The sequence below is a fragment of the Helicobacter sp. WB40 genome (assembly GCF_027859275.1).
Taxonomy (GTDB): domain Bacteria; phylum Campylobacterota; class Campylobacteria; order Campylobacterales; family Helicobacteraceae; genus Helicobacter_D; species Helicobacter_D ibis.
In genome coordinates this window covers 115,344-173,014 of the sequence record NZ_JAQHXS010000004.1, presented here as the reverse complement: position 1 = coordinate 173,014, position 57,671 = coordinate 115,344, and the positions used below count along the sequence as shown (strand labels likewise).

The 57,671-nt window shown below is 33.6% G+C and carries 53 protein-coding genes, 6 tRNA genes and 1 pseudogene (2 of these 60 cut by a window edge); 27 read left to right on the top strand and 33 right to left on the bottom strand.

Annotated elements, in window-relative coordinates:
- A protein-coding gene (locus tag PF022_RS04505; RefSeq protein WP_271022919.1) for an MBL fold metallo-hydrolase crosses the window boundary here: on the top strand, window positions 1-72 show its final stretch. The gene continues 570 nt to the left of window position 1, outside the view; 72 of the gene's 642 nt are visible here — the last part of the coding sequence; its start codon lies beyond the left edge, outside the window; its stop codon occupies window positions 70-72.
- Here the strand turns inward: PF022_RS04505 and PF022_RS04500 are convergent.
- The gene (locus PF022_RS04500) at window positions 65-1,711 is read right to left on the bottom strand and encodes a lactate permease LctP family transporter (protein WP_271021690.1); all 1,647 of its coding nucleotides are present in this window, start codon (window positions 1,709-1,711) and stop codon (window positions 65-67) included. The two genes, PF022_RS04505 and PF022_RS04500, sit on opposite strands and share 8 nt — an antisense overlap.
- A gap of 111 nt (window positions 1,712-1,822) precedes the next feature.
- Between PF022_RS04500 and PF022_RS04495 the strand changes: the two are divergent.
- The 3 genes and pseudogenes from PF022_RS04495 to PF022_RS04485 form a co-directional block, all read left to right on the top strand.
- Window positions 1,823-2,242, top strand: a pseudogene (locus tag PF022_RS04495) (heterodisulfide reductase-related iron-sulfur binding cluster); the annotation flags it as partial.
- Window position 2,243: 1 nt separating this feature from the next.
- The gene (locus PF022_RS04490; RefSeq protein WP_271022916.1) at window positions 2,244-3,686 is read left to right on the top strand and encodes a LutB/LldF family L-lactate oxidation iron-sulfur protein; all 1,443 of its coding nucleotides are present in this window, start codon (window positions 2,244-2,246) and stop codon (window positions 3,684-3,686) included.
- Entirely contained in the window at window positions 3,679-4,326 is a 648-nt protein-coding gene (locus PF022_RS04485) for a LutC/YkgG family protein (RefSeq protein ID WP_271022915.1), read from the top strand. The genes PF022_RS04490 and PF022_RS04485 overlap by 8 nt, the downstream gene beginning before the upstream one ends.
- Here PF022_RS04485 and PF022_RS04480 read toward each other — a convergent pair.
- Entirely contained in the window at window positions 4,323-4,697 is a 375-nt protein-coding gene (locus tag PF022_RS04480) for a group III truncated hemoglobin (RefSeq protein WP_271021686.1), read from the bottom strand. The genes PF022_RS04485 and PF022_RS04480 overlap by 4 nt on opposite strands.
- A gap of 9 nt (window positions 4,698-4,706) precedes the next feature.
- Window positions 4,707-5,144, bottom strand: a complete 438-nt coding sequence (locus PF022_RS04475) for a copper resistance protein CopD (RefSeq protein ID WP_271022914.1) — start codon at window positions 5,142-5,144, stop codon at window positions 4,707-4,709.
- A 96-nt stretch (window positions 5,145-5,240) separates the two neighbouring features.
- Here PF022_RS04475 and PF022_RS04470 point away from each other — a divergent pair, with 96 nt between their 5' ends.
- Window positions 5,241-5,804, top strand: a complete 564-nt coding sequence (locus PF022_RS04470; RefSeq protein ID WP_271021684.1) for a Crp/Fnr family transcriptional regulator — start codon at window positions 5,241-5,243, stop codon at window positions 5,802-5,804.
- Here PF022_RS04470 and uvrB read toward each other — a convergent pair.
- The gene (uvrB, locus tag PF022_RS04465; RefSeq protein WP_271022913.1) at window positions 5,801-7,777 is read right to left on the bottom strand and encodes an excinuclease ABC subunit UvrB; all 1,977 of its coding nucleotides are present in this window, start codon (window positions 7,775-7,777) and stop codon (window positions 5,801-5,803) included. The genes PF022_RS04470 and uvrB overlap by 4 nt on opposite strands.
- Before the next feature lie 74 nt (window positions 7,778-7,851).
- On the opposite strand from uvrB, the gene PF022_RS04460 reads away from it, so the two are divergent.
- On the top strand, window positions 7,852-8,184 hold the full coding sequence (locus PF022_RS04460; protein ID WP_271021682.1) for a hypothetical protein: 333 nt from the start codon (window positions 7,852-7,854) through the stop codon (window positions 8,182-8,184).
- 2 nt (window positions 8,185-8,186) lie between these two features.
- Here PF022_RS04460 and PF022_RS04455 read toward each other — a convergent pair whose 3' ends face one another.
- The 8 genes from PF022_RS04455 to PF022_RS04420 all read right to left on the bottom strand — a co-directional run bounded on the left by PF022_RS04455 (window position 8,187) and on the right by PF022_RS04420 (window position 15,643).
- On the bottom strand, window positions 8,187-9,512 hold the full coding sequence (locus tag PF022_RS04455) for a sodium-dependent transporter (protein WP_271022911.1): 1,326 nt from the start codon (window positions 9,510-9,512) through the stop codon (window positions 8,187-8,189).
- Window positions 9,513-9,577: 65 nt separating this feature from the next.
- Window positions 9,578-11,290, bottom strand: coding sequence for an AAA family ATPase (locus tag PF022_RS04450; protein ID WP_333770818.1), 1,713 nt, complete (start codon window positions 11,288-11,290; stop codon window positions 9,578-9,580).
- Between the two features lie 9 nt (window positions 11,291-11,299).
- Complete coding sequence (locus tag PF022_RS04445) at window positions 11,300-11,752, bottom strand: hypothetical protein (RefSeq protein WP_271022909.1); 453 nt, start codon at window positions 11,750-11,752, stop codon at window positions 11,300-11,302.
- Window positions 11,745-12,635, bottom strand: coding sequence for a UDP-3-O-acyl-N-acetylglucosamine deacetylase (gene lpxC / locus PF022_RS04440; RefSeq protein ID WP_271022908.1), 891 nt, complete (start codon window positions 12,633-12,635; stop codon window positions 11,745-11,747). The genes PF022_RS04445 and lpxC overlap by 8 nt, the downstream gene beginning before the upstream one ends.
- A complete protein-coding gene (locus PF022_RS04435; protein ID WP_271021677.1) occupies window positions 12,636-13,190 on the bottom strand; it encodes a septum site-determining protein MinC in 555 nt (184 codons plus the stop codon).
- Window position 13,191: 1 nt separating this feature from the next.
- Window positions 13,192-14,592, bottom strand: coding sequence for a M23 family metallopeptidase (locus PF022_RS04430; RefSeq protein WP_271021676.1), 1,401 nt, complete (start codon window positions 14,590-14,592; stop codon window positions 13,192-13,194).
- A gap of 13 nt (window positions 14,593-14,605) precedes the next feature.
- On the bottom strand, window positions 14,606-14,920 hold the full coding sequence (locus tag PF022_RS04425; RefSeq protein ID WP_271021675.1) for a thioredoxin family protein: 315 nt from the start codon (window positions 14,918-14,920) through the stop codon (window positions 14,606-14,608).
- A 9-nt stretch (window positions 14,921-14,929) separates the two neighbouring features.
- A complete protein-coding gene (locus tag PF022_RS04420) occupies window positions 14,930-15,643 on the bottom strand; it encodes a YebC/PmpR family DNA-binding transcriptional regulator (protein ID WP_271021674.1) in 714 nt (237 codons plus the stop codon).
- Window positions 15,644-15,825: 182 nt separating this feature from the next.
- Between PF022_RS04420 and PF022_RS04415 the strand changes: the two genes are divergently transcribed.
- Window positions 15,826-15,900, top strand: a tRNA-Asn gene (locus tag PF022_RS04415).
- Between the two features lie 59 nt (window positions 15,901-15,959).
- Here PF022_RS04415 and PF022_RS04410 read toward each other — a convergent pair.
- The 18 genes from PF022_RS04410 to PF022_RS04325 form a co-directional block, all read right to left on the bottom strand.
- Window positions 15,960-16,655: a DUF2726 domain-containing protein gene (locus PF022_RS04410; RefSeq protein WP_271021672.1), complete on the bottom strand. Its 696-nt coding sequence runs from the start codon at window positions 16,653-16,655 to the stop codon at window positions 15,960-15,962.
- A gap of 116 nt (window positions 16,656-16,771) precedes the next feature.
- On the bottom strand, window positions 16,772-18,853 hold the full coding sequence (gene fusA, locus PF022_RS04405; RefSeq protein WP_271021671.1) for an elongation factor G: 2,082 nt from the start codon (window positions 18,851-18,853) through the stop codon (window positions 16,772-16,774).
- 95 nt (window positions 18,854-18,948) lie between these two features.
- Window positions 18,949-19,416 carry a 30S ribosomal protein S7 gene (rpsG, locus tag PF022_RS04400; RefSeq protein ID WP_271021670.1) on the bottom strand — a complete coding sequence of 156 codons (468 nt, stop codon included), beginning with the start codon at window positions 19,414-19,416 and terminating at the stop codon, window positions 18,949-18,951.
- A gap of 16 nt (window positions 19,417-19,432) precedes the next feature.
- On the bottom strand, window positions 19,433-19,816 hold the full coding sequence (rpsL, locus tag PF022_RS04395; RefSeq protein WP_271021665.1) for a 30S ribosomal protein S12: 384 nt from the start codon (window positions 19,814-19,816) through the stop codon (window positions 19,433-19,435).
- Window positions 19,817-19,912: 96 nt separating this feature from the next.
- Window positions 19,913-28,552 (bottom strand): DNA-directed RNA polymerase subunit beta/beta', encoded by an 8,640-nt coding sequence (locus PF022_RS04390; protein ID WP_271022906.1) that lies wholly within the window; start codon window positions 28,550-28,552, stop codon window positions 19,913-19,915.
- Window positions 28,553-28,614: 62 nt separating this feature from the next.
- Window positions 28,615-28,989: a 50S ribosomal protein L7/L12 gene (rplL, locus tag PF022_RS04385; protein WP_271021663.1), complete on the bottom strand. Its 375-nt coding sequence runs from the start codon at window positions 28,987-28,989 to the stop codon at window positions 28,615-28,617.
- Between the two features lie 15 nt (window positions 28,990-29,004).
- Window positions 29,005-29,487, bottom strand: a complete 483-nt coding sequence (gene rplJ, locus PF022_RS04380) for a 50S ribosomal protein L10 (protein ID WP_271021662.1) — start codon at window positions 29,485-29,487, stop codon at window positions 29,005-29,007.
- Between the two features lie 92 nt (window positions 29,488-29,579).
- Complete coding sequence (gene rplA / locus PF022_RS04375; RefSeq protein WP_271022904.1) at window positions 29,580-30,284, bottom strand: 50S ribosomal protein L1; 705 nt, start codon at window positions 30,282-30,284, stop codon at window positions 29,580-29,582.
- Window positions 30,285-30,306: 22 nt separating this feature from the next.
- The gene (gene rplK, locus PF022_RS04370) at window positions 30,307-30,732 is read right to left on the bottom strand and encodes a 50S ribosomal protein L11 (RefSeq protein WP_271021660.1); all 426 of its coding nucleotides are present in this window, start codon (window positions 30,730-30,732) and stop codon (window positions 30,307-30,309) included.
- Window positions 30,733-30,755: 23 nt separating this feature from the next.
- Window positions 30,756-31,280 (bottom strand): transcription termination/antitermination protein NusG, encoded by a 525-nt coding sequence (nusG, locus tag PF022_RS04365; protein WP_271021703.1) that lies wholly within the window; start codon window positions 31,278-31,280, stop codon window positions 30,756-30,758.
- A 21-nt stretch (window positions 31,281-31,301) separates the two neighbouring features.
- Window positions 31,302-31,481: a preprotein translocase subunit SecE gene (gene secE / locus PF022_RS04360; protein ID WP_271021659.1), complete on the bottom strand. Its 180-nt coding sequence runs from the start codon at window positions 31,479-31,481 to the stop codon at window positions 31,302-31,304.
- A 25-nt stretch (window positions 31,482-31,506) separates the two neighbouring features.
- Window positions 31,507-31,582 (bottom strand) — tRNA-Trp (locus PF022_RS04355).
- Window positions 31,583-31,628: 46 nt separating this feature from the next.
- A complete protein-coding gene (gene rpmG / locus PF022_RS04350; protein ID WP_271021658.1) occupies window positions 31,629-31,799 on the bottom strand; it encodes a 50S ribosomal protein L33 in 171 nt (56 codons plus the stop codon).
- Between the two features lie 10 nt (window positions 31,800-31,809).
- A complete protein-coding gene (gene tuf / locus PF022_RS04345; protein WP_271021657.1) occupies window positions 31,810-33,009 on the bottom strand; it encodes an elongation factor Tu in 1,200 nt (399 codons plus the stop codon).
- A 120-nt stretch (window positions 33,010-33,129) separates the two neighbouring features.
- Window positions 33,130-33,204, bottom strand: a tRNA-Thr gene (locus tag PF022_RS04340).
- A gap of 102 nt (window positions 33,205-33,306) precedes the next feature.
- Window positions 33,307-33,383, bottom strand: a tRNA-Gly gene (locus PF022_RS04335).
- A 9-nt stretch (window positions 33,384-33,392) separates the two neighbouring features.
- Window positions 33,393-33,477: transfer RNA gene (locus PF022_RS04330), tRNA-Tyr, on the bottom strand.
- Between the two features lie 53 nt (window positions 33,478-33,530).
- Window positions 33,531-33,606, bottom strand: a tRNA-Thr gene (locus tag PF022_RS04325).
- Window positions 33,607-33,885: 279 nt separating this feature from the next.
- Here PF022_RS04325 and PF022_RS04320 point away from each other — a divergent pair.
- The 13 genes from PF022_RS04320 to pseF all read left to right on the top strand — a co-directional run bounded on the left by PF022_RS04320 (window position 33,886) and on the right by pseF (window position 46,990).
- On the top strand, window positions 33,886-34,572 hold the full coding sequence (locus tag PF022_RS04320) for a 5-formyltetrahydrofolate cyclo-ligase (RefSeq protein WP_271022902.1): 687 nt from the start codon (window positions 33,886-33,888) through the stop codon (window positions 34,570-34,572).
- On the top strand, window positions 34,481-36,046 hold the full coding sequence (rny, locus tag PF022_RS04315; protein ID WP_407081417.1) for a ribonuclease Y: 1,566 nt from the start codon (window positions 34,481-34,483) through the stop codon (window positions 36,044-36,046). The genes PF022_RS04320 and rny overlap by 92 nt, the downstream gene beginning before the upstream one ends.
- Window positions 36,047-36,057: 11 nt before the next feature.
- Window positions 36,058-37,224: a cation:proton antiporter gene (locus tag PF022_RS04310; RefSeq protein ID WP_271021654.1), complete on the top strand. Its 1,167-nt coding sequence runs from the start codon at window positions 36,058-36,060 to the stop codon at window positions 37,222-37,224.
- A complete protein-coding gene (locus tag PF022_RS04305; RefSeq protein ID WP_271021653.1) occupies window positions 37,221-37,937 on the top strand; it encodes an NlpC/P60 family protein in 717 nt (238 codons plus the stop codon). The genes PF022_RS04310 and PF022_RS04305 overlap by 4 nt, the downstream gene beginning before the upstream one ends.
- Before the next feature lie 119 nt (window positions 37,938-38,056).
- Complete coding sequence (gene yedE, locus PF022_RS04300; RefSeq protein WP_271022901.1) at window positions 38,057-39,118, top strand: YedE family putative selenium transporter; 1,062 nt, start codon at window positions 38,057-38,059, stop codon at window positions 39,116-39,118.
- Window positions 39,118-39,339 carry a sulfurtransferase TusA family protein gene (locus tag PF022_RS04295; protein WP_271022900.1) on the top strand — a complete coding sequence of 74 codons (222 nt, stop codon included), beginning with the start codon at window positions 39,118-39,120 and terminating at the stop codon, window positions 39,337-39,339. The genes yedE and PF022_RS04295 overlap by 1 nt, the downstream gene beginning before the upstream one ends.
- Entirely contained in the window at window positions 39,332-40,486 is a 1,155-nt protein-coding gene (locus PF022_RS04290; protein ID WP_271022899.1) for an aminotransferase class V-fold PLP-dependent enzyme, read from the top strand. The genes PF022_RS04295 and PF022_RS04290 overlap by 8 nt, the downstream gene beginning before the upstream one ends.
- Complete coding sequence (locus tag PF022_RS04285) at window positions 40,486-40,701, top strand: DUF3343 domain-containing protein (RefSeq protein ID WP_271021649.1); 216 nt, start codon at window positions 40,486-40,488, stop codon at window positions 40,699-40,701. The genes PF022_RS04290 and PF022_RS04285 overlap by 1 nt, the downstream gene beginning before the upstream one ends.
- Before the next feature lie 8 nt (window positions 40,702-40,709).
- Entirely contained in the window at window positions 40,710-41,393 is a 684-nt protein-coding gene (locus tag PF022_RS04280) for an aspartate/glutamate racemase family protein (protein ID WP_271021648.1), read from the top strand.
- 103 nt (window positions 41,394-41,496) lie between these two features.
- A complete protein-coding gene (locus PF022_RS04275) occupies window positions 41,497-44,070 on the top strand; it encodes an ATP-dependent Clp protease ATP-binding subunit (RefSeq protein ID WP_271022898.1) in 2,574 nt (857 codons plus the stop codon).
- A gap of 95 nt (window positions 44,071-44,165) precedes the next feature.
- Window positions 44,166-45,152 (top strand): UDP-N-acetylglucosamine 4,6-dehydratase (inverting), encoded by a 987-nt coding sequence (pseB, locus tag PF022_RS04270; RefSeq protein WP_271022897.1) that lies wholly within the window; start codon window positions 44,166-44,168, stop codon window positions 45,150-45,152.
- A gap of 15 nt (window positions 45,153-45,167) precedes the next feature.
- The gene (gene pseC / locus PF022_RS04265; RefSeq protein ID WP_271022895.1) at window positions 45,168-46,334 is read left to right on the top strand and encodes a UDP-4-amino-4,6-dideoxy-N-acetyl-beta-L-altrosamine transaminase; all 1,167 of its coding nucleotides are present in this window, start codon (window positions 45,168-45,170) and stop codon (window positions 46,332-46,334) included.
- Window positions 46,316-46,990 (top strand): pseudaminic acid cytidylyltransferase, encoded by a 675-nt coding sequence (gene pseF, locus PF022_RS04260; protein ID WP_271021644.1) that lies wholly within the window; start codon window positions 46,316-46,318, stop codon window positions 46,988-46,990. Before pseC ends, pseF begins: the two co-directional genes overlap by 19 nt.
- Here the strand turns inward: pseF and PF022_RS04255 are convergent.
- On the bottom strand, window positions 46,979-48,379 hold the full coding sequence (locus tag PF022_RS04255; protein WP_271022893.1) for a TrkA C-terminal domain-containing protein: 1,401 nt from the start codon (window positions 48,377-48,379) through the stop codon (window positions 46,979-46,981). The two genes, pseF and PF022_RS04255, sit on opposite strands and share 12 nt — an antisense overlap.
- A 49-nt stretch (window positions 48,380-48,428) precedes the next feature.
- Here PF022_RS04255 and tgt point away from each other — a divergent pair, with 49 nt between their 5' ends.
- From tgt to galE, 7 genes are all read left to right on the top strand, one after another.
- Window positions 48,429-49,547, top strand: a complete 1,119-nt coding sequence (gene tgt, locus PF022_RS04250) for a tRNA guanosine(34) transglycosylase Tgt (RefSeq protein WP_271021642.1) — start codon at window positions 48,429-48,431, stop codon at window positions 49,545-49,547.
- Window positions 49,548-49,625: 78 nt separating this feature from the next.
- Window positions 49,626-50,291, top strand: coding sequence for a bacteriohemerythrin (locus PF022_RS04245; protein WP_271021641.1), 666 nt, complete (start codon window positions 49,626-49,628; stop codon window positions 50,289-50,291).
- A 9-nt stretch (window positions 50,292-50,300) separates the two neighbouring features.
- Complete coding sequence (locus PF022_RS04240; RefSeq protein WP_271021640.1) at window positions 50,301-52,037, top strand: flagellar assembly protein A; 1,737 nt, start codon at window positions 50,301-50,303, stop codon at window positions 52,035-52,037.
- A gap of 19 nt (window positions 52,038-52,056) precedes the next feature.
- Window positions 52,057-54,651 (top strand): phosphoenolpyruvate carboxylase, encoded by a 2,595-nt coding sequence (locus tag PF022_RS04235; RefSeq protein WP_271021639.1) that lies wholly within the window; start codon window positions 52,057-52,059, stop codon window positions 54,649-54,651.
- Window positions 54,651-55,202 carry a glycosyltransferase family 2 protein gene (locus PF022_RS04230; RefSeq protein ID WP_271022892.1) on the top strand — a complete coding sequence of 184 codons (552 nt, stop codon included), beginning with the start codon at window positions 54,651-54,653 and terminating at the stop codon, window positions 55,200-55,202. The genes PF022_RS04235 and PF022_RS04230 overlap by 1 nt, the downstream gene beginning before the upstream one ends.
- Window positions 55,186-55,638, top strand: a complete 453-nt coding sequence (locus PF022_RS04225) for a hypothetical protein (RefSeq protein ID WP_271022891.1) — start codon at window positions 55,186-55,188, stop codon at window positions 55,636-55,638. The genes PF022_RS04230 and PF022_RS04225 overlap by 17 nt, the downstream gene beginning before the upstream one ends.
- The gene (galE, locus tag PF022_RS04220) at window positions 55,631-56,653 is read left to right on the top strand and encodes a UDP-glucose 4-epimerase GalE (protein ID WP_271022890.1); all 1,023 of its coding nucleotides are present in this window, start codon (window positions 55,631-55,633) and stop codon (window positions 56,651-56,653) included. Before PF022_RS04225 ends, galE begins: the two co-directional genes overlap by 8 nt.
- Here galE and PF022_RS04215 read toward each other — a convergent pair.
- Window positions 56,611-57,573, bottom strand: a complete 963-nt coding sequence (locus tag PF022_RS04215) for an RluA family pseudouridine synthase (protein ID WP_271022888.1) — start codon at window positions 57,571-57,573, stop codon at window positions 56,611-56,613. The two genes, galE and PF022_RS04215, sit on opposite strands and share 43 nt — an antisense overlap.
- On the bottom strand, window positions 57,573-57,671 hold the end of the coding sequence (gene msrA / locus PF022_RS04210) for a peptide-methionine (S)-S-oxide reductase MsrA (RefSeq protein WP_271021635.1). 396 nt of this gene lie beyond the right edge of the window; the window shows 99 of its 495 coding nt (coding positions 397-495); its start codon lies beyond the right edge, outside the window; its stop codon occupies window positions 57,573-57,575. Before msrA ends, PF022_RS04215 begins: the two co-directional genes overlap by 1 nt.

The window sequence follows — 57,671 nt, the reverse complement described above, 5'->3', positions numbered from 1 at the left end:
GGACACGGAGAAGAAACAAGCATTAAAAAAGAACAGATAAATATTCCCTATTGGCTAACAAGGCTTACATAGGGATTAAATCTGTAAATACAAACGCCAACAAATAAGTAAAGATTCCTATACCTATTACAAGCAATATAGAATACTTAACTGTGTATCTAAATAGCTCTGATTCTTTACCAACCAAGCCAACTGCCGCACAAGCAATGGCGATACTTTGAGGACTTATCATTTTACCAACGACACCACCAACAGAATTAGCCGCTAAGAATAACACTTCAGGCACTCCAAGCTGTCTTGCAGTTAGTTGTTGTAATGTCCCAAAGAGTAGATTCGAACTTGTATCACTACCGGTTAAAAACACTCCAATCCAACCAACTATAGGAGAGAAGAAAGCAAAGGCGTCACCAGTTTGAGCTAAAGCAAGTGCTAAGGTTGCAGATAATCCACTATAATTTGAAACATAGGCAAAGCCAACAACAAGCCCTATTGTAAGAAGTGCAAATTTCATCTCATTTAATGTCTCTCCAAAAGTCTGAACTGCAGTTTGGATATTTATTCTTAAGACAACCATAGTAATTAATGCAGTAAAGAATATAGAAGTTCCAACTGCTAGTATTAAAGGAATCTCAAAGACTGATTTTACTGCTTTATCACTGCTTACTGCAGGTGCTGTTTGTATTATATTTGATAACGATTCAAAATTAAATTTCAGACTAGTAAATGCCAAGATTCCATCTTGTGCAAATAACGCTTTAAACCAGCCTTGCGTCCAAATAATAATCATAAACACCAAAATAACAAATGGAATCCAAGCAAGTATTATTTGCTTTGGGGTATAAGACTTAACCGAAAGCGTCTGCTCTCCACCAATATCACTATCAAACTTAAATGTATTTTTTGGTTGCCAAAATTTCAAAAATATAGTAGTAGCCGCTATTGATACAATTGCAGAGGCAATATCTGGTAATTCCGGTCCGAGTTTAGTTGCAGTGTAAAACTGCACAATAGCAAAACTTCCACCTGCTACCAAAGCAACTGGATAAGTCTCTTTTATCCCTCTAAATCCGTCCATGAGAAAAATTAAGAAAAATGGCACAAACAATGATAAAGGTGGCAACATATGCCCTGCTACTGATGATATTTCTAATGCAGGAACATTTACAACTCCTGCCATGGCAATAATAGGAATCCCAACAGCACCAAAAGCAACAGGAGCAGTATTTGCTATCAAACAAAGTCCTGCTGCATAAAGCGGTCTTAGCCCCAATCCAACAAGCAATGCAGCAGTAATAGCTACAGGTCCTCCAAAGCCAATAGCACCCTCCAAGAATGCACCAAAACAAAATCCAATTAAAATTACTTGAATCCTCTGATCTGGGGTAATAGCAATTATCGATTCTCGCAAAATATCAAAATATCCCGATTTTAGCGTTAGCTTATAGAGAAAAATTGCAGCAATGATAATCCAAGCAATAGGCCACAATCCATACAAAAACCCATAAACAAAACTATATATCACTTTATCAAGTGGCATTTTATATACAAATATAGCTATCAATATAGCAGATAGAACCGTAAGAAACCCAGCAACATGTCCCTTGAGCTTCAAAACAACTAAAGATATAAAAAACAATGCGATAGGAATAAATGCAACCAATGCACTAAGCCAAAGATTTCCTGTTGGATTATAAACTTGAAACCATTCCATATAACCTCCTAAAAATGTCTTTATTTCATTGTATATAAGGTTTCTAAAAAATACTGATTACAAGATATTAAATAAGGCACAGAACATGAAGAACAAGCAAGAAAATTTAGCAACAGAATCTATGAACTAAGTGAATTTTTAGACAAAGTGTTACAAGTAAAATATAATGATTTAGGCGAAAAAACAAAAGTAACATGGCATAGCAATTGTCATGCATTAAGGGTGGCTAAGTGTATAGATTCTGCAAAAAATCTTATACGATCGCTTAAAAATGTTGAACTTATTGAACTAGAAAGGGAAGAGGAGTGCTGTGGGTTTGGCGGGACATTTAGCATAAAAGAACCTGAAATATCAAACGCTATGGTAAGCCAAAAAATAAAAGACATACAATCACGCAATGTAGAATACATGCTAAGTGCTGATGCTGGTTGTTTGCTAAATATTAGCGGAGCAATGCAAAAACAAGGCGTCAATGTGCAGACCATGCACCTATATGATTTTATTGCACAAAGAATAGGTATAAGGGGCTAGCATGAGCGAAGCACTAAAACAAAAATATCACAATATAGTTTCTCAAAAATTAGAAGATAAACAATTAAGAAAAAACCTCCTTAGCGTTATGGACACGCTAAAAGGCAACAGAAAAAAACTCATAGCCTCAAGATTCTATGATTGGGAAGCTTTGAGAGAACAAGGCAAAACCCTAAAGCAAAAAAACCTAGCCAAGCTTGATACATTGCTTGAAAAATTTGAATCTAAAGCAAAAGAAAATGGCTTTATAGTGCATTGGGCAAAAAATAGTGATGAAGCAAATAATATCGTGCTAGACATAATGCGAAAAAATAATATAAATAAGATTCTAAAGGGTAAGTCTATGGCAAGTGAAGAAACGCATTTGAATGCGTTTTTAAAAGCTAGAGGCTTAAATCCTATTGAAACAGACTTGGGCGAGATTATTATCCAGCTTATAGATGAACCACCAGTGCATATAGTAGCTCCTGCAATCCATAAAAATCGCTACCAAATTGGTGAGATTTTTCGAGATAAACTTGGAGCACCATTAGAATCTGAACCAGAAAAGCTTAATGAAATTGCACGCACACATTTAAGAAAAGAGTTTAAAGATTTCAAGCTTGGTCTTAGTGGAGTGAATTTTGCTATTGCTAATGAAGGTGCTATTTGGCTATTAGAAAACGAAGGCAATGGCAGAATGAGCACGACTGCTTGTGATATTCATGTGGCATTTTGTGGGATTGAAAAAGTTATAGAAACTTTTGAAGAAGCCTCAATTTTAAACGCACTACTTATCCCCTCAGCAACCGGTACTCCTGCAACTTGCTATAACAATATAATCACCTCTCCAAGAAAAGAAGGTGAGCTAGATGGTCCAAAAGAAGTGCATATTATAATACTGGATAACAATCGTTCAAATATGCTAAAAGATTCGCATTATTATCGTGCGTTAAGTTGTATTCGTTGCGGGACATGTCTAAACCACTGCCCAGTATATGATAAAATCGGCGGACATGCTTACCTTAGCACATATCCCGGACCTATTGGAGAGGTTATTTCACCTCAACTTTTTGGTTTAAATAAATTTAGCCCTATGCTTGATCTTTGCTCACTTTGTGGGCGATGCTCTGAAGTGTGTCCAGTAAAAATCCCTCTAGCAGAACTTATAAGAGATCTAAGGAGCGAGAGGGTTGGACAAGGTAGAAAGGGTGTAGTTGGAACAGATTCTAGCACACAAAATAAAGCTGAAATCAAAGCAATGCAAAGCTTTATGCAAATAGCAACAAATCCAAAAAAATGGAGACTACTATTAGCTATGGCAGACTTTTTATTACCACTTAGCAAAACTTTTGCGCCATTAATTCCGGGACTAAAAACTTGGACTAAATATAGAGAGCTACCAAAACTTAATGGGAATCTACATCAAAAAGTATCAAAAATGCAAGGAGTGATTTATGAGTAGAAATGAAATTTTAGAAAACATAAAACATGGAATCGCCACAAATAATAACATACCAAAAAATGATGTAAAGTATAAAAATCCCATGAATCACACAAGAGAAAGCTTGTTAGAAGAATACAAGCTAAACCAAAGCAATAACAAAGCAATAGTATTAGAATCTGATAATTTACCAAAGACAATAAATGAAATATTAACTGAAGTTAATGCAAGCAAGATTCTGCTAAACAATGACTTAGCAATAGACACAAAAGATATTAATAACAATTACCAAACAATCCCATATACAAAAAGTATCGATTTTGTGCGTGAAGAACTATTTAACATTGATACTTCAGTTGTAGAGGCAAGATGTGGTGTAGCAAATGTTGGGATTGTAGGCTTAAGCTCAAACCCTGCTTCTCCTAGACTTGCTTCATTAATTACAAATAATTGTATTTACTTACTTAAAAAAGAAAATATTGTAGAGAGTTTGCATGAAGGTATAAACTTTATAAAACAATACGAAAAAAAGCGTAGCAACACGGATATTCTGCCAAGCAATATAATCTTTGTAGCAGGTCCATCACGCACCGCAGATATTGAACTTCAGACAATTTTTGGTGTGCATGGACCAAGGGTTGTGTATGTTGTTTTATACTAATGTGCTTCATATAGCATATATTGGAATCTTGAGGCAATCATCTTTGCTCTTTGCAAGATTTCAGCACTAACTTCTTGTGAGAAAACTTGGGATAAACTCTCTTCAAACAAAGATAGCCACAAATCAAAAAACTCCCTAGGAAATGGTGGTAAATCCAAATGAGCTTTCATTGGTTGCCCACTATAATTTCCAACTCCAAGCAACATTCCTTGCCAAAAATTTGAGATTTTCTCTTTGTGCTTATCCCACTCTTCGTTGCTTGTACCAATTTTATTGTTAAATATATCGCCAAGCCCATTTTTATCAACGCGAATCTTGTTATAAAAAATGTCCATAAGCTTATTTATCTTTTCAATAGTTATTTCTTCCATAAAAACTCCTTAAAAATAAAATGCCATCTTAGCTAGTAAGACAATAAATAACCCAAGTATCAAAGCCAAAATATGGATAATCTTAGCTAGTGGATTTTTAAGCCCCAAATAATAGCAAGAAAGAGAGATAACAACAGCGACCAAAATCACAAATGCTAAAATCATTTTTATAAACAAAAATTGTTGTAGCGTTGTATCAAAAAACCCAACTTCGCTATTTATATATCTACTAATCATAACACCACCACTTAATATTAACAAAGCAAGACATAATGGCATTATCTTTCTAGCTCTAGAACCTATTATAGAAAAAATCTTATCTGCAATCTCTTCGCCTAGCTTCTTCCTTATAAGACTAAGTAACACTACATCAGTAAAAATATATCCTAAAAATATAATTGCACACAAAATGTGTATTATCAAAAAATATGGGTGTAAAGATTCCATGAATGTCCTTTTAAATTTTAGAGATATTATCAAAGTTGTATCATAAAAAAATTGACAAGAGTTAATTGTGTGATATACTTAGTAAAAGGAGCAACAATGCAAGACTACATAAAATTACTAAGAAACATAGGGCATAAAAGGTTCTACAACAAAAGTGAGATTCTATTTTTTGAAGGAGAGAAGCCAAAAATGGTGCTAATCTTGCTAAGTGGTAGCATACGACTTTATAAGACAAGCGATACGAACAAAGAAACAACAATACACAAAATAGAACACACAAGTTTCATTGCTGAAATGCCAAGCTTTCTAAACATGCCCTACCCAGCTAGTGCGGTATGTGAGAGAGATAGTGAAATTTTAGAAATAAACATAGAAACTCTAAAAAATCAGTGTATAAAAGATTCTGACTTTTGCTTCTCTCTAATAGCTTCCTTATGTCAAAAAATCAAAATTTTAGAAAACTTAATAAACAACAACCAAAAAACCCTAAAAGAAAAGATAATAGAATTCCTAGAAAACAACAAAGAAAACTTGCAAACTCTAACTCAAAGAGAAATAGCCAAAAGATTGAATATTAGCCCAGAATCTCTATCAAGAACGCTAAAACAACTTAAAGATTCAAATAAACTAAAAATCGCAAAGGGCAAAATCAGCCTTTAGAGATTTCTAAATCTTGCAATCTCATCTCTAAGCCTAGCAGCCTCTTCAAAATCTAGCCTTTTGGCTGCTTCGTGCATTTGCTTTGTTAGCTCTTTTACAAGTTTTGCTCTCTCTTCTTTTGGCATTTTTTCCTTTTTCTTTGCCCTTTCATATAGCATTCCTAAATCTTGGTTTTTTAGATTCTCATCTAATTTCCTTACAACCCCTTTAGGTGTTATATTGTTCTCTTTATTGAATCTTTCTTGTCTCTCTCGCCTATAATCTGTCACTTCCATTGCCCTCTTTAAAGATGGAGTAATTGTGTTTGCAAACAACAAAACATGCCCTCTTACATTTCTAGCAGCTCTTCCCATTGTCTGAATAAGGCTTGTCTCGCTTCTTAAAAATCCCTCTTTATCAGCATCTAATATTGCTACTAACGATACTTCAGGCAAATCAAGCCCTTCGCGCAACAAATTAATCCCAACTAGCATATTAAACTCACCTAACCTAAATTCTCTAATTATTTGATTTCTTTCTATTGCGTCTATTTCAGAATGCATATATCTAACCTTAAGCCCAAGCTCTAAATAATACTTAGTTAGTTCTTCTGCCATTTTTTTAGTCAAAGCAGTAACAAGCACTCTATCGCCATTTTTGATTACTCTTTTGGCTTCATCATATAGCCTTTCCACTTGATTATCTGTGCTACAAATCTCATAAGTTGGATCAAGTAAGCCCGTAGGTCTAATTAGTTGCTCTGCTATATGTTCTTTACTCAAATCTAGTTCTTTTTGTGCAGGAGTTGCTGAAACAAATAAAAAATGTGGTGCTTTTTGTATAAATTCTTCATATTGTAATGGTCTATTATCTAACGCACTAGGAAGCCTAAATCCATACTCTACTAACACTTCTTTTCTACTTCTATCACCTGCATACATTCCGCCAAATTGAGGCAAACTCACATGAGATTCATCTACAATTAGCAAATAAGGTTTTCTTTTTTGCTCAAAGTAATCAAGCAAAGAATATGGAGTTTCTCCCTCTTTTTTACCAGTCAAGTGTCGTGCATAATTTTCTATTCCTTTGCAAATTCCAGTACTACTTATCATTTCTAAATCAAATTCAACCCTACTTTTTAGCCTCTCATACTCTACCATTCTATTTTCTTTTTTATAAAACTCAAGTCTTAAAGCTAATTCTTCTTCTATGCTTTTTATTGCAGATTTTAGCTTGTTTTCACCAACTATAAATGGATTTGCCGCATAAAGAACAAAAGTATCTTTTCTATCAATATTTTTCTTATCTATAGAATCTAAAATAAAAATATTCTCCAATTCATCACCAAAAAACTCTAACCTAACCACCTCATCTTCACTATATGCAGGATATATATCTATAACTTCTCCATTAACTCTAAAATCACCTCTATCAAAAAAGGCATCATTTCTTTTATATCCCATATCCACCAGTCTTAAAAGGAGCGATTTTTGATTATAACTTTTACCCACCTCAAAGCTCTCAATCATCTCTAAATATTCACTAGGATTACCTAAACCATAGTTTGCAGAAACAGAAGCAACAACAATCGTATCATCAAAAGCCAACAAAGAAGTTGTAGCCGATAGACGCAATCTCTCTAACTCATCATTAATCTTAGAATCTTTTTCTATAAACAAGTCTTGTCTTGGTATATATGCTTCAGGTTGATAGTAATCAAAGTGGGAGATAAAATATTCGACATGATTTTTAGGAAAGAATCCTTTAAACTCGCTAAATAGTTGTGCTGCTAAAGTCTTGTTATGCGTCATTATTAAGGTTGGCATTTGAAGCTTTTCTATTATATGTGCCATAGAAAATGTCTTTCCGCTACCAGTTACACCTATGAGGGTTTGATATTGACTACCTTGTTTTATAAACTCGCTTAACTTTTCTATTGCTTGAGGCTGATCGCCAGATGGATTATATTTAGATTCTAATATAAATTTTTGCATACACATGCCTATAAAATAAAATTGCAAAAAGCTATAATTATATCACAGCATTTTTACTAACCTTAGGAGAAGTCATGTTAAAACTTGTATCATTATTATTTTGCCTTTCTTTTAGTCTTTATGCACAACCTTGGGTTATGTTTAGCGATATGGACGATACATATTTATATGACCAAGCAAGTGGACAAGTATATATAAGAAAGAAAAATGGAGGAAAAAACTATGAAGATACATTCGTAAAAATGGGAGTAATAGATAACGCAAAAAAAGATTCCAAACCAAACACACAAACAACAAAAACCACACAAGATTCAGCAGATAAAGCCAAAAAAGAACAAGAAGATCTAATAAAGAAAGCCCAAGAACTTCAAAGAAGTATCCAAGGCAGTATTTTTGAAAACCAATAGCTTTATATAAGGCTAATCATGGCCGATAATATACCTATTGGTGCAATAAATCTAATAGTAAAATACCAAGTTTTAAAGTAAATACCTCTCAAGTGTCCCTCGCTCATAGCATATACTTTCTCCTTTGGTAGTATAAACCCCATATAAATACACATAAAAACACCAGCTAGAGGCAACATAAATGATGAAGTAATATAATCTAACCAACCAAAGAAGTTCTTATCAAAAAATGTCAAATAGCTCCCATAAGATTCTATGTTGCTAAATAAAACCACAAGTCCAAGAATATATGCAATGCTAATACTAGTTAAGTTTGCTCTTTTTCTAGTGTATTTTAATCTTTCAATAAGGCACGAATTAAGTGGTTCAAGCATGGATACTGCAGATGTAATTCCTGCAAAAATTAATGCAATAAAAAACAAAAACGCAATAATTTGACCACTAACTCCCATGTTTGCAAATATCAGCGGAAGAGATACAAACACTAAGCCCGGACCACCAGATGGTTCTGCACCATGCCCAAATATAAATGTAAATACCACAAGCCCTGCTACAAGACAAAATAGAAAATTAAGCACCGCAACAATAACAGCAAATCTAACAAAGTTACCATGCTTTGGAAGAGAGTTTGAATATGTAAGAATCACACCAACACCAAGCGATAGCGCAAAGAATGCTTGTCCTATTGCCTCAACTACAACTTGCGAGTTAAGCTTACTAAAATCAGGGCTAAATAAGAACTTAAAAGATTCAATAAATGAATCTTGCATTACAGAATATACCAATAAACCAGCAAAAATAATGAACAATAAAGGCATTAAAATTAAATTTAATTTCTCGATTCCAGCCTTCACGCCCCTATTTAGTACATATGCACAAAGCGCTACAACCAATAAATGCCAAAACATCTGATAACCTATGCTACCACTTACAAACTCTCCCCATACCTCTTGTGCTTCTTGTAGTGTCTTTGGCATACCAATAACCGATAAAAACAAATAATGAAACAACCAACCAAGCACAACCACATAAAAAGAAAAAATAAGCAAACCAGAAATAACCATCAGGCCACCATATTTTAAAAACTTCATATTATTTGGCGCTAAAGTCTCAAAAGTGCTTATACTATTTTGCTCGCTCTCTCTGCCAAATAGCATTTCAATCACAAAAATACTAAGCCCAAATAATATAAATGCCAAAATAAACACGATAACAAAAGCAGCTCCACCATTTTGACCAACTAGGTATGGAAATTTCCAAATTCCACCAAGTCCTATGGCGCTACCTGCAGTTGCTAAGATAAATCCGGCTTTTGAAAATCTAGTCATAATAAATCCCTAAAACACTAAATAAAAGCCTAACTTTATCAAAAAATATAAAAAAATAAAATATTTTATGTATTAAACCCAACTTCCCTAGCACCATCAAAGTTTGATGAAAGCTCTCTTTTTATCTCATTAATAAAAACTTGTGTTGTAAATAGCGGATTCTTCATCGTAGCTACAAGCAATGCTACATTTTTTATTATTATAAATATCTGACCACCAGTTAGAGAAAACTCACACAAAGAATCTATGCTAAAGTCTTTTTCATAAGGTGCATTTTTTGGAAGCATTTTCTCCCATAGCAATTTTCTCTCACTTAAGCTTGGCTTTTTAAACTCGATTTTATAATTGAATCTCCTAGAAAATGCACTATCTATTGTCTCTAAGAGATTTGTGGTAGCTATTAGGATTCCATCAAATTTTTCTATTTGTTCTAAAAATATATTTTGCATTTGGTTGTGCATTTTATCAGCACCACTTGTATAGAGACTCCTTGTGCTTAAAAACTGATCTGCTTCATCTAGTAGCAATATTGGTGTTTGCTTGGTTTTATTTCTTATTTCATAATATGAATCAAAGATTCTTCTGACATTTTTCTCACTCTCGCCAACATACATCGATAATATCTTAGAACAATCAAAGCTTAGCACTTCTTTTTTTAGCGATTTTGCTAATGCTAAAGCAGTCATTGTCTTCCCAGTTCCTGCAACACCATAGAAAATTATTTTAGATTCTATATCTTTATTTTTATCCTTTATGCCCCATTCTTTAAGATTAGCAAGAACTTTTGTATCCATTTGTTGCAATACAGAATCTAACAACTTTCTAGTATCTTTATTTAATATAACTTCATCAAGTGTATGCTTTGGCTTTACAAACTCGAATATTTCATGGTCTTCTAATAAGTTTTGCACACTTATTTTTTTTCTTGTTTTGCATTTTGTGGATTGATTTATTATTTGCCTTAGAATATTATCTGCTATATAAAAACTACGATTCCCACCAAACATAACATCACTCTCTATTAACCCACCATATATTAGCCTACTATCATCATCTAGCAAATATCTATTTTTTATTTTTTCATCATTATTCTTGCTAATTATATTTATAAGATAATTTAGATCTCTCCTCTCACTATCAATAGGAGCATACTCTTCTTTTAGAATAACTAAAAATATCATCTTTTCATTTCTATCTAAATTATAATCATCAAATATTACTTCAATGCTTGGCTTGTCTTTTGTCAAAGCTAGTCTTTTTTTAATTCTTGATTCTAATGAAGTTAGCTTTTTTATATTTTGAGTTAGCAAGGGTGAATTTTTATTGTATTTTTTAAGCATAAAAATATCATGCAAAATATCCACGACACAGAATTGATCCTTTAAATAATCCAAATCATCGACATATGAAGATATTTTTTCTGTCTTTGCACTATTGTTTAGATTCTCCAAAACCCTAAAAAAATCACTACTTAGATAGAATGGGGAATTTATAAGCTCTAGCAATGTTAGCTCTCCACCCATAGTTCTTATCCAGCCTAGATTCATTAGATTTTTAAATTGCACCATTAGATTTAGTATAGAAAGTGGATTTTCAAGACCATACAAACCACGCAAAATCTCTAAAGCAGTCCCCTCTGTATTGCCATGCAAAAACGAATTTAACATATATTGTAATATTAGTGCTTCATCTTTTGCACATTGCAAAGAAGCAAAAATTTTTGTTTTTTCTATATTTTTTGCGTTTAAAAACTCTAAAACATGTTTCATATTCTGCATACACGCCCCTTATACTGCTGGAAGTATATATAATGGCTCTAAATCACCACCAAAAATGCTCTCATCTAAAACACTAGGCAAAGCATAATTCGAACATATATTCTCATTTAATTTTATTAACTTTATCTGCCCATTCTCATATGCAAAATAACAATCTCCATATGCTTTAATAGGGGTGTTATTATTAAAATAAAATCCATTAGTCGCATGTAACTTTACATTGTTTGATATATGCAATGTTTGAGCAAAAATATATGTAAGCTTCAATGCCATATAGCTACCTGGGCCATTTACATAAAACAACTCATCAAAGGCTATTCTTTTCTTTTTTAAATCACAAAAAAAAGACACTAACGAATCTGAAAGCTTAGATTCTAGCACATGAGATGAAATCAGCTTATTATCTTTATATATCCCAATAAGAGGTGGCACGCTTGTTGGGATTAATAATATTTTATGCATTTTCTTTTGCTAATTCATAATCATAAAGCTTGTATTCTTGTGGTATTTCCACTATTTCATAAGCTTCTTCTTCAAGCAGTTTTTTAGTTAGCAAATGATTTAGTTTATGACTTCCAGCATACGATATATACGCACCAAGCAATGGTATGCCAAGCAAAGACATATCTCCTATTGCATCAAGTATTTTATGTCTTACAAACTCTTCTTTATATCTAAGTCCCTCTTTATTTAAAATAGTAGTATCATCTAGCACTATGGCATTATCCAAAGAACCACCAAGTGCTAAGCCTATACTACGCATATATTGCACTTCTGATAAGAATCCAAAAGTCCTAGCTCTTGCGATTTCTTCTTTATAATTTTTGGTGCTAAATTCAAATTTGTATTTTTGAGTTCCAATTGCAGGGTGTGGAAAATGTATAGAAAAGTCAAATACACATTCATCGCTTGGCTCTAACCTTACGAATTTATCTCCATCTTTTATCTCAATAGGAGATTTTACTTTTAGAATCTTTTTTGTGCTATCTTGTTCTATAATTCCAGCTTCTTCAAGCAACATACAATACCCTATGCTACTTCCGTCCATAATTGGCACTTCTTCATTATCAAGCACGATTCTTAGATTATCTATACCATATGCATATACAGCTGATAGTAAATGCTCAATGGTAGAGACTTTATGAGAATCTTTAGCAATCACGGTTGCCATTGTAGTATCTACTACATTATCTGGCTTTAGCTCTATATTTACTCCAACATCGCTTCTAAAAAAATGTATCCCACTTCCAGTAGGTAATGGCTCTAGCTTCATTGTAACTGGCACACCTTTATGCAAACCTATACCAACTAATTCCACTGATTTTTTAATTGTCTGCTCTCTCATCTATAACCTTTCAATTTTAATTTCATTATCAACTTTATATATTTTCTTCATATCAGGCATTAAACTATCCCTATCTATAATAGTGCCATTTAACAATAAATTACCTTCTTTAACTGTACCTGCTATTATATAGCTACCATCACAGAATATATTTCCATTAATTTCGCCAAAAATCTGTATATTACCCATACTCTGCACAATAGCACCACTATTAACATTACCAAAAATAGTAATATCGCTATTTGATATTATCTCCTCTCCACTTCTTACATTTCTGTGCAATACTAAAGTTTTTGGAATATCATTGGTTTCTTGTTTTTCTTCTTCTTTGTTTTTAGCTTCTTTTGCAACATGAAGACAATTATCGCTTTCTTGGACAAAATTTAACTTTAGCTCTTTTAAGCATTCAAGGACATTATCTCCAACTTCATAAGAAAAAATCAAAATAAAATCAGACAATAAAATTGAATTTTTACGCAAATACGCAATAACCTCATCATCATCGCTCCTAGTAAATATAAATGCTCTTAAACTTTTCTGTCTGACATTTACCACACTACAACCTATCTATAATCTGCTTAGATTCTAAAATTACATCTGTTATATTATCTCTTATCCAATCTTTATCCATCCACTCTGCGGTTCTTGCTTCATATCCTTGAATTAAAACACTAAAATGCAAATGATCTCCAAGTGCTAATCCAGTAGCACCAGTATTTGCAATAATATCACCACTAAAGACTTCATCTCCAACACCTACATTAGAACTAGTTAAATGTGCATACAAAGTAGATAATCCAAGACCATGATAAATTACAACTGCATTGCCATCGATTCCTACAAACTCATTTAAGCTAACTACTCCATTGTTGCTAGAGATTACAGGCGCCTGTTTAATGCTTGCTATATCTAACCCCATATGATTTGACCTACTAACTATCTCTCCTTGATAGCTAAAGCTCCTAGAATCTCCAAAACTTGCCATAACGGCTGGATTTTTAAGTGGTGCAAATGGATTTATTTTAAAATCACTAACAATGCTATCTCTATCATATACACTTGCAACTTCATAGATTCTATTAAAGCTATAATCTCTAACTTCTTCGTTTATATATTTAAAAAGGGATACTTTATTTGGAAACTCACTTATATCCCTCTCTCCTATTTCTTGTGTTAATGAGGTTATCTTGCCATCAATGAAGTTATCTGTAAGTGGGATTGTAGAATCTCTATATTGTCTCTTTTGTAAATAGAAATTAATAGGAACAATGCTTACATTTCCTGCTTTATCCTTCACTTCTATCTTGCCATCAAATGTAGATTCACCCTTATCCCACGCAACTAAAGATATATAAAACCCATCTTTATAGAAAGGTTGTGGCTTAAAGATATATTGTCCATTTGTGATTTGTATAGAATCTAAATTATCATCAACAGCACGAAATACAACCAAAGCACTTCCGCCTTGTGTTATCTTATAAGAATGAGCCACAATGGCTACTTGTGGATTTTTAGCATCTATGGTTATTTTAATGTTCTCTGTTGTTGTGTTTCCGCTAAAAAAATTCCACTTACTATTATCTATGGCAACTACTTCTAGTTCTAAAGATTCATTGCTAGATTTTACTTGTTGAGGCTTTTTGAAGCTTACACACACATTGTTGGTATTTACTGGTATATCACACTTTGTAGCCTCTTCTTTAACTAACTCTAGTGGTATTTTACTTCCATTATCATTTATAGAGATACTATACTCCCTAATTCCACTATCATCGGTAAAACCAACAAAAAAGCTATCTTTTAGATTCCATATTGTCGGATTTTTGTATGATATTTTTGGCGACTCTTTTTCAAAGCTATCTGAAGAGAGCATAAAAATACCGCCACCAATTAGTACAAGCACGAATATCAAGCCAAAAAGCTTCACAAAACCTCCTTGTCTTCTATGGTATTGCATGCAATTCTCCTAGTTATGCTTCTAATGCTACTTTAATTGCGTTTTCTATTTTGTCCTTAGAATCTGGTTCAACAACTCTTTCACCAACCTCCACACCATTTTTATAAAAAATCAAAGTAGGGATTCTTCTAACGCCTAGCTTGTCTTTTAACTCTTCCTCTTCATCAGCACCAAGATGAAAGAAACTGATATTAGAATACTCACTAGCTAGAATCTTCATAATAGGCTCTATCTTCCTGCAATCAGGACACCAAGGAGCACCCACAGCAACCAAACAAACGCCTTCTTTAATAGAATCTTCATAGATTTCTTTTGTTAATTTTTCCATAATATCTCCTTAAGCTATATTTGTAAATACTACTTGCACATCATCATCTTCTTCTATTTTATCAAGTAGCTTTTCTATATCAACTAATTGCTCCTCACTAAACTCAACTGGATTATTTGCTATACGCTCTAAAGCAGCCTTCTTTACATCTAAGCCTTTTTCCTCTAAAGCCGTCGCTAAAGTGCCAAAACTCGTATAATCACCATAGATGTGTATTATATCACCATCAACTTCTAAAGTCTCTAAGCCAAAGTCAATAAGCTCTAGCTCTAGCTCTTCAATGTCATTTATATTTTCTTTACTGATTTCAAAATGTGCTTTTCTAGAAAACATAAACTCCAAAGAATTATTAGTAAGCATTTGTCCGCCAAATTTATTTACATAACTTTTTAGATTCGCTACCGTCCTAGTTGAATTATCAGTAGCACATTCCACAAAAAATAATGCACCATGAGGGGCTTTTATCTCATAATTTACTTCTGTAATAGTAATTCCATCTTTACCCAATGCTCTTTTAATTGCAGCTTCTATATTATCCTTTGGCATATTTTGTGCCTTTGCTGCTAAAATCGCACTTCTTAATTTAGAGTTCATATCAGGATCGCCACTTCCTCCTTCTTTTACTGCAATGCTAATTGCCTTGCCTAATTTTGGAAATAGCTTAGACATTTTATCCCAACGCTTCTCCTTGCTTGCTCTACGATACTCAAACGCTCTTCCCATAATAAAACCTTAATAATGTAATATAACGATAATATAAACATAATATAATAATATAAACATATTATTAACACAATATAGCATTATAGCTTTGTAGGCACACTTTTTTCAAGCTAAAACAACAAACATACTATTTTCTTGACACAAAATTATTTTTTTACTATAATCTCATTTCTTTTTTACATTCCGGATTAGCTCAGCGGTAGAGTAGGCGGCTGTTAACCGCTTGGTCGTAGGTTCGAATCCTACATCCGGAGCCACTAATCCATTAAATCAATCTCAATACTTTTACTTATAAATTAAAGCCAATCGATACTGCTTAGTTTATTATATTTAATCTATGCAACTCAGCTTCCAAATACTTTTTTATATTTACTTTCAATTCCATATAATAGTCTGTTGCGACCTTTCTATATTCATTGTAAGCTGGTTCTTTACTATTTTTATTTTGACTTAATTTTGTAAAACTATCCATAGTGACTTTAAATGCTTGATCTTTTGTAAAATCATTTATATCAACAACTAAAAGTGGAATTTTTGCCATTTCAAATATGCACTTTTTAATAAAATCTCTCAACTCAACACCTCTTTTTATGTTGTCTTGCACATATTCATTGCCATAATGTCCGCTACCTTGATATTCAACAATCACTCTTGGTTTGTAATAATCACACACAACAAAATCAACATAAAGCTTATCATAATATTGACGAAGCCCAGCATATTCGTCCTTAAACTCGTTTGGTATATTAATTAGAGCTGAAACTGATATTTGAGTAAAAATATCTTTATCTGGCAGTAGTTCTTTTAAGGCTAACATACATTGTTGTTCTTCTCCATTAATGATCTTTTTACTTTGTATAAATTTTTTATTTTCATAGTTTTGTGCAGCTATTTGCAACTTTTTTAATGCTTCAAGTTCGTTATTATATTGCTGGAGCTCATATGTTGCTTTATTAACAAGTCTATTAGAAGTTATAAGTCCGCTTTCGATTTCTTGGATAATTTTTTTCATAGATTCAAACCTTTAATTTTTGATTATGCAGCAATTATCCTTACAAATATATAGGTAGCAGTTTTTAATATTTATTATTTCCATAGCACTAAAGATTTAGCAAAAATGCTAAATCTCTATCCGTTTCTCTTTTCCATGATTTCTTTAGCGATATTACTTGGAACCTCTCCATAATGGTCAAATTCCATAGTATATGTTCCTCTACCTTGTGTAGCAGAACGCAAATCAGTAGAATATCCAAACATTTCTGCTAATGGTACAAAAGCATTTACAATCTTTAATCCCATTCTATCATCCATTGAATTAATCTGTCCTCTTCTACGATTTAAATCACCAATTACATCACCCATATATTCTTCAGGAACTTCAACTTCAACCTTCATCATAGGCTCTAGCAATACAGCCCCTGCCTTTCTACAAGCATCTTTAAATGCCATAGAACCAGCGATCTTAAACGCCATTTCACTTGAATCTACATCATGGTAGCTACCATCAAAAAGAGTAACTTTAAAATCAACAACCGGATAACCTGCCAACACACCATTTTGCATTGCCTCTTGGATACCTTTATCAACTGCTGGAATATATTCTTTAGGGATAACACCACCAGAGATATTATTAACAAACTCATATCCTTTGCCAGGTTCTTGTGGTTCAACTTTTATAAATACATGTCCATATTGTCCTCTACCACCTGATTGCTTAGCATACTTGCACTCTTGCTCTACACTTTGGCGGATAGTCTCACGGAATGCAACTTGTGGTTGTCCTACTTCTGCTTCTACTTTGAATTCTCTTTTTAGTCTATCTACAATAATTTCTAAGTGAAGCTCACCCATACCAGAGATGATTGTCTGACCTGATTCTTCATCTGTATGCACTCTAAAGCTTGGGTCTTCTTCGGCTAGTTTTGCTAAAGCTAATGCCATTTTTTCTTGGTCTGCCTTTGTTTTTGGCTCAACTGCGATAGAAATAACCGGATCTGGAAATTCCATTCTCTCTAAAATTACCGGATCTTTTTCAGAACATAGAGTATCACCTGTTAGCGTCTCTTTTAATCCAACAAACGCACAAATCTCCCCTGCATACACCTCTTTAATATCTTCTCTTTTATTTGAGTGCATCTTAAGAAGTCTTCCAACTCTTTCTTTTTTGCCTTTTGTAGAGTTAAGCACATAGCTTCCCGATTCTAACATACCACGATAAGCACGCACGAAAGTTAGCTGTCCCACGAATGGATCTGTCATAATCTTAAATGCTAGACCTGCAAACTCACCATCATCAGTAGATTTAACACTAATTTCTTTTTCTTCATCTTTTGGATCTACACCACGAATGTCAGCAACTTCTGTTGGAGCTGGTAAATATTCTACAACTGCATCTAGCAGTGTTTGCACGCCTTTGTTTTTAAAGCTTGAACCACAAAGCATAGGGATAATCTCCATTGCTAAACAACCCTTTTTGATTCCTGCTTTAATTTCCTCTACACTTAGCTCTTCTCCGCCAAGATACTTTTCCATAGTAGCTTCATCAAGCTCTGCAACGGATTCTAAAAGTTTTTCTCTATATTCATTTGCTTTTTCTACTAAATCTGCTGGTATCTCTTCTATGTCATATTTTGCACCCATAGATTCATCATTCCAAACAATCGCTTTCATAGCTATAAGATCTACTACACCTTTAAAGCTATCTTCAGCACCAATAGGAATCACTAAAGGAACTGGCTTAGCCTTAAGTCTATTTGCAATTTGAGATTCTACATTATAGAAGTTTGCACCAATTCTATCCATTTTATTTACAAATACGATCCTTGGAACACCATATTTATTAGCTTGTCTCCAAACAGTTTCACTTTGAGGTTGCACACCACCAACAGAACAAAACACAGCAACAGCCCCATCTAAAACGCGCATAGATCTTTCAACTTCAATAGTAAAATCCACGTGTCCGGGAGTGTCAATTAGGTTTATTTGATAATCTTTCCAAAAACAAGTTGTTGCCGCAGAAGTAATTGTAATACCTCTTTCTTTTTCTTGCTCCATCCAGTCCATTGTAGCTGCACCATCATGCACCTCACCAATCTTATGGCTCACACCTGTATAAAACAAGATTCTTTCTGATGTAGTAGTCTTACCAGCATCAATGTGAGCTGCAATACCGATATTTCTAATCTTATGCAACGGGGTTTTTCTTGCCATTTTTATTCCTTTGGGATAAATATTTTTTGAGTTTCAATAGAAATCGTAGAAAATGCTAAAAGAGGGCAATAAGCAATCCTCTTAAGCATAGATAATTACCAACGATAGTGTGCAAATGCTTTATTGGCTTCTGCCATTTTATGCACATCTTCTCTTTTTTTGTATGCTGCACCTCTTTCGTTTGCTGCATCAATTAATTCATTTGCTAGTCTTTCAACCATTGTTCTTTCATTTCTCTTTCTAGCAGAATCTAAAAGCCATCTGATAGATAAAGACTGCTGTCTTGCAGGACGAACTTCAACAGGAACTTGATAAGTAGCACCACCAACGCGTCTGCTTCTTACTTCCACTAGAGGCTTAACCTTCTCTAATGCTTTTTCAAAAGTTTCAATACCTTTTTCTTTTGTTTTTTCTTCAATTTTTTCAAAAGTAGCATATATGATTTTTTCAGCTACACTTTTTTTACCATCATACATCATCTTGTTAATGAACTTTGTTACAACAATGTTGTTATAGATTGGATCTCCCAATACCTCTCTTTGCGGAGCTTTTCTTCTTCTCATTTAATTACCTCACTTACTATTTTGAATCACTCTTAGCACGCTTTGCACCATACTTACTACGAGATACTGTTCTTTTAGCAACACCAGCAGTATCCAACGCACCACGAATAATGTGATACTTAACACCCGGTAAATCTTTTACCCTACCACCACGAATTAGAACTATCGAGTGTTCTTGCAAATTATGTCCCTCACCGGGAATATAGCTAATCACCTCAAAGCCACTTGTTAGTCTAACTTTAGCTACTTTTCTTAAAGCAGAGTTTGGCTTTTTAGGTGTTGTAGTATAAACACGAGTGCAAACACCTCTTCTTTGAGGGCAAACCACCAAAGCAGGAGATTTTGACTTCTTTATAACCTTTTTTCTTTCTTTTCTAATTAATTGATTAATCGTTGGCACTTTTTTTCCTTCCTAAAAATATCTTCAATAGAGAAAATGAAGCGGATTTTACATGCAATCTGCTTTTATTCTCCTTAAATTAAGGTTTAACTAACCTTAATTCTCCTTGATTTTTATCTTCTGATCCTTGTAGATTCCAGTTCCTACCGGTATCATACGGCCTAGCACTATATTTTCTTTTAAATCCTCTAAGCAATCTGTCTTAGCTGCAATACTTGCTTCAGTTAGGACTTTTGTTGTCTCTTGGAAAGAAGCCGCAGAAATAACAGAATCACTTCCAATAGCAGCACGCGTGATACCTAGCAACACAGGCTCTGCGATAGCAGGGATTCCGCCCATTTTGATAATTCTTGCATTTTCTTCTCTAAAATGTCTCTTACTAACTAAATCACCCTCTATGAATTTTGTATTGCCACTATCATAGATTCTTACTTGTCTTAGCATTTGCGATACGATTATTTCTATATGCTTATCTGCAATACTAACCCCTTGTCTTCTATACACTTGTTGAACTTCACTTACAATATATTTATAAAGCTCCTTCTCTCCACCGATTCTTAGTATATCTTGACTAGCTACTACGCCATCAGTTAGAGCCTCTCCAGCATGTATAAACTCGCCTTCATGTACCAAAATTTGCTTTGACTTATCTATCATATACTCAACGCTTCTACCATCGCTTGCTGTAATTACAAGTCTCTCTTTTCCGCGTATTGGCTTACCAAAATTCACAACACCATCTATTTCAGCTAGCACAGCAGGATCTTTTGGCTTTCTAGCTTCGAATAGTTCTGAAACCCTAGGAAGACCACCTGTGATATCCTTAGATTTTACAAGTGCTTTAGGAGTTTTTGCCAAGATATCTGCCATCTCAACTTTAGCACCATCATTTATAAATATGGCTGTTTTTGGCTCCAATGCATATCTTATTAGCCCTCCATTACCTGTTGATAATACTAAAGTTGGCTTATACGCACTTGCTATATACTCATTAACCACAAGTCTAGTTTGTCCTGTTAGCTCGTCTGTCTGTTCAGATACTGTAATTCCCGGTATAATATCCTCAAACTTGATAGTTCCTTTCTCTTCAGCTATGATAGGATTTGAGTAAGGATCCCAATCAGCAATTACAACATGCTCATCTACCTCTGGTCTAGCAATTAGTGCATCCCTTGATACCTTGCTATTATCGCCAAGCTCTATAATAGAATCTCTAGCTATATAATGCCTTGTTGCTTCTTGATCATACTCATCTGCTATTACTGCAAACAACCCTTTTTCATTAACTTTCGCCCCCTCTTTTACATCATGATATCTTTCTAAATGATCACCATGCAAATAGTAATACTTAACAACGCCATCAGCTTTTGCATATATTTTTTGAACTATAGGATCGTTATCATTTACTTTCAGCTCACTTGCATAAGAGATTCTATGTGGTATATTCCAGCTATCTTTAATGATATCCACAATACTCCCCTCATCTCTTACATAATGCCCACTTGCATAAGGTATATAGTATTTGCCTTCTATATTACCAGTTACACCTGCTAACTCATTAGGCTTTGCTACATCGCTCTTTCTTAGGACATATTTTGCAGTTTGCTTTTTACCTATTACAGAGACTATTACTTCATCGTATATCACATCGACTTTAAGCTCACCTTCAAATGGTGCTTTAATCTTAGGCTCTACAAGCAGTATAGCTGCATTTCTACGATTTGATACTATTGTTTTACCTTCTCTATTTTTGTAGGTTTTTACATTGTAGTATCTAATGAATCCTTCTTTGTTTGTTACTACTTGTCTTTCTTCTTGGCTTCTGCTTGCCGTTCCACCAACGTGGAATGTTCTAAGCGTTAGCTGTGTTCCAGGCTCACCAATAGATTGTGCAGCTACAACCCCAACTGCCTCTCCAACTTTAGAGATTCTAGCCTCTCCTAAGTTTAGTCCATAACACTTAGCACATACGCCTTTTTCTGCTTTACAAGTTACAGGAGTTCTAATTACAACAGATTTAACTCCTGCTTCTTTTGCTCTCTTAGCCTTTTCTTCATCTATCATAACGCCTTCAGCAATTAGAACTTCATTGGTAATAGGGTCAATTACATTTTCTGCTACAACCCTACCAAAAATTCTCTCTTCTAATTCTTCAATTAGCTCACTACCAACTGCTATATCTGTAATTTCGATACCCTCGTTTGTCCCACAATCTTCCATTACAATTTTTACATTTTGACTAACATCAATTAGCTTTCTTGTTAGATAACCAGCATTTGCAGTCTTAAGTGCTGTATCTGCTAGACCCTTTCTTGCTCCGTGTGTAGAGATGAAATACTCTAGCACATTAAGCCCCTCTTTAAAGTTAGAAGTAATAGGCGTTTCAATAATAGTTCCATCAGGCTTTGCCATTAGACCTCTCATGGCTGAAAGCTGCCTAATTTGTCCTGCGCTACCTCTAGCACCGGAATCTGCCATCATATAAATGGAGTTAAATCCTGCTTTATCATTCTCAATAAGCTTCATCATAGAATTACCAAGAGAGTTGTTTGTATCTGTCCAAACATCGATGATTTTGTTATATCTTTCTTGCTCTGTTAATAAACCAGAACTAAACTGACTTTGAATCTCATTTATCTTTTTCTTAGTTGCTTCTATTACTTTATTCTTATCAGATGGCACGATAATATCATCTGCAGAAATTGAAATACCTGCTTTTGTCGCATATTTGAATCCTAGATTCTTTAAATCATCTAAGAAACTAGCCGTAATACCAACTCCACCTTCTTTATACACATAGTCAATTAAAGTTGCAATATCTTTTTTCTTTAATACCTTATTCCACAAATTTACAGGCACAAAGTCAGGCAACACTGATTTTAGAATCATTCTACCAATTGTTGTGTTTATGATTCTTCCATCACAAAATGCTCTAATCTTAGCACTAATATCAACCACACCAGATTCTAGTGCAATGTATATTTGGTCTATATTTGAGAACAATTTATGCTCACCTTTTACATCTTCTTTTTCTAAAGATAGATAGTAAAGTCCTAAAATCATATCTTGACTAGGAACAGTTACTGCCTTACCACTTGCTGGAAGCAAGATATTCATAGAGCTTAGCATTAATAGCTTACACTCTGTAATTGCTTCTTGCGAAAGTGGAACATGCACAGCCATTTGATCCCCGTCAAAGTCTGCGTTAAATGCAGCACAAACAAGCGGATGTAATTGTATAGCCTTACCATCTATAAGTCTTGGGTGGAAAGCTTGAATCGACTGCTTATGCAATGTTGGAGCACGATTTAAAATCACAGGATAACTTGCTACTATTTCTTGCAGACACTCCCACACTTCATTGCTCTTTTGCTCGATCATTTTTTTAGCTTGTTTTAGAGTTGTAGCATAGCCCTTCTCCTCTAACTTGGCTAGAATATGTGGCTTAAATAATTCTAAAGCCATATTTTTAGGCAATCCACACTCGTCCATTTTTAAATTCGGTCCTACAACAATTACAGAACGCCCAGAGAAATCAACTCTCTTACCAAGTAAGTTTTGTCTAAACCTTCCTTGCTTACCTTTAATAATCTCTGATAGTGATTTAAGTGGGCGTTTATTCGCTCCTTTAACAGCATTTGCATTTCTGCCATTATCAAATAGTGCATCTACAGATTCTTGAAGCATTCTTTTTTCGTTTCTAACGATAATCTCTGGTGCATCAAGCTCGATTAAACGCTTTAATCTTTGGTTTCTATTTATAACTCTTCTATAAAGATCATTTACATCACTTACAGCAAATTTACCGCCATCTAGCGCTACAAGCGGTCTTAAATCTGGTGGAAGAACTGGTAGTATTGTTAGCATCATCCATTCTGGGCGGTTTTGCTCACCTGATACTACAAAGCTTTCTACAACTTTTAGTCTCTTAATTATTGTCTTCTTTTTCGCTTCAGAACTTGTTGCTTTTATAGCCTCTTTTAGCTCCGCTATTAAATCAACCAAATCTAGCCCTTCTAACAATTCCTTAACAGCTTCTCCACCCATTTGTGCTACAAATCCAGCATGTTCGAATCTTTGAGAAAGGCTTTGGTATTGTTCTTCGTTTAATACATCATACTTAGCAACCGGCTTTGTTCCTTCATTATCATAGAATGCCTCTCCGGGTTCTTTTACAATATATGCTTCATAATAAAGCACTCTTTCTAAGTCTTTCATTTTTACACCAAGAAGAGTTCCAATTCTACTTGGCAAAGAATTTACATACCAAATGTGTGCAACCGGAGTTACAAGCTCAATATGCCCCATTCTAGATCTTCTGACCTTAGAGCTTGTTACTTCTACACCACATTTTTCACACACTACACCTTTATAACGCATTTTTTTATATTTGCCACATAGACATTCATAATCTCTTACGGGACCAAATATTTTTGCACAAAACAATCCATCTCTTTCTGGCTTTAGTGTCCTATAATTAATTGTCTCTGGCTTTTTAACCTCACCATTACTCCAACTTTTGATTTTCTCTGGACTAGCAAGTAGAAGCTGGAATGCATTAAAGTCTCGTGGTCTTTCATTTTCTTTTATAACTACTGGTTCATTTATTCCATCTTTGTTTTTTACAAACACATTTACATCTAATGCTAAACTTTGCAGTTCTTTAGTTAGAACATAGAATGTCTCTGGAATTTCAGATTCTTTTACTGCCTCACCTCTTGTGATTGCTTTATATGCTTTTACCCTTCCTTCTACATCATCGGACTTTATAGTAAGCATTTCTTTTAGAGTGTGTGCAGCACCATAAGCCTCTAAAGCCCACACTTCCATCTCACCGAATCTCTGACCACCAAATAGCGCCTTACCACCAACTGGTTGTTGGGTAACAAGACTATAAGGACCAGTGCTTCTTGCATGAACTTTCTCATCTACTAAGTGGTGAAGTTTCAACATATACATATATCCGACATTTACTCTTTCGATCATTTTTTCGCCGGTTCTACCATCATACAACTCTGTCTTACCATCAGAATCTATCTTGGCTAATGCAAATAGCTTTTTGAATTCTTGCTCATTTACACCTTCAAACACAGGAGTAGCAAACTTAACACCTTTACTCCAATCTCTAGCATACTCGATTAATTCATCATCGCTTAAAGATTCAATGAATTTCTTTGTATCTTTCATGCCAGATGTATCTGCGATTTCTTGCATTTTAGATTTTAGAAGACCAACCCACTTGCTTTTTTCATTCTCAAAGACCGCACTTATTTGATCTCCTAATTGCTTACCTACCAATCCCAAATGCACCTCTAAAATCTGCCCTATATTCATACGACTAGGAACACCTAGAGGATTTAGTACTATCTCAACAGGGCGACCATCTTTTGTATAGGGCATATCCACTTCAGGGACAATATTGGACACGATACCTTTATTACCATGTCTTCCTGCCATTTTATCACCAACTTTTAGCTTCCTCTTTGTTGCAACATAGATTTTAACAAGCTTCACAACTCCACTTGGCAGAATATCATCTTTTTCTATTACAGCTAGTTTTTCTTCATGCTCTTGGCTTAGTGTCTTTTTTTGCTCCAAGAAATTTGCTTTTATTGTTTCATATTTACTTTGAATCTCTTTTGGATAACTTTTAATCAAAGTAGCCATAGCAAATCTATTGACTTTTTCTAACTCTTCTTTTGGAATTATTTTGCCTTTTTTATACTCTACATCACCTATTTTCGCATTTGAAGTTAGCTTTTCTTTAGATAGTATAAATCCTATTCTTAAACTCTCTTCTCTATCTAACATAAGCAGTTTATCATGGTGTTCTAAGTCAAGTTTAGCCTTTTCAGATTCATAGGCATCAATTGCTCTTTTATCCTTGTCATAGCCTTTTTTAGTAAATATCTTTACATCTATTACGGTTCCTTCTAAGCTTGGAGGACAATAGAGAGATTTATTTACAACATGACCTGCTTTCTCGCCAAAGATAGCCCTAAGCAATCTTTCCTCTGGAGTTGGCTTTACCTCTCCTTTTGGAGAAGCTTTACCAACTAGAATCATACCGCCACTTACATAAGTTCCAATTTTTACTATACCACTATCATCAAGATGGGCTAACTCTTCTTCTCTTATATTTGGTATATCTCTTGTGATTTCTTCTACACCATGCTTTAGTTCTCTTGCTTCAATTTCTTTTTCATAAATATGAATCGAAGTGAATGCATCATTTCTTATTAATTTCTCACTTACAACAATCGCATCTTCAAAGTTATATCCATTCCAAGGCATAAAGGCCACACGGATATTTTTACCAAGTGCTAATTCTCCTTGATCCATGTTTGGACCATCTGCTATTACATCTCCTGCCTTTACGACATCTCCTGCCTTTACTATAGGAATTTGAGAGAATGAAGTGTTTTGATTTGTTCTTAGATTCTTTTGTAATGAATAATGATCAATAAATGCACCATTTTCATCTTCACCTAAGATATAGATATTCTTTGCATCTATTTTCTCTACCACACCACCTCTGCTAGCTTTGATAGCTTCCCATGAATCTCTTGAAACAATCTTTTCTATACCTGTTCCAACAACTGGAGCACTAGGGCGCAAAAGAGGCACAGCTTGTCGTTGCATGTTAGAACCCATCAAAGCCCTGTTAGCATCATCATGCTCTAAGAAAGGAATAAGGCTTGCTGCAACACCAACCACCATTCTAGGGCTAAGGTCAATTAAATCAACTTTTGAAGATTCCATAAGAATAATTTCGCCATCTTTTCTTACTTCTACTATATCTTCTTTGATCATATTATCACTAGTTAAGATTGTGCTAGCAGGAGCGATTACAGCACCTTCTTCTTGTGTAGCTGTAAGATATACAATCTCATCAGTTACTTTTTTATCAACAACTTTTCTATAAGGAGCTTCTATGAAACCTAATTCATTTACTTTAGCATAAGTCGATAGAGTATTAATCAAACCAATGTTTTGACCTTCTGGTGTTTCAATAGGACAGATTCTCCCATAATGAGTAGGATGCACATCTCTTACCTCAAATCCTGCTCTCTCTTTTACTAATCCACCCTCGCCAAGTGCGGAAAGTCTTCTTTTATGAGTTACCTCTGATAGCGGATTTGTCTGATCCATAAATTGAGATAGTTGCCCACCTGTGAAAAACTCCAAAATAGTACTTGTTATCATTTTAGAATTTACTAAATCATGAGGCATGAGCTCTTCTAATCCAGTACTTATTGTAGAGAGTTTATCTCTTATTACTTTTTGCATTTTAACCAAGCCCATGTGAAGCTCATTGGCCAAAAGCTCACCAATAGATCTAATTCTTCTATTACCTAAATGATCTCTATCATCAATTCTACCTTGACCATTTTTTACATGCATTAAATATCTAACCGTCTTAATTATATCCTCATGAGTTAGAACTGTTACATATTCTGGGACGCTCAAATCAAGCTTATGATTCATCTTCATTCTACCAACGGGTGTTAGATCATATCTTTCTGGATCAAAGAATAGTTGCTGAATAAATTGCTTTGCTGCTTCTTTGGTTACAGGCTCACCCGGCCTCATAACCTTGTAGATTCTTATCATAGCTAGATCATTTTCATTTTCTATCTTTTCTGTTTGCTTTAAAAGCTTCAAAGATTCTGCATCTGCTATAAATGAATTAATAATAGAAGAATCAACTCCATTTGCCAAGTCATTTGCAATTACAAAGTCATTAATACCAAGCTCGGCTAATTTTTTAAGCTTACTTTCATCCATTAAAGTTAGAGCATCAAAAATTACTTCTCCATTTTTATCAACAATAGGCTTTGCTAAGTATCTATTTACCAAGATATCACCAGGATACTCTATCATATTTATTTTGTCATCTTGTAAAGCTTTTGCTTTCTTAGCAGTCAATCTTTTGCCTGCAACAATTAAAAGATTCCCTTTAGCATCTTTAATATCAAACTCAACACGACCTACAAATTCATTTGGATCAAATGAAATTAGATACTTGCCACCTTTTGCCTTGATTTCTAATAGAGGGTAGAATGTCTTTAAAATATCTTGCTTAGAATATCCCAATGCCCTAAACAGAATCGTTACTGGCACTTTTCTTCTTTTATTAACCCTAACATATAATATGTCTTTTGCATCATATTCAAAATATAGCCACGATCCTCTATCTGGTATTATTTGTCCCATATAAACAAGTTTGTTTGATATTGTTGAAGCTTCTTCTTTGAATATAACGCCCGGACTTCTATGTAGCTGATTTACAACAACCCGCTCAACACCATTAATAATAAAGCTAGTCCTATCTGTCATTAGAGGAATCTCTCTTACAAATATGCTTTGCTCTTTAATATCTTTGATTCCTAGTTTTTCGCCCGTTTTCTCATCTCTCTCCCAAAGCACTAATCTTATTTTGATTTTTAATGGAATAGAATATGTAAGTCCCCTCTCCATAGCTTCTCTAACCGTATATCTAGGCTTACCATATTCACACCCAGCATACTCTAAGCTTATACGATTTTGTGTATCATGTATAGGAAATATTGATTTAAATACCTTTTCAATTCCAGATTCTCCGCCATCTTTAGCCACCAAAAAAGTATCATAACTATTTCTTTGAAGTTGTAATAAATTTGGAACTCCTATATTTTGAGGAATCTTTGTGAAATCTACTCTTAGTCTGTTTCCTGATTTTAAATTTACTGGCATATTCGTTACCTTATATGTAGAATTTTGGAAGAAAAATGAGGGAGCATAAGTCCCTCAAAAAATTATTTAATATCGACTTTTGCACCTGCTTCTTCAAATTTAGCTTTGATAGCATCAGCATCTTCTTTTTTAACTCCCTCTTTAACCGTAAATGGAGTTTGCTCAACTGCGTCTTTTGCTTCTTTTAAGCCAAGTCCTGTAACTTCTCTTACTACTTTAATTACATTGATTTTCTTATCTCCACTATCTGTAAGGATAATGTCGAACTCTGTTTTTTCTTCAGAAGCAGCACCACCGCCTGCAGCCGCAGCACCTGCTACAACAGTAGGAGCAGCAGAAACGCCAAATTTCTCTTCAAAAGCCTTTACAAGCTCTGAAAGTTCCATTACAGAAAGGTTACCAATGTATTCTAAAACATCTTCTTTTGTGATTGCCATTTTTATCTCCTTAAATTATTGTTCTTCTTTTTGTTTTCTTAAATTATCAAGTCCAGTAACAAAATATCTCGCCGGTGCAGTCCATACAGATAGCAACATACCAATAAGCTCTTCTTTAGAAGGTAGTTTAGAAACTGCTTCGATGTGTTTTGAATCTACACAACTTCCTTCAAAATATCCAGATTTTATTACTAGCTTACCACCAACAGAATCTGAAAACTTGCAAACTGCTTTTGCTAATGAAATTTGATCTTCACTCCAAACAAATATATTGTTTTCTTTAAGCTCTAAGTCTTCGATTCCAACTTGCTTTAACGCAATAGAAGCTAATGTGTTTTTGATAACTTGAACTTTTGCACTCTTTTCTCTAGCACTAGCTCTTAGAGATTCAAGCTCTCTAACACTTAAGCCTTTATAATCACAAACAATAATTGCATTTGAAGCTTTAAACTCACCAGCTAATTTTTCAATTAACGCCGTTTTTTCTGCTTTTGTCATATTAACCTCCTTTCAGACGAAAGACTTATATAGGGAAGTTTAAGCTTAAAAAGCCCCTATAGTCATTAGTCTAAGATAAAAACAAGAATAAATTATTTCATATCAGCAAGCTCTTGAATATCGAGCATCAATGAGGGACTCATCGTTAGTGATAAAGTTGCATTTTTGATATATTTTCCCTTAGCTGTTGCTGGTTTTTGCTTATTAATATTTTTAACAAGTGCTATAATGTTTTCTTCTAGCTTTTTAGCATCAAAACTAGCCTTACCAACAGGTGCATGAATGATACCTTTTTTATCTACACGATAATTTACTTGACCACTTTTTGCATTACTAACAGCTTTTGAAATATCCATTGTAACTGTGCCAGTTTTTGGATTTGGCATTAATCCCTTTGGTCCTAAGATTCTACCTACTTTACCAACTAATGCCATCATATCTGGTGTTGCAATTACCATATCAAAGTTCAAATCTCCACCTTTGATTTGCTCTGCTAAATCATCATCACCAACAACATCAGCACCAGCAGCTTTAGCTTCATCAGCTTTAGCACCTTTTGCAAATACTGCTACACGCACACTTTTACCTGTCCCATTAGGTAAAACAACAGCACCACGAATCATCTGATCAGCATGTCTTGGATCAACACCAAGGTTTAACGCAATCTCTACAGTTTCATCAAACTTTGCAGAAGCTAGAGACTTTACTGATGCAGAGGCGGTTGTGATATCGTATATTTTCTTGCAATCAACTTTATTTAGAAGATTTTGCATTCTTTTTGTTAATTTTTTTGCCATTTTATACTCCAACGCGTCTTTATTAATCTACAACTTCAATGCCCATGCTTCGAGCACTTCCTTCAACTATCTTCATTGCTGCTTCTTCTGAAGTAGCATTCAAGTCGTCCATTTTTGTCTTTACAATCTCTAAAACTTGTGCTTTTGTAAGCTTACCAACTTTATTTTTTAGAGGATTATCAGAACCTTTTTGGATTCCAGCTGCCTTTTTAATCAAATCTGTAACAGGTGGCTTTTTAGTAACAAATGTAAAGCTCTTATCTTGATAAACCGTGATAATAACAGGAATATTAAAATTTCCCATATCTTTGGTTTTTTCATTAAAAGCCTTACAAAATTCCATTATATTAATACCACGCTGACCTAATGCAGGACCTACAGGTGGTGATGGATTAGCCTTTCCTGCTGGGATTTGCAATTTTAGTTCGCCAACAATTTTTTTTGCCATAACTTATCCTTGTTTTTAGTGTATTAAACTATTTTTTCTACTTGAGAATAAAGTATTTCAATAGGTGTACTTCGTCCAAAAATAGATACATTTAGCTTTAACTTTCTATGCTCCATGTCATACTCTTCAACAATACCTGTAAAATTAGCAAATGGACCTTCTATAATCCTTACAACTTCACCAGATTCAAAAATAATTTTTGGTTTTGGAGCTGCACGATTTTGAACTTTTTCTATAATGTGGTTAATGTCTGCTTCGCTTAGCGGTGTAGGTTTTTTTGCTTCGCCTATGAATCTACTAACTTTAGGTAATGATTGAATTGTATGCCATAAAGCAGTATCTAAATCAACCCTAATAAAAACATAACCGGGATATAAACTTCTCTCGCTGATTTTTTTCTTGTTATTCTTAACTTCAATAATATCTTCAGTTGGAACAACTATATCAGTTAATCTGTCCTCTAGATGATGCTCTTTAACTATGTTTTCTATACCTCTTTTAACAGCTTGTTCGCTACCAAAATAGGTTTGAATCGCATACCAATACAAAGCCATAAAAAAATCCTAAAATTATAAAATACTTGAAACAAAACTTCCAAGAATGAAATCAACCGATGCCAAAAATAGAGCAATAACAGAGACAACTAACAATACAGAAATAAAAGCACTTCTAACTTGCTCTTTTGTCGGAAATATTACCTTTGATAGCTCTTCTTTGGATAATCTATAATATGCAATAAGCTTTTTCACTATACTTATTCCTTTATTCCAAATATGGCAGGCCAGGAGGGACTCGAACCCCCAACACTCGGTTTTGGAGACCGACGCTCTACCATTGGAGCTACTGACCTACAATTTGGATATAGAGAATTCTCTCCATATCCATAACGCTAAAATTTAGCTTTTTAACTTCACTTCTTTATGAATTGTATGTCTATTAAGCCTTGGGCAGAACTTTTTTAGCTCCAGTTTTTCTGTTTGTGTTTTTGCGTTTTTCACGGTGCTATAGTTTATATCACCACACTCTACACATTTAAGTCCAATTTTTATTCTATTACCCTTTGCCATGTTTTACAGCCTATTCAATAATTTTTGTAACAACACCAGCACCAACAGTTCTACCACCTTCACGAATAGCGAATCTTGTTCCTTCTTCTAGTGCGATAGGGTTAATTAGTTCTACTGTGATTTTGATGTTATCACCTGGCATAACCATTTCAACTCCATCAGGCAATTGAATAGAACCAGTAATATCTGTTGTTCTTACATAGAATTGTGGTCTATATCCATTGAAGAATGGAGTATGTCTTCCACCTTCATCTTTTGAAAGAACATAAATTTCACCTTCAAACTTTTTGTGAGGAGTAATTGAAGCAGGCTTACAAAGAACCATACCTCTCTCAACTTCTTCTTTCTTTGTTCCTCTTAAAAGAACACCAACATTATCACCAGCTTCACCCATGTCTAGCTCTTTTCTAAACATTTCAACGCCAGTTACAGTTGTCTTTTGAGTTGGGCGAATACCAACTATTTCAATTTCATCACCTACTTTTACAACACCTCTTTCGATTCTTCCTGTAACAACCGTTCCTCTACCTGCTATTGAGAAAACATCTTCGATAGGCATCAAGAAAGTCTTATCAGTTTCACGAGCTGGAGTAGGTATATACTCATCTACAGCATCCATTAACTTCATAATCTTCTCGCTCCACTCGCCTAGAGAACCAGCTTTAGCTTCATCTAGTGCTTTTAGAGCAGAACCAGCAATAATTGGAGTATCATCTCCCGGGAATTCATAACTTGATAGAAGTTCTCTAATTTCCATTTCTACCAATTCTAATAGTTCTTGGTCATCAACCATATCTTGCTTATTCATGAAAACTACGATATATGGAACACCAACTTGGCGAGATAGTAGAATATGCTCTCTAGTTTGTGGCATAGGACCATCAGCAGCAGAAACAACCAAGATAGCTCCGTCCATTTGAGCAGCACCTGTAATCATGTTCTTAACATAGTCAGCGTGTCCAGGACAATCAACATGTGCGTAGTGTCTCTTTTCTGTTTCATACTCAATGTGAGAAGTAGCAATCGTAATACCTCTTTCTTTTTCTTCAGGTGCATTATCGATATTGTCATAGTCTTTCATCTCTGCCAAACCTTTTGTAGATAGAACAGCAGAAATAGCAGCACTCAATGTTGTCTTACCATGGTCAACATGTCCGATTGTTCCAATATTTACATGGGGTTTTGATTTAACATATTTTTCCTTAGCCATAAGCTTCTCCTGTAAAATTAATATAGTTTTGATAGTTAGACTACCTAAAAAACAAACACAAAAACACGAATCCATATCTAAATTTATAGCAAGATTCAATGAAAATGCATTGCGAAAAACTGGAGCCCATAAGCGGGATTGAACCGCCGACCTCTTCCTTACCAAGGAAGTGCTCTGCCACTGAGCTATATGGGCATAAACATCGTTTATTTTAGTGTGCTGATTTGTCTAATTTAATTGTTTAAGAATCTAAACATTAGCAAAGTAGAATCAGCTCCCAGTTATCACAAGTGTGATTGGAGCGGGAAACGGGGCTCGAACCCGCGACCCTCAGCTTGGAAGGCTGATGCTCTAGCCAACTGAGCTACTCCCGCATGGCTACATGGTGGTGAGACGTGGATTCGAACCACGGAAGGTAGAACCAGCAGATTTACAGTCTGCCCTCGTTGGCCACTTGAGTATCTCACCACAGAAAATTTATAAACTGGTCAAACACTGAAAAATAAATAGAACTTAAATTATGGAGCTGGTGAAGGGACTCGAACCCCCGGCCTGCTGCTTACAAGGCAGCTGCTCTACCAACTGAGCTACACCAGCAAAAATTAAAGGAGGCATTTTACAACTTTTTATAGCTTTTGTCAATAAATTATAGAAAATAAATAATATTTTTTGTGCAATATAAACATAAACTATGGTTTATGCTTAATGTCATATTTATAAACTTTGCAGATTCTAAAACCTAACAAATGCCATACTTCTAAATATTGAATAATATTTGTGCTATTAAAGATTGTAAAATACTCCTTAAAATAATAGTTTGTATATTTTTATAAAAACGCAAAAACACCAACAATACAATTAAAGTTAAGGCAAAAGATGACCAAAGAATTAATAAGACAAAAATTTAAAAACAGATTAAACAAAGCAAAAGATTCACAAAACAAACTATATATGGATTTGATTTTAAACAAAAAAATAGAAATCCTACTACAACAAATAATATCAAACCTAAAAAAGCAAAAAAGAAAACCTCACTCAAGAATCAATATTTTATTATATTTCCCACTGGATATTGAGTTTAACTGCCTAAAATTGCTAAATAAATTTAAAAAACAAAAAAACACACAAATTTTTCTACCATTTATGTCTGATATAAATTTGAAAATGGTAGAATATAGACTGCCACTAGGGAGACAAGCTTTTGGCATTTATCAACCAAATGGTTCATTATTTAGAAACAATAAATTAGATATTGCAATTATTCCAGTGTTAGGTATAGATATGGATTTTAGACGGATAGGTTTTGGCAAAGGTATATATGATAGATTCTTTATGAATCTCAAAAAACAACCAATAACTATTTTTGTATCTCGTGCACTAAACTATCACAACTCTAAAATAACGCAGTATCACGATGTGAAAACCAGCATATACATAACCCCATTTGCAACAATCAAGGACAAGATACATGATAGTAGTAACATTAAGTTCCGTAGCATCAGCACTAATAGCAGGTTTAGGAGGCTACCTAGTTTCACGCAAAATATTCAACACAAACTCTAGTGTATTACTAGAACAAGCCAAGGCAAAGGCAAAGGCAATAGAATATGAAGCAGAAAAAATGCTACAAGAATCGAAAATCAAAATTAAAGAGCTAGAAGTAGAAGCAGAAAAAAACATACAAACAGAAAAGCTAAAAAACAAAAAAGAATATGAACAAAAACTGCTAGAATTTGAGAGAAAGAAGCTACAAGAGATTCAAAAAATAGAGAAAGAAACATCTATCATAAATGAAGAAAAGCAACGCATAAATAGAGATATACAAAATATATCAGAAACAAAAAATGCAATAAAAAAGCTACAAACAAACTATGAAGAAAAAATAAGCGAATTAACATGTCAATTATCACAGATTGTGAGCCTAACTAAAAAAGAAGCCAAAGAATTATTATTTAACAAGCTAAAAGAAGAATGCAAACAAGAAGCTGCGCATATAATAAGAAAATATGAAACACAAGCAAAAGAAGATGCAAAAGAAAGAGCAAACTATCTTCTAGCACAAGCTACTTCACGCTTTGCAGGTGAGTTTGCAGCAGAAAGACTAATAAATACAATAAATCTCCCAAGCGATGACTTAAAAGCAAAAATAATAGGCAAAGAAGGACGAAACATAAAGGCACTAGAAATGACCTGTGGTGTGGATATAATCATTGATGACACACCCGGAACTATAATAGTTAGTTGCCATAATCTATATAGAAGAAGTATAGCCACTAAAACTATCGAACAACTAATAGAAGATGGCAGGATTCAACCTGCAAAAATTGAAGAAATATATCAAAAATGTTTTGATGAGTTTGAAACTCAAGTCTTTAAAGAAGGAGAACAAGTAGTATTAGATTTGGGACTAAATAATATGCACCCAGAAATCCAAAAACTAGTTGGTAAACTAAAATATAGAGCAAGTTATGGACAAAATGCACTAGCACACTCACTAGAAGTAGCACATCTAGCAGGAATCATAGCAGCAGAACTTGGGGGTGATTGCCTCCTAGCTACAAGAGCTGGATTATTGCATGATATTGGCAAATCAAGGACACATGACTTTAAGGGTTCGCATGTAGAACTAGGTGCTGAAATATGCAGAAGATACAATGAGCACCCAATAGTAATAAATGCAATCATGTCTCATCATGGGAATGAAGAAGCAAAAAGTATCGAAGCTGCTGCTGTATGTGCTGCAGATGCACTTAGCTCTGCTAGACCTGGTGCAAGACGAGAGGTGCTAGAAAATTACCTAAGAAGAGTTAGCGAGATAGAAAATATAGCATTAACAAAAGCTGGCGTAGTGCATGCTTATGCAATAAATGCTGGAAGAGAAGTAAGGGTAATTGTAAAATCAAGCGATTTAAGTGATGACGATTTGCATGTCTTAGCAAAAGATATTGCAAAAGACATTGAATCTAGTGTGCAATATCCTGGAGAAATAAAAGTTAGTGCAATAAGAGAAACAAGGGCTTATGCTATTGCTAGTTAGCGGGGATTTTTGTGGAGAGCATTGTTAGTTTTGGGATTATTTCTGTATTAATAGTCGTTGCTCCTTTTCTTAGTAGTATCTTACGACTTCCTTTGGTTGTAACAGAAATAATGCTTGGTGCAATAGCATTTTATTTTGGTTTATTTTCACATTCTCAATCATTAGAATTTATGGCACATATCGGATTTTTGTTTTTGATGTTTTTGTGCGGATTGGAGGTGAATCTAAAAGCATTAAAAGAACTTGGAGCTTCATTTTTAAAATCAGCCCTCTCATATTTGTTTATAATGTATGCTTTAGCATTGCTTTATGTATGGTATATGGACATTAGCATATTTTATGTAGCTGCATTGTCTGTTATGAGTTTAGGCATGATAATGATGCTAATTAAAGAATATCCAAAAAACACAGACTGGTTACAATTATCACTAAATATTGGAATCTTAGGAGAATTAATCAGCATAATTATACTTGTTATAATAAATGGTAGCTATTCTTATGGGCTAACTTGGAAGCTATATGAGACACTGCTTATATTGTTTTTGTTTTTGACTGCGATTGTTGGAATATTTAAAATAGCTGATATTTTATTTTGGTGGTTTCCTACATTGAAATTTATGCTAATGCCACAAGAATCTAGCAAAAATCAAGATATAAGATTTAGCTCTATGTTGTTTTTAGTTATGATAGGGATTGTAACTTTGCTTGGACTTGAATCTGTCTTAGGTGCATTTTTAGCAGGAATGATTCTAGCTACATATTTTCACTATCATAGCCAACTAGCAGAAAAGCTAAATGACTTTGGGTTTGGATTTTTTATACCTTTATTTTTTATATATGTTGGCTCTACACTAGATTTGGAGCTAATAGTAGAGCACCCTTATTTATTCTCAAATGTATTTCAGATAATACTTGTAATGGTATTAATACGAACTATTGGTGCATTGCTTATATATAAGAAATATTTTGCTTCTTATAAAAAAGTATTATTGCTTGGCTTTAGCCATGCTATGCCACTTACATTTTTAGTAGCCACTGCACAATTAGGAAAACAATTTAATGTAATAAACAATGAAGAATATTACACATTTATCCTAGCAGCATTACTAGAAGGAATCTTGTTGATACTATGTATTAAATTTATTGCAAATTTCAAATTCATAAAGGAAAAAAGGTGAAGATTCTACTTTACACATTACTGATAATTATTTTTGCAGGTTGTAGCACAAAGCAATATATCCCACAACAAAACACAAAGATGGAAGTTGGCTATTTGGTGCAAGTAGGTAGCTTCAAAAACCCAAACAACGCATGGAGATTCGTAGATAAGTTAAATAAAAACGGATTAGAAGCATTTTTGTTTAACGACAATGGATTTTATAAAGTTAGATTCGGAAATTATAGAAGCATAAATGAGGCAACAAAAGAAGCACAAAGATACAAAAAAAGAGGATATTTTAAAGATTTTTTTATCATTAATCCAACAAAAATGATAGCAAACAAAAAACACAGCACAAGTGAATTAAGAGAGGAGCTTAAAAAAAGCACATATGGATATATAGGAGTGCCATATAAATGGGGAGGCACTTCAGAGAGTGGCTTTGATTGCAGTGGGCTTACATACACGGTATATAGGCTAAATGGAATTGATATACCTAGAAATTCTCTACTTCAATTTAATTCTGGCAAAAAAGTCCAAAGAAACAATTTACAAATTGGCGATTTGGTGTTTTTCTCTATAAACAAAAAAAGAGTAGATCATGTAGGCGTGTATGTTGGAGATAATAAATTCATACATGCTCCAAGCAAAGGCAAAAAAGTGCAAGTCGCTAAATTAGACTCTCAATTTTGGTCGTCGCGATACAAAGGTGCTAGAGACTACACAAAATAATTTATGCTACAATAAACAATTGCTTAAGGTTTAAGCACACAGCACTTCTAATGCTTCTTACAATATTCTTTGTGTAATTATTTAAATTGCTGTTTTAAAATTTTTGATTTGGAGAAACTATGAAATTGGCTTTTTTGCCCATTATTGCTGGGGTAATTTTTGGTGTTACAGCACCCATTTTAGTATATTTTGGGAATCCCGGAAATATGGGAATGTGTGCTGCATGTTTTACTAGAGATATTGCAGGTGCGATAAGTTTACATCAAATAGGGACTTTACAATATATAAGACCCGAGATTATTGGTTTGATATTTGGTGCTTTGATTGCTTCATTTATATTTGGTGAGTTTAGAGCTAGAAGCGGTTCTGCACCTATTGTTAGATTCATGCTTGGTGCATTTGCCATGATTGGGGCTTTAGTATTTTTAGGTTGTCCATGGAGAATGTGGCTCAGGCTAAGCGGAGGTGATTTAAGTGCAATTGCTGGAATCTTTGGCTTTTTAGCTGGAGTTATAATAGGGCTTGTGTTTTTAAAAAGAGGCTTTTCACTTGGTAGGAATCGCCCTACAAGCAAGATAGTTGGACTAGCATTTCCTATTTTTGCATTTATATTATTTGCTCTTTTAATGTGGGGTGTTTTTGATAACAATACACTTATAAAGGAATCCACCAAAGGTCCTGCTTCACAACACGCACCACTTATAATATCGCTAATAGCTGGGCTAGTGCTAGGCGGAATCTTTCAAAGAAGTAGATTTTGCACTATTGCAGCCTTTAGAGATAGTATATTATTTAAAGATACTCACATGCTACAAGGAATAATAGCACTAATAATAGTAGCAGCTATAACAAACATGGCACTTGGTAGCTTTCATCTGGGATTTATAAATCAACCAATAGCACATAATGATACTATTTGGAATTTTTTAGGAATGCTCCTATCTAGTCTTGCATTCACTTTAGCAGGTGGTTGTCCGGGGAGGCAATTAGTCTTAGCCGGTGAAGGAGATGGCGATGCTGGAGTGTTTGTGTTTGGATTGCTCTTTGGTGCTGCATTTGCACATAATTTTGCAATTGCAAGCTCTCCTGCTGGAATCACTGCTAATGCACCTATAGCCGTTATTTTAGGTATTATATTTTGTCTTATTGTTGCTATATTTGCTAAAGAGAGGAGAGTTTAATGGAAGAATTAGATGTAAGAGGGCTATCATGCCCTGAACCTGTGTTACAACTAAAACCACTAATTGATAAAAATGTAGAGACAATACAGATTCTGTGCAGTTGTGGAACTTCTAGTGAAAATATTCAAAGAATAGCAAAGAATCACAACTATGAAGTAAATATATTAGAAAATGGCGAAGATTGCGTGTATTTGCTAAATAAAAAGGAAGTGCTTGGATAAAAAGCTAGTATATTTTGATAATGCTTCAACTAGCTTTCCAAAAGCTCCTATATTACAAGAATCTTTTTGCAACTTTTTAGATAATGCGGGGGCAAATGCTAGTAGGGGCGTATATTCTTTAGCACTAGAATCTGGCAGGATTCTGCATAGATGCAGATTCTTGCTATCACAATTAGTCAGCACAGAACCAAAGAGAATTTTATTCCACCTAAATGCAACACATGCAATAAATGTAGCATTGCAAGGCTTCTTAAAAAGAGGAGATATTGTAGTTACAACACAAATGGAGCATAATGCAATAAAACGCACACTAAATGCATTAAAAGAAAAAATAGGGATAGAAATTAGAGAAATTACCACAGATGAATTTGGAAATATCTCTCTACAAAGCGCAAAAGAACTCTGCAAAGGTGCTAGAATGCTTGCATGTGTGCATGTAAATAATGTAAATGGTGCAACAATCCCACTAGAAGAATTAAGCCAAATTGCAAAAGATGAGAATCTATGCTTCTTGCTTGATGCTAGTCAGAGTGTAGGTGTGTTGCCTGTGGATAATATTTTAAAAAAGGTAGATTTAATAGCATTTAGCGGACATAAGGGGCTTTTATCAACTATGGGTGTTGGGGTTTTGGGCTTAAGCAAGGAATTTGATGAAGATTTGCTAGAACCACTCATATTTGGTGGAACTGGAAGTTTGAGCGAAGAAGAATATCAGCCAAGATTCTTACCTGATAAATTCGAAAGCGGAACTATCAATATGCATGGGATTACAAATTTAAAAGATTCGCTAGAGTGGATTTATAGTTATGGAATTTATAATATTTATAATCACAAAGCAAATTTAAAAGAATATTTATATGAAAAATTACAGACAATAAATAATATTAATATATACTCCACACAAGGCACAAGTGGTGCTAACCTATCTTTTATCATCAAAAACAAAAGTATTTCTGATGTTGGATTCTTGCTTAGTGATACTTATAATATATGCATAAGAATCGGACTTCACTGCTCCCCTGCTACACACAAATGCCTAGATACTCTAAAATATGGTGGCACAATTAGAGTTAGCATTGGAGCATTTAATACAAAAGATGAGATAGACTATTTAATTTATGCAATTAAAGAAATAGAGGCGAAATAGTGATAAGTGGATATATTTTAGTATATAGCAGTGCTGATGCATTCTATGCAGAAGAAATTTTTAAAACACATAATATAAACATAAAACTAATGCCAACTCCTAGAGAGCTAAGTAGCGATTGTGGAGTTTGTATATATTTTGAGATAGAATCTATTGATAAAATACATCTTGTATTAAATGACAAAAATTTAGAATACGAAATAAAACTAAAATAAGGATTTTTATGAAAACAATAGGAATTATCGGCGGAATGAGTTTTGAGAGCACTCTTAGCTACTATCAAGGTATAAACGAGCTAGTAAGAAAGAATCTAGGTGGGCTAAACTCCGCTAAAATCGCACTTCTTAGTCTAAATTTTGAAGAAATCGCAAAATTACAAAGAGAAAATAAATGGCAAGAGAGTGCAGAGATTCTAAGTAAAGCAGCATTGAGTTTAGAAAAAATAGGAGTAGATTTTATACTAATTGCTACAAACACAATGCACAAAGTATTGCCAATTATTACACAACAAGTTAAAACTCCTTTTATCCATATAGCAGAATCTCTTGGAGAAGAGTTAAAAAATAACAATATAAAAAAAGCATTACTTCTAGGCACGAAATTTACTATGAGTGAGAGCTTTTATAAAGATATTTTGCAGAACTTTAAAATAGAGACAATAATCCCAAATAATGAAGAAATGGAAATTGTAAATTCAATTATATTTGATGAACTATGTCAAGGAAAGGTTTTAGAAGATTCTAAAAAGAAATATTTACAAATCATAGAATCCTATAAAGAAGCAGAAGCAGTAATCTTAGGTTGCACAGAAATTGGTATGCTTATACAAGAGCAAGATTGCAAAATAAAACTCTTTGATACAACCAAAATACACATTAAAAAGGCGGTCGAGCTTGCATTGAAATAATATACACTCATAAATATTTAGCATTTTGTTATTATAAAACTTGACAATGATTGACTAAGGTTATATAATGCTTGTAAATTTAACTTATCCATAGGAGGATATTATGAATTTACTAGAGAAATTAACCAACCAAATGCAAGAAGCACTAGAACAAGGTGCTTCACTAGCTTTGCATAATAAAAACCAAGAAATACAAAGCATACATCTTTTTTGGGCTATGCTAACCAATACAAACTCTCTTCTAAACCAAGCACTAAACCGCCTAAATATTGACAAAAATGCACTAGAGCTTGAAGCAAAAAGCATAGCAAAAACACTCCCACAAAGCTCAAATGTCAGCAAAGATAATCTAAAAATAAGTAGAGAGCTAAGCGAATCTCTAAGCAAGGCTGAAGGCTTAGCTACAAAAATGGGAGATAGCTATATTGCCATTGATTGCTTTATAATCTCCAGCCTAAATGATGAGCCAATTAAAAGCTTGTTTGCGAAATTTTTAGACATAAATGAGCTAAAAAAGACAATAGAATCTATGCGTGGTGGCGCTAAGATTGATAGCAAAAGTGCAGATGAAAACTTAGAATCTTTAGAAAAATTTGGCATTGATTTAACACAAAAAGCACTAGAAGGAAAGCTAGACCCAGTAATTGGGAGAGATGAAGAAATCACACATATGATGCAAATCCTAATAAGAAAGACAAAAAACAATCCTATCTTACTTGGCGAACCCGGAGTTGGGAAAACTGCAGTTGTAGAGGGCTTAGCACAAAGAATCATCAAAAAAGAAGTCCCGCTATCACTGCAAAACAAAAAGGTAGTTGCCCTTGATATGAGTGCATTAATCGCAGGTGCAAAGTATAGAGGAGAGTTTGAAGATAGACTTAAAAAAGTCATCGATGAAGTTAAAAAAAGTGGAAATATTATTTTGTTTATTGATGAGATTCACACTATTGTTGGAGCTGGGGCAAGTGAAGGAAGTATGGATGCAGCAAATATCCTAAAACCTGCCCTTGCAAGAGGAGAACTCCACACAATAGGTGCTACAACGCTTAAAGAATATAGAAAATATTTTGAAAAAGATGCAGCATTGCAGAGGAGATTCCAACCTGTAAATCTAAATGAGCCAAGCGTAAATGAAGCCTTACAAATCCTGCGTGGCATAAAAGAAAGACTTGAAGCTCATCATAATGTAAGCATACATGATGGTGCATTAGTTGCAGCAGCAAAGCTAAGTAATCGCTATATCACTGATAGATTCTTACCTGATAAAGCAATTGACTTAATAGACGAAGCAGCAGCAGAGCTAAAAATGCAAATAGAATCTGAACCAAGCGAACTCTCAAAAGTAAAAAGAGAAATAGAAAGCTTGCAAGTAGAAAAAGAAGCACTGCTTATGGAAAAAAGCGAGAGAAATAACGCAAGATTAGATGAGATAAACAAAGAGCTAAGCAACAAAGAAGAGCAAAAAAACGCACTTTTAGCACAATTTGAAAACGAAAAACAAGTTTTTAATGCAATAGCAAAGATTAAAAGTGAAATAGATTCTCTAAAAACTCAAAGTGAGTTAGCAAAGCGAAATAGCGACTTTAATAAAGCAGCTGAAATTGATTATGGAAAGATTCCAGAGCTTGAAAAGGAGTTAGCAAACCAAAATGAAAAATGGGAAAAAATGCAAGAGAGTGGCACACTTCTAAGAAATGCAGTAACTCCAGAATCTATCGCATCAGTAGTTAGCAGATGGACACAAATCCCAATAAAGAAAATGCTACAAGATGAAAAAGACAGGATCTTAGGCATAGAAGATGAGCTAAAAAAAGATGTAGTAGGACAAGATAAAGCACTAAAGGCAATAGCTAGGGCTATAAAGAGAAATAAAGCAGGATTAAGTGAGTTAAATAGACCTATTGGAAGCTTTTTATTCTTAGGACCTACGGGAGTTGGAAAGACAGAATCAGCTAAAACTCTAGCTAGATTCCTCTTTGATAGTGAGAAAAATCTAATAAGAATCGATATGAGCGAATATATGGAAAAGCACGCAGCCTCTCGCCTTATAGGAGCACCTCCGGGATATGTAGGCTATGAAGAAGGCGGACAACTAACAGAAGCAATAAGGAGAAAGCCTTATAGCGTGGTGCTTTTTGATGAGATAGAAAAGGCACACCCAGATGTATTTAACATGCTTCTTCAAGTGCTTGATGATGGAAGGCTAACGGATAATAAAGGTGTAACTATTGATTTTAGAAACACAATTATTATCCTAACAAGCAATATTGCAAGTGATAAGATTTTAGAAATTAGCGATGAAGCGACAAGGGAAAAGTCAGTGCGCGAAGCATTAAAAGGATATTTTAAGCCCGAATTTTTAAACCGATTAGATGATATTATTATCTTTAACCCTCTAGGATTAGAGCAAATTACGCATATTGTGGATATTCTCTTTAAAAATATCCAAAAGAAAGTAAGCGAAAGAGACATAAGCTTAGAGCTAGAATCTAGTGCAAAAGAATTTATAGCAAAAGTTGGCTTTGACCCTATCTATGGTGCTAGACCGCTAAAGAGGGCATTATATGAAGAGATAGAAGATAGATTAGCAGAACTCATCTTAGAAGGGAAAGTCAAAGAAGATAGCAAAGTTAGCTTCTATACAGAAAATGATGAAATAAAGGTAAAAATAAACTAAGCGTGGGAATCCCCACGCAAACTTGTCATCTAAATAGATTCTAAAGTAAAACTATCTTTTGTTATAATTACTAAAAGCTAGAATAAAGGGCGTATATGTTTAATGGCAAGAGCATTTTAATTACCGGTGGAACTGGGAGCTTTGGTAAGCAATACACAAAAACACTACTTGAGAGATACAAACCCAAAAAAATAGTCATCTTCTCTAGAGATGAGTTAAAGCAATATGAAATGGCACAAACTTATAATGATTCTTGTATGAGATATTTTCTAGGTGATGTAAGAGATGAAAATAGACTAAAAGAAGCAACAATAGGAATCGACTACATAATCCATGCAGCAGCATTAAAGCAAGTCCCAGCAGCAGAATACAATCCAACAGAATGTATAAAAACAAATATCTATGGCGCACAAAATGTAATTAGTGCTGCACTAGCAAACAATGTCCAAAAAGTAATAGCACTATCCACAGATAAAGCCGCAAATCCAATAAACTTATATGGCGCAACAAAACTAGCAAGTGATAAATTATTTGTAGCAGCAAACAACATAGCAGGGCTTAGACAAACTAGATTTTCGGTTGTTAGATATGGCAATGTTATAGGCTCTCGAGGTTCTGTTGTACCATTATTTTTAAAGTTAATTAACGATGGTGCAAAAGAGATTCCAATAACTGATGTTGAGATGACTAGATTTATGATTACATTGCAACAAGGCGTGGATTTTGTACTAAAAAACTTTGAAAGAATGTTTGGAGGTGAGACATTTATTCCAAAGATTCCATCAATGAAAATAACAGAAGTAGCAAATGCTCTAGCACCAAACTTGCCACACAAGATAATAGGGATAAGACCGGGAGAGAAGATTCACGAAATAATGTGTCCTAGTGATGATTCTCACATTACTTATGAGTTTAGCGATCATTTTGTAATATCACCAACAATACAATTTAGCTTTATAACTGACTTTAGCAAAAATGCACTCGGAGAGTGCGGGAATCTCGTAAAAAGAGGCTTTGAATATAACTCTGGCACAAATACACAATGGCTAAGCAAAGAGGAGTTTTTAGAGCTAATTAAATAAAGTTTAGGGGGATTTATGGACTTTATACCTTATGGGAAACAAGAAATATTACAAGAAGACATCGATAGTGTTGTTAGTGTTTTAAAATCACCATTTATAACTCAAGGTCCAAAAGTATTAGAGTTTGAAGAAAAAGTAGCAAAATATGTGCATGCAAAATATGCCATAAGCACAAATAGTGCAACTTCTGCATTGCATATTGCATGTCTTGCTTTGGGACTTAAAAAGGGTGATTTTCTATGGACTAGCCCTATTAGCTTTGTTGCTTCTAGCAATTGCGGGGTTTATTGTGGTGCTAAGGTTGATTTTATAGATATAAATTCAAAGACATACAACATAGATATAGACTATTTAGAATCTAAACTTAAAAAAACAAAAAAACATAAACTCCCAAAAGTAATTGTAGCTGTGCATTTTGCTGGACAAAGTTGCGACATGGAGGCTTTATATAAACTATCATTAAGATATGGATTTAAAATCATTGAAGATGCCTCACATGCATTAGGTGGGAGATATAGGGGAGATAAAATTGGTGGTTGCAGATATAGCGATATATCTATCTTTAGCTTTCACCCAGTAAAACCAATCACAACAGGGGAAGGCGGGATAGCAACGACAAACAATCAAGCACTAGCTAAAAAAATGCAAATACTAAGAAGCCATGGCATCACAAAAAACATAGAAGAGTTTGATAATCCTAAAAAAGATTCTCCTTGGTATTATGAACAACAAATCTTGGGATTCAACTATCGCTTAAATGATATATCAGCATCTTTAGGAATCTCTCAATTAGAAAGACTAGATTCATACACATACAAGCGAAACAAAATTGCAGAAAAATACAACAAAAAGCTAGAACACTTGGAAGTAATCACTCCATTTGTTACATCTTACAACTATAGTGCATACCACTTATACCCTATTTTGCTTACAAAAAATAGCGAAATATCACGAAAAAAATTAGTAAAAAAATTCCTAGATTCAAAAATAGGAGTGCAAATACACTATATCCCCATACATTTACAACCATTCTATGCAAGATTTGGCTTTAAGAAGGGTGATTTTAAAGAAGCAGAAAAATATTATAAACACACTATATCTTTACCTATATTCCCAAGCCTTAGCGATGATGAGCAAGATAGGGTGATTAAAGTATTAGAAAAATGTGTAGCAAAAAAATAAATAGCATCTGCATAATACCTGCTAGAGGTGGAAGCAAAAGAATCCCTAAAAAAAATATCAAAGATTTTTTAGGTAAGCCAATAATTGCATATAGTATAGATAATGCAATCAAAAGTGGAATCTTTGATGCAGTATATGTATCAAGTGATGATGATGAGATTTTAGAAGTTGGATTAAAATTTGGTGCAACCCCGTTAAAGAGAGATTCTAAGTTAAGCGATGATTATACTGGCACAAGAGAAGTAATAGAAGATGCGATAAACAAGCTAAGCTTCAGTGGTATTGCATGCTGTTTATATGCAACAGCACCACTTCTAAAAAGCGAAAAACTAAAAGAAGCATTTAATGTCGTTGATGATAATTATGTGCTTAGCGTTGTAGAATATAGCTATTCTCCATTGAGATCATTTATGATACAAAATGGCAAAAATGAAATGTTGTTTAAAGATAGGTTCAATATGCGTTCTCAAGACCTAAATAGCATATATCATGATGCAGGACAATTTTATTTTGCTAAAAGTAGCACATGGATTACTAAGCATAATATATTTGAAGATTCTAAAAGCATAATATTAGACGAGCTAGAAGTACAAGACATAGACACTCTAAATGACTGGAAATTAGCAGAAATGAAATATTCACTGCTATACAGATAATGGTATAAATAATTGAGGTATATTTGTAAGATGAGTGCTTAGATTCTCAACATTTGTTAATGATCTCCATATAGGCTTTTTTGCTTCTTCTTTTTTAAGAGGTATTATTTGGATTGTATGCTTTTCGTTATTTAGCCATATTATTGGGTTTAGTGTGTTTGAGGTTATTGTTTCTATCTTTTTTTCGAATATTTTTGCGATTCTATTGTAGTAATCTATCGCATCTTTATGATACTTTGAATCTATATCAAAATCATATAGCTTGATTTTCACTCCTATTTGCGTAGAAAAGTCAAACACAACAGATGATATTTTTTCAGATTCTTGTATTTTATCCGGTATTACAACTGCACTATCTGTAAGCTCATATAAAGGCGTGTTACCAAGCTTTAAGAGAGGAATCCCTAAATCAAATAAAAATCTTTTGCTAGTAGCAAAAAGTCGACTATTTAAAATAATTAGTCCTATATTTTTATTAGCCCTATCCCTGTTTATTATTTTCTTTAACGAGGTTTCATAATATTCTATATGCCATGTGACGTTCTCTTTATTTAGGTTTTCATTTGTTTTTATATTTTGTAAATCATCAAAATTAGCTGGATTAAAAAAACACAAATGGAATCTCTTGTTTTTAAATTTATTAAAAAGCCATAAACCTTGATCAATAATTAACTGCAAATTCTCATTATCTTGCAAATCACAATAAAGCACGACATCTCTGCCAAACGGTGTTGGGAACTGCCCTATTTCATCTTTGATCCTATAATATATGTCCCATAATATCTTTGGTTCTCCAACTAAAAGCAAAGAATCGTTTGGAAAAATTACGCTTGAATTTATTGGCAACAAAAAATCATTGTTTCTATAAATTGCAACTATCTTCCACTTTTTTTGTTTTATAGATCCTATTGCCCTATATGCATATGGACTACCTGAAGGCACACTTACCTGCATTATCTCACCTTGACCTAAGCCTATATACTTTGCAGTTCTAGGGACATTTGGGAATCTCTCAAAGAGCTTAGCACTAAGGACACTTGATTCATCTACCATAGTAAGCATTGAATCTTCGCCCTTTAACTCTATCTTACCAAGCATTGTGATTTGTATGTTTTTACTATAATTCCTAATAGTTTCATAAATAATATCCCTATCGTCATTTACTATAATGTAACAATCAGTAATCTGCGGATCTAGTATTTCTCTTAATTTTCTAGTTGAGCTTGGATCAAAGTTGTGATTTTCAACATAATCACTGCTTATATCTGGCAGCAACAATGGATCTTGTGATACAAAAATCTGATAATTTTGCTCTATATGCTTACTGCTTAGTGTCATTACAAATTCTTTTGCTACAATTCCATCTAAAATAAGCAGTATTTTTCGCATATATTCCCCTAAAAATCGTTTGCAAAAATTTAGCAAAAAAAGGTTGAAAATGATATTTAATTTGCAAAAAGTAGATGGCAATGCTAGAGCCGGGACTTTAAACCTACCACACGGAATAGTAAATACACCAGTTTTTATGCCTGTAGGCACACAAGCCAGCATTAAGGCACTAGACTTTAAAGATATGCTAGAACTAAATACACAAATCATTCTTGCAAACACTTATCACTTATATCTTCGTCCGGGAGAAAAAATAGTAAAAGATTTAGGAGGATTGCATGGTTTTAGCAAATTTCCAAATAATTTTCTAACAGACAGCGGTGGATTCCAAGCATTTAGCCTATCAAATAATGTAAAAATAAACGATGAAGGAATAATTTTTAAAAGCCACATTGATGGGAGCAAGCATCTATTTACCCCTAAAAAAGTGCTAGAGATAGAATATGACTTAAATAGTGATATTATGATGATTTTAGATGATTTAGTAGGGCTTCCAGCAACAAAAGAAAGACTAAGAGAATCTATAAACAGAACCACAAAATGGGCAAAAGAAGCAATAGAATTCCACAACCAAACAAAACAACAAAGAGAAGTGGAAAATAAAATCTTTGCCATAGTGCAAGGTGGGGTGGACATGGAGTTTAGAACAGCAAGCGCTAGGGATTTGACATCACTTTGTGATTTTGACGGATATGCAATAGGTGGTCTAGCAGTAGGTGAGCCAAACTCTCAAATGTATGACACAATAGAATTTACAACACCTCTATTGCCAAGAGATAAACCACGATATTTAATGGGAGTTGGAACTCCACAAGATATAGTTGAGGCAATCAAAAGAGGGGTTGATATGTTTGATTGTGTAATGCCAACTAGAAACGCAAGAAATGGCACACTTTTTACAAATTTTGGCAAAATATCTATAAAATCACCAAAATACAAGACAGATTCAAGCCCAGTTGATACAAAATGTTCTTGCTATACATGTAAAAATCATAGCAGAGCATATTTGCACCACTTATTTAAAGCAGGGGAGATAAGTTATTTTAGACTTGCAAGCATTCACAATATCGCATATTACTTAAGCCTAACTACAAGAGCTAGAGAAGCGATATTAAACAATAACTTTGAATCTTTTTATAAACAATTTTACGATTCATTAGAAAAGTAAAAAGAATATCAACAAAGTTTATTAAAGCATTTAAATAATATAATCAAATTTATTTTTGGTTTTTGTGAGGTTATAGAATTGTTAGAATGGAATGAAGAATTTGGTATAAAAAATCAACACTTAGACGAACAACATAAAAAATTCCTACAACGAATCTTAGAAGCATACGAACTATCACAAAGCAAATCAGAGGCTAAAAAATCTGCACTAGTATCGTTAATTGGAGTTGTAACAGAAGAGCTAAAAGAGCACTTCAAAGATGAAGAAACATACATGAAGCATACTAGCTATCCATTCTTAGAATCCCATGCTACACTCCATAAAGAAATGCTAGTAAATATAAGCAAATTATCTACAAATATAGATGATGTAGATGTCGCTGGAACAGAATTTTATGAGTTTTTAAAATCATGGTTTATAACGCATGTATTAGGAGAAGACAAACAAATAGAATCTTATAGAAACAGACTAAGAGATGTAAAAGAGATTCCGTATAGCCTTGAAACCCAAACAAGCATACTAGCTGAAAGCCATGACATAGAAAACGAGCCAAAATATTTATATATCTGCTTATGCCATTTAAAAGAATTTGAAGTATGTGAAGCACTACATAAACTAATGCAAACAGAAAGCACATTCATTCGTTGCAAAACATGCAAACAACCTCTAATACACAGAGATGATTCACTAGATGATGAAGATAATTTTGAAACATTAGCAAAAAAATATTTTAAACAATTTTAGGGATAAAAAATGAGGTTTGCACCAAAAGGATTCAAAACTTTTAATGATGTTAGCAATCTAAAAAATCTACTAATAGAACAAAAAAAGCAATTTCAATGCGAAATTGACTTTTATTTACTTGAAGTAAAAACAATATACGCAAAAAAAGGCGAAACTAAATATAAATCAATAGCAGATATAGGAATCTTCAACAAAAATTCTAACTTTATTTCAAACATAACCATAAGGCAACTTTACAAAATAGAAATATGCAAAAAAGAAGAAAAGCCACCTAGGACATTTGGATTTAAGCTATTCCCCGGTGAGAACACAACGCTTAGAGCAATACTCCTATGCAATAATCAAATAAAATATCACAAGGATATAAAAAGCGAGATATACCAAGAGCTATACAAAACAATGATTTTACAAGGCTACTTGGTAGGGATTCGAGAATATGGCAAACTATCCTTGCAAATCGATAAATTTATAAAGGATTTAGAAAACAAAAAAATAGAACCAAAGACGATATTAAATATCGGTGTTGGCGTAGCTAGCAAAGAAGGTAGAAGTGGCGATATTAAAATCTATCATGAGCTAAAAAGCGAATCTGAAATAAATGGAGAAGAAAATACTAGCGAAGAATTTAGCCCAAGACTATGTATAAATGCAGTCAGAAAAGGCGATTTGCTATTTGAATACATAAAACCAATAAGTGGCAACATAGGAAGAGACTTAAAAGGAGAAATCCTTCCTATAAAACAAATAGTGACAAATACTCCAAAAATAGATTCAACTATAAGACTAAGGGAAGATACGCAAATAATAAAATATCAAGCAGGCAAAGACGGATTCTTCAAAGAAGTAGCACCACTTAGCTTTAGCATTGTAGATGAGCTAGATATGAATCAGCCAAAAGAGGGCGGAGCAAAAACCCTAAATATGAGTGGTTCTACACATTCTAACTCAAAAATAACAACAGATATTGCATATATAGATTCTCATAGAGGTTCTATAAAGGCGAATGTAGTAGTAATTGATGTGCTCGAAAAGGGTGTTGTAGAGGCAAAAGTTGCATACATTAACAACACTCTTGGCGGGACGATTATTGCAGATTACATATACATAAAAGAGGTTCGATCATATAATGAAATATATCCTAGGTACTCTCTAATAGTTGATAACATAGTTGGTGAGCATAATACATTTGAGCTAAACCCTACTAAGTTTGCATTCTCAAGACGTGATAGAGTAGAGTATGTGATGCTATCAGACCAAATAAGAATAAGACTAAGACATTTAAAGAAATTAATGGACGAGGTATATTCATATCTATTAGCTTCGCAGGGCAAAACACACAAAATAAAGCAAGACAATAAAGATGAAAAGTTACCTAAGAATCTGCAAAGCATAGTTGATCAATACGATAAATCACTTGAAAGATATCAACAATATTTAGAAGAATACAGAGAAATTGCAAATCTATACTATACAAATGAAGTTAGACTAAAAAATATAGATGAAGCGGCATTAAAAACAAAAATGATAATAAGGGGCGACATTTCTGAAGCAGAAACCATTGTTAAATTCAAAATATATAATGGCAATAGAGAAGAGCTACTAAAGTCTGTTCTCAGCAAAGAAGCTCCAGCCAAATTGCTAGAAGTAATCAAAGATGGTGATTTTTATAGGCTAAAAAGCGAAGATTCTTATGATCCAAACTATCTACAATGGATAGAAAAGCTAAAGCCACCAAAACCAGATTAATGCTACATAGGGGGGAGTAATGAGAAAAGAGATTTCATTTATATTTTCTATTATTACAGAGTTGCTTGAAGAATCCTCGCCAAACATTAGTGAAATATTTAAAGAAATATGCACTACAAATGACAAATCAAAACAAGAACTAATACAATCTCTATCAAACACCGAAATATCACATCTAATAAAAGCACTAACGCTATATCATTTATTATTTAACATAATAGATGAAATCAATAGCATAAAAACACATACTTCAATAAAAAGTGTCGTAGATGAACTAAACAAACAAAACTATACAAATATACAAGACACATTAAAAAGACTAAAATTTTATCCCGTATTTACCGCACACCCAACAGAATCACTAAGAAGAACATTTTTAGAGAGTTATCATCAAATGTATAACGACATTGAATCTTTTCTAAAATATGACAACAAAGAGGCATTAGAACATCTAAAATATAGGCTAAGCCTCTTATGGTATAGCAAAATAGTAAGGGAAGAAAAAATTGAAGTGCTATTTGAACTTGATAATTTGCTTTATTTTATGGAAAGCTCCATTTTGCAAAGTGGCACAAAGGTGCTAATAGAAATAGAAAACATACTGCAAACAAAGCTCAAAAAATCACCAATAAAGCTAGGAAGCTGGATAGGTGGAGATAGAGATGGAAATCCATTTGTAAATAATAAAACAATGCTAGAAGCAGCAAAGATTCAACACAAAACCATAATAGAACACTACATAAAAATAGTAAGCAAGTTAGAAAGAGAACTATCATGCTCACTAGATTATATAAAGCCAACAAAAGAGCTACTAAAAAGCATAGAACAAGACAAAGACCTCTTAAGCCAAACTGCAAAGAAACTCTTCTTAAATGAGCCACTAAGAGCAAAACTTAGCATAATCAAAGCAAAACTAAACAACAAGATTCTAACTTTAAATATTCCAAATCCACAAAGCATAGACAACCAACAAACATACAAAAACCACAAAGAGCTAATAAAAGACATAGATATGCTACTAGATTCTGTAAATCCTCGAAGTGGGGCATATTTAAGAGAATTTAGAGCATTGGTATTGTTAGCTGGATTCCATTTAATGCAGCTAGACTTTAGAGAGCATAGAGATAAATTCTATCTAGCGTTAAATGAGATATTTATAATACTAGGATACACACATGAGAATATACTAAATCTACCAAAAACACAAAAAATAGAAATATTAAATAAAGCCTTAGATGAACCAATTATAAACCTAAATAAACTATATGACAAACTATCTAGCGATAGTAGAGAGCTTGTATGGGCATTTGTCAATTTTAAGTGGATTAAGGAAAATATTTCAGATTCTGCTATTGATTCATGTATTGTATCAATGACAAAAAATGCTGAAGATTTACTATGTGTATTGTGGTTTGCAAAGCAATCAAAACTATGGCAAGAAGATAAAAAAACAAAAATCTCAATTTCACCACTTTTTGAAACCATAAATGACTTAGAAAACGCACCAAAAATAATAAGCGAACTTGCACAAAATAAACATTATGCAAACTACCTAAAATCACGCAAAAACTACCAAGAAATAATGATAGGATATTCAGATTCAAGTAAAGATGGCGGAATCTTTGCTAGTAACTATTTTTTAAGAAAGGCAATTTATAGTCTTCTATCTTTAGAAAAATCTCTTGGAATTAAATTCAGACTATTTCATGGTAGAGGAGGGAGTGTCAGCAGAGGTGGCTTAGCATTAGAAGATGCGCTAATTGCAGCTCCAAACAATAGTGTAGCTGGGTTTTTCAAGGTTACAGAACAAGGCGAAGTAATAAGTGCAAAATATCTAAATCCTAAAAAAGCCAAGAGAAGCTTTGATATTGCAATATCTACCATACTAAAAAAATCAATCTATGATCTTTATAAACAAGAAAATAAAAGCGATAAATACGAAAAACTCTTAGAGAGCATAAGCACACACTCATATAATACATACAGAAAGCTAGTATATGAGGATAAAAACTTTATAGAATATTTTAAAGTCGCAACTCCAATAGAATTCATCTCACAGCTAAACATAGGATCACGCCCAAGCAAGAGAAAAAATACTCAAAAAATAGAAGACTTAAGAGCTATTCCTTGGGTGTTTTCATGGATTCAAAATAGATCAATCCTCCCAGCATGGTATGGCATAGGAAGTGCCCTAGAAGCAAACAAAAATGAAGACTTACAACAATGCTACAAAGAAAATCTATTCTTCAAAACAACAATAGATAACATCTCTCAAGCATTTTTGAAAGTAGATTTAGACATAGCTAAAAAATACCATGAATTTGCAAATAATATCCCGCAAAGTAAAAATATATGGAAAAGCATAGAAAATGAATACAAGCTAACACTAAAGTGGCTATGCTTTATAAGGGGTGAAAAATCACTACTTCAAAACACTCAAGCAAGAGAATCAATATTACAAAGAAAGGAATTTTTAAAAAATCTTAGCTTTTGCCAAATATACTTAATAGAATCATATAAAATACAAAAGAACTCTAAGACAAAAAAGATTATACTAAGCCAGATAATCACAACAATAGTTGGCATAGCTCAAGGGATAAGGAATACAGGATAATGGTAAAATTAACGATATTAATGCCAAATTACAATAATGCGACATATATAGGACAAGCTATAGATTCTATCTTAATGCAAAAAACCAGATATCAATACAAAATAATAATAAGTGATGATGCTTCAAGCGATGATAGCCTAAAAATAATTGAATTATACAAACAAAAATACAAAAATACAATCAAAGTCCTAAAACAAAAGAGGAATCTTGGATTAACACTAAATATGCTAAAGCTATACAATGAAGCTAAAAGTGAATATTTTTGTGTGCTAGATAGTGATGACTACTGGACAGATGAACTAAAAATAGAAAAGACACTGAGCTTCCTAGAGGAACATAAAAACTATACAAGCTATCAGGGCAAAACGCTAATCAAACAAGATGGTACAGAAAAAATATATATGGACTACACAAACAATCATACATGTTTATTTTCTCAATATCTAACAAAAAGCGAAAAACAACAATACATGCAAATAAGTGGGGGGGGGGGGGCAAGACAATATAATAAATGCTCCAATATCATTTCCAACTATGGGACATACTTCTAGTTCCATTTTTAGAAATATAGCCTTACATACAAAACATACGCAAGATTTTTTTAAAAAAGCCACACGACATGATATGTATGGCGGAGATAGCTTTAGAAACTTATTGCACTTAATATATGGATGTTCATACCATAGCACAGATGTTGATAGTGTGTATAATATGCATGGAAGTGGAGATTGGAGTGCTAATAATGACGATTTGCAAACTTATAGAAATGCTGTATTTTGGCATGATTTTTGGGGGTTTAGTGGCAAGAAATTTTTATTATTTATATCTACATCATATAACCTTTTTATAGGCATAGTAAATAAAACAGACGAAATAAAATACACAAAAAACGATAACCCCAAGAAAAAAATCCCACAAATGCTACGCAATTATAATGAAAACATGGAAGCTATAATCAATCTTTTAAAAAGATACCCAAATGCATAGCAACAATATACTAATAACAGGTGGTGCAGGCTATATTGGTGCATCTTGCGCTTATTATTTTTTAAAAAATACTTCTTGCAATGTATTTATAATAGATGACTTTAGCACTGGATATATGGAAAATATAAAGGCACTAGATGACTTTAAGCATAAAATCAAACTCTATACCTCATCTGTAGGAGACAAAAATACCCTAGAAGAGGTATTCTCACATGATATAGATTGTGTTCTGCACTATGCAGGTTCCTTGCTGGTAAGCGAAAGCACAGAAAAACCAATACAGTACTACAAAAACAATGTAACAAATATGATAACCCTCCTAGAAATGTGCGATAAATATAAAGTCCCAAGACTTATCTTTAGCTCTTCTGCTACAATATATGGAGAACCACTATACACACCAATTGACGAATCGCATCAAATCTCACCAATAAATCCATATGGGAACACAAAGCAAATAGGAGAAAAGCTACTTAGTGATTATGCCAATTCAACAAATAATTTCGAATTTGTAACCTTACGATACTTTAATGTCGCAGGCTCATTAATAAACAATGGGATAAACATAGGACAAAGAGGGATTGCCACACATCTAATAAAAATTGCTTCTCAATGTGCTATAGGCTACAAAGAAGCAATAGATATCTTTGGAAATGACTATAACACAAAAGATGGCACTTGCATTAGGGATTATATAAGCATACAAGACTTGGCATTAGCGCATATAAAAGCATACGAATATCTAAAAAATGGTGGAAAAAGTGATGCATTTAATGTTGGATATGGACGTGGATATAGTGTAAAAGAGATCCTAAATATAACCAAGAAAGTGAGTAATACTAATTTTACATGCAATATAAAACCACGAAGAAATGGAGATCCTAGTATCCTAGTAGCAAACAATGCGAAAATAAGAGAAAAAATGGGCTGGAAAGCAAAATTTGACAATATTGAAGAAATAATAAAAAGTGCTTATGAGTTTGAAAAAATGCTAAATGGGGATTTGAAAAAATAGTTAATATTCTTATAGCGAAATTTCATGCTATATGAATGAAGCATTAACCTACTAGCCCCAAAATACTCTATACGCTTAGAATCGCTCATACAAGTAAAATTGCCACCCTCTATAAACTCACTATCTAAATACTCTCTCACCTTAAAGTCCTCACAACCATAAAGTGGGTCGCCAAGTATTGCGTGGTTTATAGAATGCAAATGCACTCTTATTTGATGTGTGCGACCGCTATAAAGTCTAACTTTTAATAAAGTATTATTAAAAATATGTCCTAAAATTTCAAATTCACTTTTTGAATCTTTAAATGAAAAATTTGCAGAATCTTTTGTGCATATATTGCCATTTAGATTCTCTCCTAAAAATACGCTTCTAATGCTTAAATCTCTGCCCTTTGCCTGTGTGCTAATTGGCACAGAAATACAAAAATCTCTACTTAAATACCCTCTGCAAAGGGCCAAATATTCTTTAGAGATGAGATTTTTTGCAAACATATCCCCAAGCTCTCTTATGCTATCTTTATGCTTACCAACTAGCACAAGTCCGCTAGTTTCCTTATCTATCCTATGTATCAAACTAGCATCATTTCCACAATGACTTCTTATCTCATCAACTAAGCTTTTATGATTAAATCTCCCCTTAGGGTGAATTAATAGCTTCTCTGGCTTATCAAAAACTATAAAATCATCATTTTCAAAGACAGCTTTAACACCAAGCCTATTTGGCTTAAAGACTAGCACATCTACAAAGTTCTCTAAAAGTTTATTTTTGTCATTATTCCCCAAAATATCGCCATTATAGACAACTCTGCCTTTATTTATATATCTTTGTGATTGTGCCATGCTAAGCTTTAAAGTATCCATTAAGAATCTAAAAGCCTTTATAGGCTCTTGTATATAAAATCTCTCTAAGATAAATGGCACTAAATCTCTCTTAATGCACCACTTATATCGATATGGCAGTATCCATTTGGATTTTTTTGTAGATATTTTTGATGATAAGATTCTGCAGGATAGAAGTT

Excerpts from the sequence above, each read along its gene's own strand:
- PF022_RS04500 (WP_271021690.1), bottom strand. The coding sequence starts at position 1,711 with ATGGAATGGTTTCAAGTTTATAATCCAACAGGAAATCTTTGGCTTAGT.
- PF022_RS04490 (WP_271022916.1), top strand. The coding sequence starts at position 2,244 with ATGAGCGAAGCACTAAAACAAAAATATCACAATATAGTTTCTCAAAAA.
- PF022_RS04485 (WP_271022915.1), top strand. The coding sequence starts at position 3,679 with ATGAGTAGAAATGAAATTTTAGAAAACATAAAACATGGAATCGCCACA.
- PF022_RS04480 (WP_271021686.1), bottom strand. The coding sequence starts at position 4,697 with ATGGAAGAAATAACTATTGAAAAGATAAATAAGCTTATGGACATTTTT.
- PF022_RS04475 (WP_271022914.1), bottom strand. The coding sequence starts at position 5,144 with ATGGAATCTTTACACCCATATTTTTTGATAATACACATTTTGTGTGCA.
- PF022_RS04470 (WP_271021684.1), top strand. The coding sequence starts at position 5,241 with ATGCAAGACTACATAAAATTACTAAGAAACATAGGGCATAAAAGGTTC.
- uvrB (WP_271022913.1), bottom strand. The coding sequence starts at position 7,777 with ATGCAAAAATTTATATTAGAATCTAAATATAATCCATCTGGCGATCAG.
- PF022_RS04460 (WP_271021682.1), top strand. The coding sequence starts at position 7,852 with ATGTTAAAACTTGTATCATTATTATTTTGCCTTTCTTTTAGTCTTTAT.
- PF022_RS04455 (WP_271022911.1), bottom strand. The coding sequence starts at position 9,512 with ATGACTAGATTTTCAAAAGCCGGATTTATCTTAGCAACTGCAGGTAGC.
- PF022_RS04450 (WP_333770818.1), bottom strand. The coding sequence starts at position 11,290 with ATGCAGAATATGAAACATGTTTTAGAGTTTTTAAACGCAAAAAATATA.
- PF022_RS04445 (WP_271022909.1), bottom strand. The coding sequence starts at position 11,752 with ATGCATAAAATATTATTAATCCCAACAAGCGTGCCACCTCTTATTGGG.
- lpxC (WP_271022908.1), bottom strand. The coding sequence starts at position 12,635 with ATGAGAGAGCAGACAATTAAAAAATCAGTGGAATTAGTTGGTATAGGT.
- PF022_RS04430 (WP_271021676.1), bottom strand. The coding sequence starts at position 14,592 with ATGCAATACCATAGAAGACAAGGAGGTTTTGTGAAGCTTTTTGGCTTG.
- PF022_RS04425 (WP_271021675.1), bottom strand. The coding sequence starts at position 14,920 with ATGGAAAAATTAACAAAAGAAATCTATGAAGATTCTATTAAAGAAGGC.
- PF022_RS04420 (WP_271021674.1), bottom strand. The coding sequence starts at position 15,643 with ATGGGAAGAGCGTTTGAGTATCGTAGAGCAAGCAAGGAGAAGCGTTGG.
- PF022_RS04410 (WP_271021672.1), bottom strand. The coding sequence starts at position 16,655 with ATGAAAAAAATTATCCAAGAAATCGAAAGCGGACTTATAACTTCTAAT.
- fusA (WP_271021671.1), bottom strand. The coding sequence starts at position 18,853 with ATGGCAAGAAAAACCCCGTTGCATAAGATTAGAAATATCGGTATTGCA.
- rpsG (WP_271021670.1), bottom strand. The coding sequence starts at position 19,416 with ATGAGAAGAAGAAAAGCTCCGCAAAGAGAGGTATTGGGAGATCCAATC.
- PF022_RS04390 (WP_271022906.1), bottom strand. The coding sequence starts at position 28,552 with ATGCCAGTAAATTTAAAATCAGGAAACAGACTAAGAGTAGATTTCACA.
- rplL (WP_271021663.1), bottom strand. The coding sequence starts at position 28,989 with ATGGCAATCACAAAAGAAGATGTTTTAGAATACATTGGTAACCTTTCT.
- rplJ (WP_271021662.1), bottom strand. The coding sequence starts at position 29,487 with ATGACAAAAGCAGAAAAAACGGCGTTAATTGAAAAATTAGCTGGTGAG.
- rplA (WP_271022904.1), bottom strand. The coding sequence starts at position 30,284 with ATGGCAAAAAAATTAACAAAAAGAATGCAAAATCTTCTAAATAAAGTT.
- rplK (WP_271021660.1), bottom strand. The coding sequence starts at position 30,732 with ATGGCAAAAAAAATTGTTGGCGAACTAAAATTGCAAATCCCAGCAGGA.
- rpmG (WP_271021658.1), bottom strand. The coding sequence starts at position 31,799 with ATGGCAAAGGGTAATAGAATAAAAATTGGACTTAAATGTGTAGAGTGT.
- tuf (WP_271021657.1), bottom strand. The coding sequence starts at position 33,009 with ATGGCTAAGGAAAAATATGTTAAATCAAAACCCCATGTAAATATTGGA.
- PF022_RS04320 (WP_271022902.1), top strand. The coding sequence starts at position 33,886 with ATGACCAAAGAATTAATAAGACAAAAATTTAAAAACAGATTAAACAAA.
- yedE (WP_271022901.1), top strand. The coding sequence starts at position 38,057 with ATGAAATTGGCTTTTTTGCCCATTATTGCTGGGGTAATTTTTGGTGTT.
- PF022_RS04295 (WP_271022900.1), top strand. The coding sequence starts at position 39,118 with ATGGAAGAATTAGATGTAAGAGGGCTATCATGCCCTGAACCTGTGTTA.
- PF022_RS04280 (WP_271021648.1), top strand. The coding sequence starts at position 40,710 with ATGAAAACAATAGGAATTATCGGCGGAATGAGTTTTGAGAGCACTCTT.
- PF022_RS04275 (WP_271022898.1), top strand. The coding sequence starts at position 41,497 with ATGAATTTACTAGAGAAATTAACCAACCAAATGCAAGAAGCACTAGAA.
- pseB (WP_271022897.1), top strand. The coding sequence starts at position 44,166 with ATGTTTAATGGCAAGAGCATTTTAATTACCGGTGGAACTGGGAGCTTT.
- pseC (WP_271022895.1), top strand. The coding sequence starts at position 45,168 with ATGGACTTTATACCTTATGGGAAACAAGAAATATTACAAGAAGACATC.
- pseF (WP_271021644.1), top strand. The coding sequence starts at position 46,316 with ATGTGTAGCAAAAAAATAAATAGCATCTGCATAATACCTGCTAGAGGT.
- PF022_RS04255 (WP_271022893.1), bottom strand. The coding sequence starts at position 48,379 with ATGCGAAAAATACTGCTTATTTTAGATGGAATTGTAGCAAAAGAATTT.
- tgt (WP_271021642.1), top strand. The coding sequence starts at position 48,429 with ATGATATTTAATTTGCAAAAAGTAGATGGCAATGCTAGAGCCGGGACT.
- PF022_RS04240 (WP_271021640.1), top strand. The coding sequence starts at position 50,301 with ATGAGGTTTGCACCAAAAGGATTCAAAACTTTTAATGATGTTAGCAAT.
- PF022_RS04235 (WP_271021639.1), top strand. The coding sequence starts at position 52,057 with ATGAGAAAAGAGATTTCATTTATATTTTCTATTATTACAGAGTTGCTT.
- PF022_RS04230 (WP_271022892.1), top strand. The coding sequence starts at position 54,651 with ATGGTAAAATTAACGATATTAATGCCAAATTACAATAATGCGACATAT.
- PF022_RS04225 (WP_271022891.1), top strand. The coding sequence starts at position 55,186 with ATGGGACATACTTCTAGTTCCATTTTTAGAAATATAGCCTTACATACA.
- galE (WP_271022890.1), top strand. The coding sequence starts at position 55,631 with ATGCATAGCAACAATATACTAATAACAGGTGGTGCAGGCTATATTGGT.